The 57,671-nt window shown below is 67.5% G+C and carries 41 protein-coding genes (1 of these 41 only partly in view); 17 read left to right on the plus strand and 24 right to left on the minus strand.

All coding sequences use genetic code 11. From position 1 onward, the window contains the following. Nucleotides 1–59: 59 nt before the first annotated feature. The 4 genes from FSZ13_RS05130 to FSZ13_RS05145 form a co-directional block, all read right to left on the minus strand. A complete protein-coding gene (locus FSZ13_RS05130) occupies nucleotides 60–1,433 on the minus strand; it encodes a hypothetical protein (protein ID WP_145478305.1) in 1,374 nt (457 codons plus the stop codon). A gap of 80 nt (nucleotides 1,434–1,513) precedes the next feature. After that, entirely contained in the window at nucleotides 1,514–4,576 is a 3,063-nt protein-coding gene (locus tag FSZ13_RS05135) for a TonB-dependent receptor (RefSeq protein WP_186308837.1), read from the minus strand. Between the two features lie 71 nt (nucleotides 4,577–4,647). Next, nucleotides 4,648–5,706 carry a FecR family protein gene (locus FSZ13_RS05140; protein ID WP_145478306.1) on the minus strand — a complete coding sequence of 353 codons (1,059 nt, stop codon included), beginning with the start codon at nucleotides 5,704–5,706 and terminating at the stop codon, nucleotides 4,648–4,650. Further along, nucleotides 5,703–6,194 carry an RNA polymerase sigma factor gene (locus FSZ13_RS05145; RefSeq protein ID WP_145478307.1) on the minus strand — a complete coding sequence of 164 codons (492 nt, stop codon included), beginning with the start codon at nucleotides 6,192–6,194 and terminating at the stop codon, nucleotides 5,703–5,705. The genes FSZ13_RS05140 and FSZ13_RS05145 overlap by 4 nt, the downstream gene beginning before the upstream one ends. A gap of 163 nt (nucleotides 6,195–6,357) precedes the next feature. On the opposite strand from FSZ13_RS05145, the gene FSZ13_RS05150 reads away from it, so the two are divergent. Then, on the plus strand, nucleotides 6,358–6,678 hold the full coding sequence (locus FSZ13_RS05150) for a metalloregulator ArsR/SmtB family transcription factor (RefSeq protein ID WP_145478308.1): 321 nt from the start codon (nucleotides 6,358–6,360) through the stop codon (nucleotides 6,676–6,678). Nucleotides 6,679–6,700: 22 nt separating this feature from the next. Further along, on the plus strand, nucleotides 6,701–8,113 hold the full coding sequence (locus FSZ13_RS05155) for a DUF2867 domain-containing protein (RefSeq protein WP_145478309.1): 1,413 nt from the start codon (nucleotides 6,701–6,703) through the stop codon (nucleotides 8,111–8,113). Between the two features lie 36 nt (nucleotides 8,114–8,149). Here FSZ13_RS05155 and FSZ13_RS05160 read toward each other — a convergent pair whose 3' ends face one another. The 4 genes from FSZ13_RS05160 to FSZ13_RS05175 all read right to left on the minus strand — a co-directional run bounded on the left by FSZ13_RS05160 (nucleotide 8,150) and on the right by FSZ13_RS05175 (nucleotide 10,752). Then, on the minus strand, nucleotides 8,150–8,473 hold the full coding sequence (locus FSZ13_RS05160) for a hypothetical protein (RefSeq protein WP_145478310.1): 324 nt from the start codon (nucleotides 8,471–8,473) through the stop codon (nucleotides 8,150–8,152). A 53-nt stretch (nucleotides 8,474–8,526) separates the two neighbouring features. After that, the gene (locus FSZ13_RS05165) at nucleotides 8,527–9,654 is read right to left on the minus strand and encodes a metallophosphoesterase (protein ID WP_260844085.1); all 1,128 of its coding nucleotides are present in this window, start codon (nucleotides 9,652–9,654) and stop codon (nucleotides 8,527–8,529) included. 120 nt (nucleotides 9,655–9,774) lie between these two features. Continuing rightward, nucleotides 9,775–10,275: a DUF1801 domain-containing protein gene (locus FSZ13_RS05170; RefSeq protein WP_145478311.1), complete on the minus strand. Its 501-nt coding sequence runs from the start codon at nucleotides 10,273–10,275 to the stop codon at nucleotides 9,775–9,777. Between the two features lie 33 nt (nucleotides 10,276–10,308). Then, nucleotides 10,309–10,752 carry a DUF1801 domain-containing protein gene (locus tag FSZ13_RS05175; protein WP_145478312.1) on the minus strand — a complete coding sequence of 148 codons (444 nt, stop codon included), beginning with the start codon at nucleotides 10,750–10,752 and terminating at the stop codon, nucleotides 10,309–10,311. Nucleotides 10,753–10,936: 184 nt separating this feature from the next. On the opposite strand from FSZ13_RS05175, the gene FSZ13_RS05180 reads away from it, so the two are divergent. From FSZ13_RS05180 to FSZ13_RS05190, 3 genes are all read left to right on the plus strand, one after another. Further along, entirely contained in the window at nucleotides 10,937–11,506 is a 570-nt protein-coding gene (locus FSZ13_RS05180) for a TetR/AcrR family transcriptional regulator (RefSeq protein ID WP_145478313.1), read from the plus strand. 52 nt (nucleotides 11,507–11,558) lie between these two features. After that, the gene (locus tag FSZ13_RS05185) at nucleotides 11,559–12,674 is read left to right on the plus strand and encodes an MBL fold metallo-hydrolase (protein WP_145478314.1); all 1,116 of its coding nucleotides are present in this window, start codon (nucleotides 11,559–11,561) and stop codon (nucleotides 12,672–12,674) included. Between the two features lie 76 nt (nucleotides 12,675–12,750). Next, nucleotides 12,751–14,757 (plus strand): hypothetical protein, encoded by a 2,007-nt coding sequence (locus tag FSZ13_RS05190; protein ID WP_145478315.1) that lies wholly within the window; start codon nucleotides 12,751–12,753, stop codon nucleotides 14,755–14,757. 4 nt (nucleotides 14,758–14,761) lie between these two features. Here FSZ13_RS05190 and FSZ13_RS05195 read toward each other — a convergent pair whose 3' ends face one another. Beyond that, a complete protein-coding gene (locus FSZ13_RS05195; RefSeq protein ID WP_145478316.1) occupies nucleotides 14,762–15,871 on the minus strand; it encodes an NAD(P)/FAD-dependent oxidoreductase in 1,110 nt (369 codons plus the stop codon). 90 nt (nucleotides 15,872–15,961) lie between these two features. Then, complete coding sequence (locus FSZ13_RS05200; protein ID WP_145478317.1) at nucleotides 15,962–22,081, minus strand: autotransporter outer membrane beta-barrel domain-containing protein; 6,120 nt, start codon at nucleotides 22,079–22,081, stop codon at nucleotides 15,962–15,964. A 209-nt stretch (nucleotides 22,082–22,290) separates the two neighbouring features. On the opposite strand from FSZ13_RS05200, the gene FSZ13_RS05205 reads away from it, so the two are divergent. The 3 genes from FSZ13_RS05205 (at nucleotide 22,291) to FSZ13_RS05215 (ending at nucleotide 27,791) form a co-directional block, all read left to right on the plus strand. Then, a complete protein-coding gene (locus tag FSZ13_RS05205) occupies nucleotides 22,291–23,946 on the plus strand; it encodes an acetolactate synthase large subunit (protein ID WP_145478318.1) in 1,656 nt (551 codons plus the stop codon). A gap of 28 nt (nucleotides 23,947–23,974) precedes the next feature. After that, entirely contained in the window at nucleotides 23,975–25,357 is a 1,383-nt protein-coding gene (locus tag FSZ13_RS05210; protein ID WP_145478319.1) for an aldehyde dehydrogenase family protein, read from the plus strand. A 124-nt stretch (nucleotides 25,358–25,481) separates the two neighbouring features. Continuing rightward, nucleotides 25,482–27,791, plus strand: coding sequence for an arylsulfatase (locus tag FSZ13_RS05215; protein WP_145478320.1), 2,310 nt, complete (start codon nucleotides 25,482–25,484; stop codon nucleotides 27,789–27,791). Nucleotides 27,792–27,904: 113 nt separating this feature from the next. On the opposite strand, the gene FSZ13_RS05220 is transcribed toward FSZ13_RS05215, so the two are convergent. Then, the gene (locus FSZ13_RS05220; RefSeq protein ID WP_145478321.1) at nucleotides 27,905–28,906 is read right to left on the minus strand and encodes a LacI family DNA-binding transcriptional regulator; all 1,002 of its coding nucleotides are present in this window, start codon (nucleotides 28,904–28,906) and stop codon (nucleotides 27,905–27,907) included. Between the two features lie 95 nt (nucleotides 28,907–29,001). Here FSZ13_RS05220 and FSZ13_RS05225 point away from each other — a divergent pair, with 95 nt between their 5' ends. The 5 genes from FSZ13_RS05225 to FSZ13_RS05245 are packed head-to-tail and all read left to right on the plus strand — an operon-like array spanning nucleotide 29,002 to nucleotide 33,645. Next, nucleotides 29,002–30,054 carry a sugar phosphate isomerase/epimerase family protein gene (locus tag FSZ13_RS05225; protein ID WP_145478557.1) on the plus strand — a complete coding sequence of 351 codons (1,053 nt, stop codon included), beginning with the start codon at nucleotides 29,002–29,004 and terminating at the stop codon, nucleotides 30,052–30,054. 26 nt (nucleotides 30,055–30,080) lie between these two features. Further along, nucleotides 30,081–31,298 (plus strand): nucleoside permease, encoded by a 1,218-nt coding sequence (locus FSZ13_RS05230; protein ID WP_145478322.1) that lies wholly within the window; start codon nucleotides 30,081–30,083, stop codon nucleotides 31,296–31,298. A gap of 11 nt (nucleotides 31,299–31,309) precedes the next feature. After that, a complete protein-coding gene (locus FSZ13_RS05235; protein ID WP_145478323.1) occupies nucleotides 31,310–32,434 on the plus strand; it encodes a Gfo/Idh/MocA family protein in 1,125 nt (374 codons plus the stop codon). Between the two features lie 17 nt (nucleotides 32,435–32,451). After that, complete coding sequence (locus tag FSZ13_RS05240) at nucleotides 32,452–33,333, plus strand: sugar phosphate isomerase/epimerase family protein (RefSeq protein ID WP_145478324.1); 882 nt, start codon at nucleotides 32,452–32,454, stop codon at nucleotides 33,331–33,333. 21 nt (nucleotides 33,334–33,354) lie between these two features. Further along, entirely contained in the window at nucleotides 33,355–33,645 is a 291-nt protein-coding gene (locus FSZ13_RS05245; protein WP_428999975.1) for a c-type cytochrome, read from the plus strand. A gap of 30 nt (nucleotides 33,646–33,675) precedes the next feature. Here the strand turns inward: FSZ13_RS05245 and FSZ13_RS05250 are convergent, their stop codons facing one another. The 5 genes from FSZ13_RS05250 to FSZ13_RS05270 all read right to left on the minus strand — a co-directional run bounded on the left by FSZ13_RS05250 (nucleotide 33,676) and on the right by FSZ13_RS05270 (nucleotide 38,544). After that, nucleotides 33,676–34,419: a 3-keto-disaccharide hydrolase gene (locus tag FSZ13_RS05250; RefSeq protein WP_260844086.1), complete on the minus strand. Its 744-nt coding sequence runs from the start codon at nucleotides 34,417–34,419 to the stop codon at nucleotides 33,676–33,678. An 11-nt stretch (nucleotides 34,420–34,430) separates the two neighbouring features. After that, entirely contained in the window at nucleotides 34,431–35,006 is a 576-nt protein-coding gene (locus FSZ13_RS05255) for a gluconate 2-dehydrogenase subunit 3 family protein (protein ID WP_145478327.1), read from the minus strand. After that, nucleotides 35,006–36,691, minus strand: coding sequence for a GMC oxidoreductase (locus FSZ13_RS05260; protein WP_145478328.1), 1,686 nt, complete (start codon nucleotides 36,689–36,691; stop codon nucleotides 35,006–35,008). The genes FSZ13_RS05255 and FSZ13_RS05260 overlap by 1 nt, the downstream gene beginning before the upstream one ends. Before the next feature lie 31 nt (nucleotides 36,692–36,722). Beyond that, nucleotides 36,723–37,619, minus strand: coding sequence for a TIM barrel protein (locus FSZ13_RS05265; RefSeq protein WP_186308858.1), 897 nt, complete (start codon nucleotides 37,617–37,619; stop codon nucleotides 36,723–36,725). Nucleotides 37,620–37,914: 295 nt separating this feature from the next. After that, nucleotides 37,915–38,544, minus strand: coding sequence for a nucleotidyltransferase domain-containing protein (locus tag FSZ13_RS05270; RefSeq protein ID WP_145478329.1), 630 nt, complete (start codon nucleotides 38,542–38,544; stop codon nucleotides 37,915–37,917). A gap of 93 nt (nucleotides 38,545–38,637) precedes the next feature. On the opposite strand from FSZ13_RS05270, the gene FSZ13_RS05275 reads away from it, so the two are divergent. Next, nucleotides 38,638–39,153 (plus strand): hypothetical protein, encoded by a 516-nt coding sequence (locus tag FSZ13_RS05275; protein WP_145478330.1) that lies wholly within the window; start codon nucleotides 38,638–38,640, stop codon nucleotides 39,151–39,153. A gap of 81 nt (nucleotides 39,154–39,234) precedes the next feature. On the opposite strand, the gene FSZ13_RS05280 is transcribed toward FSZ13_RS05275, so the two are convergent. Then, entirely contained in the window at nucleotides 39,235–39,777 is a 543-nt protein-coding gene (locus FSZ13_RS05280) for a single-stranded DNA-binding protein (RefSeq protein ID WP_145478331.1), read from the minus strand. Between the two features lie 253 nt (nucleotides 39,778–40,030). Here FSZ13_RS05280 and FSZ13_RS05285 point away from each other — a divergent pair, with 253 nt between their 5' ends. Continuing rightward, nucleotides 40,031–41,110 (plus strand): LacI family DNA-binding transcriptional regulator, encoded by a 1,080-nt coding sequence (locus FSZ13_RS05285; protein WP_186308838.1) that lies wholly within the window; start codon nucleotides 40,031–40,033, stop codon nucleotides 41,108–41,110. Between the two features lie 41 nt (nucleotides 41,111–41,151). On the opposite strand, the gene FSZ13_RS05290 is transcribed toward FSZ13_RS05285, so the two are convergent. From FSZ13_RS05290 to FSZ13_RS05315, 6 genes are all read right to left on the minus strand, one after another. After that, entirely contained in the window at nucleotides 41,152–43,212 is a 2,061-nt protein-coding gene (locus FSZ13_RS05290) for a PAS domain-containing sensor histidine kinase (RefSeq protein ID WP_145478332.1), read from the minus strand. Continuing rightward, nucleotides 43,202–44,701 carry an ATPase domain-containing protein gene (locus tag FSZ13_RS05295; RefSeq protein ID WP_145478333.1) on the minus strand — a complete coding sequence of 500 codons (1,500 nt, stop codon included), beginning with the start codon at nucleotides 44,699–44,701 and terminating at the stop codon, nucleotides 43,202–43,204. Before FSZ13_RS05295 ends, FSZ13_RS05290 begins: the two co-directional genes overlap by 11 nt. 144 nt (nucleotides 44,702–44,845) lie before the next feature. Continuing rightward, nucleotides 44,846–45,226: an SseB family protein gene (locus FSZ13_RS05300; RefSeq protein ID WP_145478334.1), complete on the minus strand. Its 381-nt coding sequence runs from the start codon at nucleotides 45,224–45,226 to the stop codon at nucleotides 44,846–44,848. A 104-nt stretch (nucleotides 45,227–45,330) separates the two neighbouring features. Next, nucleotides 45,331–47,052: an alpha-amylase family glycosyl hydrolase gene (locus FSZ13_RS05305; protein ID WP_145478335.1), complete on the minus strand. Its 1,722-nt coding sequence runs from the start codon at nucleotides 47,050–47,052 to the stop codon at nucleotides 45,331–45,333. Continuing rightward, nucleotides 47,052–48,539: an MFS transporter gene (locus FSZ13_RS05310; protein WP_145478336.1), complete on the minus strand. Its 1,488-nt coding sequence runs from the start codon at nucleotides 48,537–48,539 to the stop codon at nucleotides 47,052–47,054. Before FSZ13_RS05310 ends, FSZ13_RS05305 begins: the two co-directional genes overlap by 1 nt. Further along, nucleotides 48,536–50,737, minus strand: a complete 2,202-nt coding sequence (locus FSZ13_RS05315) for a Six-hairpin glycosidase-like protein (protein WP_145478337.1) — start codon at nucleotides 50,735–50,737, stop codon at nucleotides 48,536–48,538. Before FSZ13_RS05315 ends, FSZ13_RS05310 begins: the two co-directional genes overlap by 4 nt. A gap of 319 nt (nucleotides 50,738–51,056) precedes the next feature. On the opposite strand from FSZ13_RS05315, the gene FSZ13_RS05320 reads away from it, so the two are divergent. Together FSZ13_RS05320 and FSZ13_RS05325 are read left to right on the plus strand one after the other, a co-directional pair. After that, a complete protein-coding gene (locus FSZ13_RS05320; protein WP_145478560.1) occupies nucleotides 51,057–53,060 on the plus strand; it encodes a glycoside hydrolase family 97 protein in 2,004 nt (667 codons plus the stop codon). A gap of 277 nt (nucleotides 53,061–53,337) precedes the next feature. After that, nucleotides 53,338–56,103 carry a TonB-dependent receptor gene (locus FSZ13_RS05325; protein WP_145478338.1) on the plus strand — a complete coding sequence of 922 codons (2,766 nt, stop codon included), beginning with the start codon at nucleotides 53,338–53,340 and terminating at the stop codon, nucleotides 56,101–56,103. 487 nt (nucleotides 56,104–56,590) lie between these two features. On the opposite strand, the gene FSZ13_RS05330 is transcribed toward FSZ13_RS05325, so the two are convergent. After that, on the minus strand, nucleotides 56,591–57,671 hold the 3' portion of the coding sequence (locus tag FSZ13_RS05330; RefSeq protein ID WP_145478339.1) for an alpha-glucosidase family protein. Its footprint extends 533 nt past the window's final position; 1,081 of the gene's 1,614 nt are visible here — the last part of the coding sequence; its start codon lies beyond the right edge, outside the window; its stop codon occupies nucleotides 56,591–56,593.

Genomic DNA, 57,671 nt, shown 5'->3' on the forward strand with positions numbered 1-57,671 from the left:
GGCAAGCGCCCGTGACCGGGCCGTGCAGGCGTGCTGGCGCGGCATTCACGGCCGCCATCTCAGCGCGTGATGAACACCGGGTTGGAATGGAACCACAGGTCCTGCCAGGGATCTTCGCCCTTGACGTCCTCCAGTGGCGTCGGCTCGTCGGTGTTGCTGCCCCGCGCGCGCACGAAACCGCCGTTGGCCGGTGCCGGCAGTTCCCACGCCACTTGGTACCAGGCGCCGTCCTGCTTCCAGTCGGTGGCGGTAAAGCGGCGGGTCTGCATCTGCGGCGCCTGCGCAGGGCCGCTGCCGACGATCAGCTGCAGTTGCCGCAGCCGCGGGTGCTGGCCGGCGGCATTGGCCGCAGGCGGCTGCCGCACGCGCAGCTGCACGCGCATCGGCGTGCCGGGCGCCAGCGGCACCGCGTCGCCCATCCGCCCCACGCTGCCCCTGCCGTCGACGGCCTGCACGGTCAGTTCGAGCCGGTCGATCAGGTCGCCGGTGACCGCGAACATGCGCCCGCCGCGCACCCCGGCCAGGATGTCGCCCGCGTCCGGACGCGCCCACACGTAAGTTTTGCTGTACTCACCCGGGTCGAAATCGCTGCCGCCATCGCGCACGTTCACGTGCGAATCGGAGCTGGCGGTGATCCAGAAGCGGGTGCCGGCGGCGAGCATCCGGTCCCACACGCCGCCGACTTCGGTGGTCATCTGGTCGAAGCCGCCGCGGGTGGGCGCCGCGGCATTGCGGTACAGCCCGCGCTCGCTGCGCGTGGCCTGGTGGCCCGGCGCGCCCTCCATCCCGACCAGCACCTGCGGCGCCGCCGCGTGCCAGGCGTTCAACTCGTCCGGCGTGACCGCGCCCCACTGCCCTGCCCCGGTCGCCGTGCGCGACGGGTGGTTGATCAGCAGCACCGGCAGCGGCGCCAGGCTGCGCATGTGGTCCAGTGCGTCCAGCATCTGCTGCTGGGTGTCGCGGCTGCCCTGCAGCGGCTCGCTGCGGCTGTAGTCGCGTTCGAGGGTGACCAGCTGCTCACGCTCGAGCGGACCCGGCGCGATGATCAACGTGGCATGCTCGCCCGCCGGCACGTCGAATTCCATGCCGTTGAACTGGATCAGCCCGGGTACGTCGCGGCGTGCCTCGATCAGCGCCGGATAGGCGTGGTCGCGGGTGACCGCCGAGTGGCCGGGACCGCCATGGTCGGTGTGCACCATCCAGCGCAGCCCGAAGTGCTGCGCCCGCTGCGCGTTGTGGCTGCGCGTGTAGGACGAATCGCCGCCGCGGATCGGGGTCGGCGGGGTGGTGCCGTGGTCCCAGTCCACGCTCCATTCGCTGTGGACGTGGTGGTCGCCGGGCAGCCAGTCGCGGCCCTGTTCGCTGTCGGCCGTCGACGCGGCAGCAGGCGCCGACAACAGCGCGAGCACCGCTGGAAGGAAAAGTCTGTGCATGGGGATTCCTTGCATGTCGCCCGCCTGCTGCGCGGGCAGCAGGTGGGCGGGTGAAGCAGCGGGCACGCCCGCCGGCGGGATCAGAAGTCGGCGCGCAGGCCCAGGCTGATGCGGCGGCCCGACGCTTCGTACATGGTCGGGAACGACGGATCCATGGTGTAGCCGCTGGTGATCTCGTTGGTCAGGTTGATGCCCTTGAGGCTGACCTTGATGTTGTCGGTGATCCGGTAGCCGATCGACACGTCCATCTGGCCGTACGCATCGCGCCAGATCGGGTACATGTCGTAGCCGATCGATTCCACGTACTCGTCCTTGTGGTTGTAGGACACGCGGGCGTCGAAACGTTCGTTCTCGTAGTAGGCGGTGAAGTTCCAGGTCTTCTCCGACAGGCCCGGCATCGGGGTGCGGATGCCCAGGTCCGATTCACCGGCCAGCGAGCTGTCCAACACGGTGTAGTTGGCGTTCACGCCGAAGCCTTCCAGCACCGGCGTGAACATGCCCAGCGGCAGCTGTGCGACCAGCTCCACCCCGTCCACCTGGTAGGACCCCTTGGCATTGACCGGCTGGTAGACGTCGAAGTCGAAGATGCCGTTCAGCGTGCCGTTGGCGTTGTACACCGCCACGTCCTCGACCACGCCGGTTAGCGAGTTGATCACCACGCCGTCGATGTTCTTGCGGAAGTAGGACGCGGCGAACAGCGCGCCGTTGTCCAGGTACTTTTCCAGGCCCGCTTCCCACTGCTTGGCATAGGTGGGCTTCAATTCCGGGTTGCCGTCGGTGAAGCGGTACGAGCCCCAGCTGGCGGTGCGCTTGTAGGCGACGTCGGTCAGTGCCGGGCGCATCATGGTCTTTGCGGCCGCCGCACGCAGCAGCAGCCCTTGGGCCAGTTCAGCGGTCATGTTGAAGCTGGGCAGCAGGTCGTCGTAGCTGCCATCCCTGGACACCGGGGTGTCGGTGTAGCCGGTGCTGCCGTCCGGGCGCTGGATCGGGTGGTAGCCGAACGAGGTCACGCTGGTGTCCACGTAACGGGCACCCGCATTGATATTGACCGGGACCTGGCCGATATCGAAGGCGAAGTCGGCCATCGCATACATGCTGGTGACCTTCTCATCGACCTGGTAGAACTGGCCTGCGTCGAAGGGCGTATGGAAGCCGTCGTAGCGGAACGCGCGGCGCGCGTAATCGTTGGAGACCTGCTGCCAGTCCAGGTCCTTGATGGTGTAGTCGCCACCGGGAACGATGTCACCGATCGACTGCAGCGGGCTGTCGGCCAGGGTGCGGGTATTCACCCAGGCGCTGCTGCCGGCGGTCGGTCCGGTGATTTTCAGCTCGCCGTACTGGCGCTGCTTGGAGCGGTCGGTGTAGCGCGCGCCGAACTTCACATCGCGCAGCGCCGGCAGGAAGGCCAGCTCCAGCATGCGGGTCACGTTGACCTGGGCGGCGTACTTGTCGTCGTCCACCTTCTCCAGCGTGGTTTCATAGGCTTCGAACAGATACTTGACCGAGGCGTTGTACATGTCGAAGCTGCCCGGGGTGCTCGGCACGGTCTCGCCGCTGCGCCCGGTCCAGCGGGTGCGCGACGGCGCGTAGGCCACGTGCTTGAGGTTGGAATAGTCGGAGGTCTTTTCGGCGCCGGAGTAGCCGGCCATCGCGTCCACGTACCAGTCCTGGCCCTTCCAGTCGAGCGCAACGCTGTACTGGCTGTAGTCGGTCTCGTTGATCCGCTCCTTGCTCAGCATCTCGTGCTGGGTGGCGGTATAGGAGACGTCGCGCAGCACCACCATGCCGTACTCGGACAGGGTGGTGGCGTCGTAGGCGTGGATCGTATCGAGCGTGCTGCGGCTGGAGGCCGAATAGGCCGCCGCGTCGTACTCGTCTTCGGTCGAATCGTAGCCGCCCAGCATCGCGTCGAAGGTCAGGCTGAAGGTGCTGCTCGGCTTGTACTGCAGCGACGCGGTGGCACCCCACTTGTCCTGTTCGTTGAGGTAGACGCGGTCGCCCACCTTGTCCTGGAACACCACCAGGTTGGTCTCATCGGTGTTGTTGCGGTTGGTGATGTTGACCCCCGCGTCGCGGGCCAGCACCGCCTGCGCCTGCGTGCCACGGGTGCCGGAGGCGCCCAGGAAGCGCGACATCGGGCGGAAATTGATTCCCGAGGTCGAATCGGTGCGGTTGGTGCGCTTGCTCTGCGAGTAGGAGACCAGGCCGCCCCAGTCGCCCCAGGTGTCGGCCGCCAGGAACGCGAAGCGCGGGTCCACTTCCTCGGAAATGCTGTTGTGCGCGCCTTCGGCCGACAGCACCAGCTTGCGGTCCTTGTAGTCGAACGGGCGCGCGGTGCTGATCTTCACCGAGCCGGCGATGCCGCCTTCTTCGTCCGCGGCGGTCGGCGACTTCTGCACGGTGACCTGCTGGATGATCTCCGAGGCGAACATGTCGAATTCGACGTCGCGGCCGCCACTTCCCGACGCGGTGGCGAGGTCGTTGATCGACACATGGGTGTATTCGGACGGCAACCCGCGCACGTTGACCTTGGTTCCCAGGCCCTTGCTGCGTTCGATGGTCACGCCCGGGACGCGCTGCAGGGCTTCGGCCAGGTTCTGTTCGGGAAAGTCGGCCACGTCGGTGGCGACGATCGAATCGGAGAAGCCCACCGTGCTGCGCTTGATGTCCACCGCCTGTTCCAGGCTGCGGCTGTAGCTGCCGCTGACCTGGATGGTTTCCAGGTTCTGCGCGGCCACGCCTGCCGAGGCGTCCGCCGTTGCCGCCGGCAGCGACGCTTCGGCGCGCTCATTGCCGCTGCCCGGCGCGATCCGGGCGCTGGTCGGGACGCCTGCGGCGCTGTCGGACTCGATGGTGACCGTGCTCGCGTTGAGGTAGCGGTAACGCAGCCCGGTGCCAGCGAGCAGCCGGCCCAGCGCGGCCTCGGCCGACAGGCCGGCGGGCACCGCCGGCGTGCGCGGGTTGCCCGCGGCCTGCGCGCTGTAGACGAACTGCAGGCCGGTCTGCCGCGAAAGCGCGTTGAGCGCCTGGTCCAGGGGCTGCGAGGCAATGGCCTCGGCGGCGACACGGGTGGGTTCGGCAGCAGTGGCGGTTGCAGTGACCTGCAGTGCAAGGGCGATCGAAAGGAACAGAGTGCGGCGCATCGTGGGATCCAGTGAGGGAATGGCGGTGGCTTTCCCCAACTACGAGGGCGCAGCGCGCAGGTCGGGCACCGCTATTTCGATGAATTTTTTTTGACAGCGTCCTGCCCTGACACGCGCTGGCGCACGTGGATGCCATCGGCACGCTGCTCTATCGCCAGCGCCGGCTGCTGGTCCAGGAAGGCGCGCAACGAGGCGAGGTCGTCCGCGCGCAGGTTGCCGGTCAGGCGCAGGGCGCCGGCGTCGTCGCTGACCCGCAGGCGCTGCGCGTTGCGCCGGTTGAAACGGTCGGCCACGTCGCGCAGCGGTTCGTCGCGGAACACCACGCGGCCGTGCCACCAGGCGGTCATGCTGGCCGCGTCCTCGTCGCGGATCTGCACGCGCTGGTCCCGGTAATCCACCTGCGCGACCTTGCCTGCCCACAGGTCCGCGAGCAGGCGTCCACGACCACCGTCGCCACGCACCTGCACGCGGCCTTCGCTGACCGCGATGCGGGCCTGCTCGCGCAGCAGCGAGACATCGAAGGTGGTGCCGATGTCGGTGACCTCCAGGCCACCGGCATGTACCGCGAACGGGCGCCGGTCCGGCGCCACCACGAAGCTGGCCTGGCCACGTTCCAGCTCCACCCGCCGACCGAACAGGCTCATCCGCACCGAAAGTTCACTGTCCGCGTCGAGATGGACCACGCTGTCGTCGGCCAGCCGGATCTGTTGCGGGTGGCCATGCGCGGCGACGTAGTGGGTGGTGCGGGGCCACGCCAGCGGCGCGCCGATACCGACCGACAGCAGCAACGCCGCAGCGGCGGCAAGCCCCGGCAGGCGCCGGCGGCGCGGCGCCACCGGTGCCGGCGCTGCGCTGCGCAGCGGCAGCTGCACCACGTTGTCGTCCGCGCGGCGCGGCGCGGGCGCGGCCAGCAATACCGCCAGGTCGTCGGGCATCGCGCGCAGCGCTTCGGCCAGGGCGCCGGCGGTCTCGCTGATGGCAAGGTATTCGCGCAGGTGCTCGGGCGAGACCAGCAGCCAGTCCAGGAAGGCGCGCTGCTGCGCAGCCGATACCTCGCCCTGGCGCTGCAATGCATGCCAATGGGCAGCGGCCTGGGTCAGCGCTGACGGGTGCACGGTCGGCGGGTTCATCGAGCCGCTCCCGCATCGCCCATAGCCCGGCGGCACACCGACAGGCCGCGGACCACGTGCTTCTTGACCATGTGCGAGGACACGCCCAGGCGTTCGGCGATCTGCCTGTAGCTCAGCCCGTCGCGGTATTGCATCACCAGCACCGCCCGGGTGTGTTCGGGCAGCGTGGCCAGCAGCGCCTGCAGGCGCTGGCTGCGTTGCTGGCGTTCGGCTGCGTCTTCCACGCATTCCCCGCTGGCCAGGCCCTGGCCCAGCTGTTCGATGTCGTCGATCGGCAGGGTCGCCCAGCGCCTGCGGCTGGCCTGCTCACGCGCCAGGTTCAGCGCGACCGTGAACAGATACGCCTCGGGGTTGGCGATGGTGTCGCCCGGCCCCGCATGCGCACGCAGCAGACGCAGGTACGTCTCCTGCACCAGGTCTTCGGCGTCCTGTCGCGCCCCCCGGCGCACGAAGAACCCCCGAAGTACCGGCGCATGTTCCTCGAACATCCGCGCCAGCCGCCCTCTTGCCTGCTCGGCCACTGTGCCGCCCCACCCCTGAAGTGCGGCGCAAGGTAAGCGCTGCGTATTACGGGGTGGTGACGGTGCGCTGCGCTTGACAGTCGCCATTGGCAACGCACATGATTGGTTAACGAATTAATTAACTATCCGAATGGACCGCATCTTCGAGGCCTTGGCCTCCACCGCCCGCCGTCAGATCCTGGCCTACCTCAATGGCGGCGAGTTGAGCGCGGGCGAGCTGGGCGAACGCTTCGATTTCAGCAAGCCGGCGCTGTCCAGCCACCTGCGCATCCTTGAAGACGCCGGGCTGATCGAGCGCGAGAAGCGCGGCCAGTTCGTGTACTTCCGCCAGGTGCCCGACCGTTTGGCCAATACCCTGTTTGCCTGGGCCGCCGAAGTGTGTCCCGTCGGCGGCCCGCTGCAGCGCGAAAGCCGTGCCAAGGCGCGGCGCAAGGCCATCCCTGCCTCCTGAGCCCTGCCATACGGAGATCGGCATGCTGGACACCCACCGCGTCAGTCGTTCGTTCCCCAGCATCAGCCTGCCCTCGCACGGGGATGGCAGTCCGGTCGAAGTCGCCCTGATCACCCAGCTCGGTATCGGCGCAGGCGACCAGCTGCTGCGCGACGCCGGCATGCGCCAGGCCGCGCATCCGGCGTTCGTCGATGCACTGGATGAACCATCGGCGCGGCTGGGCGGCATGCACCTGGCCCATGACGATGCGTCTTCGCTGTATTCGTTCTCTGTCGGGCGGCAGGGTCACCCGTTCCACCGGCATGCCGGTCCGCGCATGTTCACCGCCATCGCGGGCAGTGGCGGCGCACAGCTTCGCTTTTCCACCGCGTCCGATACCCAGCTGCGCGAGGACCCGGCGGCATTCCTGCATGCCCTGCGCTGCGTGGATATCCCACCGGACTGCCTGTTCACAGTGCGCTTCGGCAGCGGCACCTGGCACCAGTTCGTGTCACGCCATCCGCGTCACCCTGCCCTGTTCGCACTCTCCTGCCATGCCAACGAGCGCAGCGGCGCATTGACGGATGCGCAACGCGCGCAGATCGACGCGGACAGTGCCGACATTCCGTCCCTGACCGATACCCTGCCGCAGACACTGCAGCGGTTGTTGGACCAGGCCGACCTGTCGCGCGTTCCGGTGGTGAGCCTGTCGCTGCAGTCGCCGGCCCGTTCTGCGTTGGCCGGCCTGTGCGCGCGCATACGCGACCTGGTCGGCCCACTGCGCGCGTGGCTGGCGCGGCTGCGGCCGGCGCAGGGATACATCGGCCGCAGCGCTGCGCGGCATCCGGTGCAGGCGCTGCCTGCCCCGCCGGCGGATTCGCTGCTGCACGGGGCGCTCGCCGACGGCGTCGACCACCAGGACTACAACACGCTGGTGCTGCCCGCGCACAGCGTGGCAAGCCGTTCGGCCAGCGTGGTGCTGGAAGCGGTGCTGGAAGGCTTCGTGCTCAATCCACCGCCCAGCGTGGGCCGTTTGATGGCACTGCGAAATGCACTGGTGGCGCCGCTTCAGCTGCGCACTTCAGCCTTGGGTTGCCCGGTCTCCTCGCTGCTTTCGACCGACCGCAGCACGCTCTTTGCCGGTCGTTTCCCGGTCCATGCACAGTGCGTGGACGCAACCGACCGCAGCGCCGAAGTGCTGCTGGGTGCGGACGACCGCCACCTTCGCTTCCGCTCCTGCGTCCGCGTGCAGCTGCAGGCAGACGGCGCCGCAGTGATTGCACTGGGCACGCGGGTGCGTACCCACAACCGCTTCGGCCGCCTCTACATGGCGGCCATCGACCACGTGCATCGCCGCCACATCAGCCCCGCCATGTTGCGCATGGCCGTAGCCCACGCGCTGGCCCCGGAGCTTGTCCAGGCAACCGTGCCGACCCAGACCGCGTTGGTTGGATAAGCGGCCCGGCGCGGGTGCAGCGGCGGCTGCGGGCAGTCAGTCCCCACTTCCCCCGTCACCGCCCGCGCCGTCGCCAATGCCAGTGTCGCTGCTTTCACCATGGAGGCGCCAACCGCCCGGATCAGCGGTGTGCATGTCGCCGCCATCACTGTGACGGGGAACGTCGGGACCCTGGCCGTCGGACGTGCGTGACATCGCCGCGAACATGACGCACAGCACCGCCCCCACCACCGGCAGCAGCCAGATCACAAGCAGTTGCAGGCGCCGTTGCGACGCTGAGGCGTCTGCCTTGGCCCATACGTAAAGCGAGGCCGCCGTGTTCACCACCAGCAGCCCCGCCACAAGGAACAGAACCAGCATGCGTGCGTCCTCGTTGACTGAAACCGAACGGCCTCGTTGGCGGCGATTATGGGCTATGGCCGGCGGCGCAGCGTCACCAGCGTGATTTCCGAGGGCACGCCCAGGCGCGCGGCGAAGCCCGGCCACAGGCCGGCGCCGTTGCTGACGTACAGGGTCATGCCGTCCACGTCGTAGCGTCCGGAGACGTACCCGCCGTTGGCCCGCTTCACCAGCTGGTCCATGCCGACGATGTGGCCACCGTGGGTGTGCCCGGACAGCTGCAGCTTCACGCCCTGCGCCGCGTTGGCGCGCGCTTCCCCCGGGCGATGGTCGAGCAGGATCACCGGCGCCTCGGGATCGGCGCCCGCCAGTGCTGCCTTCAGGTCCGGCATCGGCAGCCCGTAGCGGGCCGCGACCGGGTCGGTCACGCCGGCAATGGTCAGCACCGCGCCATCGCGCGTGACCCGGGTGTGGCTGTTCTCCAGCACCTGCATGCCCAGCGCGCGGAATGCCGGCATCCACTGCGCATACTGGCCGTAATACTCGTGGTTGCCGGTGATTGCGATCACCCCATCCGGTGCGCGGAGCTGGCCCAGCGCGCGTACATCGTTGGCGCGGGCGGCGACGCTGCCGTCCACCAGGTCGCCGGTGATCACCACCAGGTCCGGCGTGAGTGCGTTGCTTTCGGCCACCACCTTGGCCACCCAGTCACCGGTGAGCAGGCGGCTGGCGTGGATATCGGTGAGCTGCAGCACCCGGTAGCCGTCGAACGCGGCCGGCAGGCCCTCGATGGCGACATCGATCTGGCGGGTCTGCGGCACGGCGATGCCCTGCTGCACGCCAACGACGCCCAGCACCAGCGCGATCACGCCTGCCGCCGGTCGCAACCAACCGCGCCGCAATGCATCGGCTGCGCGCTTCAGGCGCAGTACCCGTGCGCCCAGCAGCAGCGCGTCCAGCACCAGCAGGAACACCGCCACCAGCAGCAGCGCGGTGAAACCGGAAGCCAGCAGGACGATCGCTGCCTTGGGGATCTCCGGCGACGCCATGGTGCCGGCAAACCGGGCCACGATCCGGTGGTGCAGCGCCAGCGCCAGGATCAGCAGGCCCAGCGGGCCGCGCACCGACACCGGCATCTTCAGCGGCCAGATCAGCCGCCACACCACGTACAACGCAAGCACTACTCCAACAACACTCAGCACAGGCTCTTCCAGATTCGGTGGGGGGCTGCACGCGCGCGTGGCGATCGTGCAGCGCACCATCTTTGCCGAAACCGGCGGCAGGCGCTACCGCGGGAACATGGAATGGTGGGTTGCAGGCGCTCAGCGCGCAGTGGTCTTTACGGTATCGCCCTTGGCGGACTTGGCGGACTTGGCGGCCTTGCTGGCCGGCGTCGCTCTGCCCTTGGCCTTGTCGGCGTTGAACGCCGCGGCCGCGCGGATCAATGCCTTCAACGCCGCTTCGTTGACCGTATCGCCTTCATGCAGATCAATCGCGCGCCGCGTCCCGCCGTCCAGGCTGGCGTTGAACAGGCCTTTCGGATCGTCCAGGCGTGCGCCGTGGGCGAAGGTCATCTTCACCGCCGCCTTGTAGGTCTCGCCCGTGCACAGGATGCCGTTGTGCTCCCATACCGGCACGCCACGCCACTTCACCGTTTCCACCACGTCCGGCAGCGCCTTGTGGATGATGCCGCGGACCCGCGCCAGGGTTTCGCCGCGCCAATCGCCAAGCGCGGCGATCTTCGCATCGATCTGCCGGGCGGCATCGGCGGCCACGGCCTGGCCGGCGGCAAGGGGTTTGCTGTGGGTGCTGGGCTTGGGCATGGTCGTGTCCTGGGAGGCAGCGGGCGCTGCGCGTTACATGCGTTCGCCGGGAAGACGGGCGGCCTGTTTGACCCAGCGGGTGAACTGCGCCACGTCCAGTGGCGCGTCCGCGGGCACGTGCAGGTAGCGGGTGTCCTGGCTCTTTGACGGCTCCGGCGGCGGCGGGGCAAGCGCGGCGCCACGGAAGAAGGCCACTTTGATGTAGCGGGCGTAGCAGTGCATGCTGAGGAACCAGCCGTCGTCGCGCGCGGCGTACAGCGGCGAATTCCACTTCACCGCCTTGCGCACCCCGGGCACGGCCGCGACGATGAGCGCGTCCAGCTGCCGGGCCGCCTCGCGCTTGTCCTCGGGTACGCCCGCAATCCAGGCCTGCACGGGGCCATCGCCCTCGCCTTTTGGAATCTGCGGATTGCCGCCGGCCAGCAGGCGCGGCATGGCCGTGGCGGGGGCGGCAGTCTTCTTTCCGGTGGTGGCCATTGCGCATCCGGTTGCGGGTGCCAGAACCGCGTTATAGACCCCGGCGGGGCCGGATTCAACGTTGCGCCGACGCGCTGGGCGACGGCATCCCTCACCTGAACCGCAGGCATCGCGCGCGACGCGGGACTTGCGCCGGGGCCGCTTTCGGCCTTAAATGAGCAATCACTCATTTAACCCTCCCGCCATGGCCCGCCCGCTCAGCGACGCAAAACGCACCGCGATCCTGATTGCCGCCGCCGAACAGGTGGCTGCACGGGGCGTGGGTGCGTCGACGGCGCAGATTGCCAAGGCGGCCAAGGTCGCCGAGGGCACCGTGTTCACCTACTTCGAGACCAAGGACGCGCTGCTCAATGCGCTGTTCGTGCGCCTCGAAGAACGCCTGGCCTTGGCCATCGGCGGCAGTTTCCCGGCCGATGCCGAGGTGCGCGAACAGCTGCTGCATGTGTGGAACGCGCTGCTGGTCTGGGGCGCGCAGTCGCCGGTGGAGCGCATGGCGCTTCGCCAGCTCAAGGTGTCCGAACGCATAACCGAATGCACCCGCACCCAGTGCGCGGGACTGTTCGGCACCATGCTGCAGGACCTGGAAGCGCGCATCGCCGAGCATGCCGACCCCGAACGCGTTTCCTTCTACCTGGGACGGGTGATGATCAGCCTGCTCGAAACCACCCTGGAGGCCATGGCCGCCCAGCCCGAACAACGCCAGATGCTGCAACAGGCAGGCTTCGACCTGTTCTGGAAAGGCCTCCAGCGCTGATGTTGATGTCCCCGATAAATGAGTGCCTGCGCACTCACCCATGAGACGACGCATGCGCATCCTCCCCGTCCTTGTTGTCGGCTTCTCCCTCACCGTAATCATTGGGATGACCCTTACCGTGCCTATTGCCTCCTACGAAAACTCGCCGCAACGCGCCGATGACCAGTTCACCAACGTCGCGCCCAAGCCGCGCGAATCGCTGGGCACCACGCTCAAGCTGTTCTGGGACTTCTTCTTCAACCGGCCGCCCGGCACCACCCCGGACCAGGCCCCGCCGGTGCACGCGCTCAGCGCGCAGGCGCTGGCCGAGGCCCCGGACCGCAGCGTGTACCGCCTGGGCCATTCCACCCTGCTGATCAAGCTGCGCGGTGGCTGGTGGCTGACCGACCCGGTGTTCTCCGAGCGCGCCTCGCCGGTGCAGTGGATGGGGCCCAAGCGTTTCCATGCGCCGCCGATCGCCCTGCGTGACCTGCCGCCGATTCGTGGCGTGCTGCTTTCGCATGACCACTACGACCACCTGGACAAGGCAACCATCAAATACCTGGCGGAGCGGGTGGACGTATTCCTGGCACCGCTGGGGGTCGGCGACCGCCTGATCAACTGGGGCGTGCCGAGCGACCGCGTGCGCCAGCTGGACTGGTGGGACGAGACCGAAGTGGACGGTGTGCGCTTCGCCGCCACCCCGGCGCAGCACTTCTCCGGCCGCGGCCTGCGCGATGGCAACCGCACGCTGTGGGCGTCGTGGGTGATCATGGACGAAGAGCTGCGCGTGTTCTTCAGCGGCGACACCGGCTACTTCAACGGCTTCAAGCGCATCGGCGAGCGCTACGGGCCGTTCGACGTGGCGTTCGTGGAAACCGGCGCGTACGACGCCAAGTGGCCGTTCGTGCACATGCAGCCGGAGCAGACCGTGCAGGCCCACCAGGACCTGCGTGGCCGCTGGCTGGTGCCGATCCACAACGGCACCTTCGACCTGGCCATGCATCGCTGGGAAGAACCGTTCGAGCGGGTCAGCGCGCTGGCGGCGCAGCGCGGCATCGCGCTGTCCACCCCGGTGATGGGCGAACGCCTGGACCTCGCCGCGCCGCATGCCGGCACGCCGTGGTGGCGGGCACTGGCTGCACCGGTGGGCGAGATCGCCAACGGCGCGGCGGCCAGCACGCCCTGACCACGCCGGTTCCGTTCAGCGCCGCGGCGCGCGCAGCGACCGGCTGCGTGGCGCCGCGCGGTACCATGCTGCTGGAATGCCTGCCCTTTCTTCCCCCGCTGCCTACGCGCTGCCGCTGACCGAAACCGCCCTCGGCGCGTTCCTGGCCGCCGGCACCCTGCCTCCCACCGCACTGGAACGCGCCGGGCTGTTCGCCGCCGCGTTGTGCCAGCAGCGTCCGCACCACCCGGCCACGCTGACCCTGCTGATCGATGCGGCCTGCGCGCTGTTCCTGGACCAGCCGGAGGCCGCAGCGGGCCAGTTCGACGCACTGCGCACCGCCCTGCCCGCCCTGCCCGAGGCATGGCTGCACGCACTGGCCGCACAGGGCGTGGTGCTGGGGCCGGAAGCGGTGGTGGTGCGCTACGCCGCCGCATCGCCTGACGCGTATCTGGCCGATGCCTTCCAGGCCGACAGCCAGGTGACGCTGGAAGCGCACACCCTGCGTTTTCCCACCGAGCGCGCACTGGCTGACGACGATGCCGCGTTCGATGACGACTCCGCCGCACCGCGTTACGTCGAACGCACCCATGCCTACACCCCGGAGCAGGCCCGGGCCCTGCGCGCAATCATCGCCAACGATGACGAGCACATCGACCTGGACGCCTATGCCGGCGCCGGCAAGACCCATCTGATCCTGCAGCTGCTGGACAGCGCCGCGCGCCGGTACACCTACATCGCACCACGCGCCGGCCAGGTGCAGGCCTTCCGGCAACGCCTCAGCGCCGCACTGCCGGTGCAGGTCATCTCGCAGATCGCCTTCGCCAACCACGTCGCCGGCGACGCGTTCCGGCGCGGCCTGCTGCGGACGGCATGGCGGCCGGCCTTCCAGATCAGCAAGCTGTCGCTGCGCGACATCGCCGCGCGCATCGAGCTGCAGCCGATCGGCGCGCATGCGCCGGCCAGCGTGCTGCGCATCGCCCTGGAAGGGATCGCGGCATGGTGCCGCTCGACCACCCTGCAGCTGGCGCCGCGCCACTTCGCGCGCGCCGTGCCGTGGGCGATGATCGACAGCAACGCGCTGATGGCGGCGGCCGAGCACGTGTGGCGCAGCATGTTCGACCCGCAGCTGCAGCGCCACGGCCTGCTCAGCGTCAACGTGGACCACATCGGCAAATGGCTGGCCCTGCACCAGGTCAACGTACCGGCCACCTGGGGCACCCTGCTGATCGATGAGGGCCACGACCTCAGCCCGGCCTGGAAGGCGCTGCTGTCCAGCTACGAGGGTGCGGTGATCAGCCTCGGCGACCCCAACCAGCGCCTGGTCGGCCATGCCCCGCGCTTTGCTACCGGAATGACGCTGGAGATCGACCAGTCGGTCCGCCAGGGTCGGCTGGTGGAAACGCTGATCAACGACACCCTGGCGCTGGACATCGGCAGCCGCTTCGAAGCGCCGTTCAGTGGTGCCGCCGACCTGCCCACGCTGCCCGGCACCTACCGCGAGTGGAGCGAGGTACCCACCGACGGTGCGCGTATCTATGGCAGTCCGTGGCGGCTGTTGGAAGAAGCGCAGCGCCTGGCCGCTGCCGGTGCCGCGTTCGCGATCCATCCCGACTCGCTGGCCACGCTGGGCCGCGAGGTCACGCGCGGCGCCGAAGCCTATCGCGAACTCACCGCGCATGGCGGCAGCAGCCAGCGCTGGGAAGACCTGCTGGCCGAATGTGCGGAACAGGGGCTGGCCCGGATCCCGCGCATGTTCATGCGCGGCTACAACCGCGACCGCTTCGTCGAACTGAGCGAACGCCTGCTGCCCTTCCACGGTGCCGCGCTGCCGTTGATGCTGGTCGAACACGCCAAGAATGCCGAGTTCGCCACGGTGGCGATGTCGCGCTGCTGCTTCCGCACCGGCTTCGCGCGCCAGTTCGCGCACAACCCGGTGCGCGCCGCGTATACCGCGATGACCCGCGGCACGCGCCGGTTGTGGCTGCCGGAGGACGCACTGGACGAGCTGAAGGCCAGCATGCAGCGCTACCAGGACCGTCAGATCGAACTACGCCGCAGCAAGGCGGCAGCACCGGGGTGGCAGGCCCGGGTGCGGTCCTGACCGCTCATCGATCCATGCGCAGCCCGCGTCGATGGAAATAGATCTGCTCTGCCGCCCGCCTCACCATTCCCGACTGCAGCATCAGGTCCATCGGCCAATCCAGCTGCAGGTGGTCCATCGCCCAGCGCAGCATGCGCTTGCCGCGGGAATGCGGCACCGCCTGCGCGGCCACCGCTTCCACCGCCGGTCCGCGGCCGCGCAGGTGCAGCCCGACCGCGTCGCCCACCGTCCAGCCCTGCCGCCAGGACGCATGGATGCCGCCGGCCGACAACGGTGAAACGATGCCGGCCGCATCGCCGGTGAGGACCACCCCGGGCGCGGTCAATGCGCCTTTCACCGGGCCGCACGGAATCAATCCGGCTCGTGTGGCACCCGGCTTCAGCGCTGCGGGAAGGCCGATCATGTCGCGCACGTGCGCCAGGAAACCCTCCATGTCCGGCTGCCGCGCGCGTGCCGGGTCGTGCCGCACGGCCAACCCGACCTGCACGCCGGTCGGGTTCTGCGCCGCCCAGCCGATGTAACCCGGGGCGTAGCGGCGGCTGGCGAAGCAATGCAGCGCGCGCCCTTCGGGAAGCCCGGCACCGGCGAATTCCTGCTCCACCCCGTAAAGGAAATCCCGCACGCTGCCGAGGCCGGTGCGCTGCGCCACCCGCGAACACGCCCCGTCCGCGCCCACCAGGTAGCGGGTGCGTCCTGCGCCGGCGACGTCCCACCCGTCGCCGTGGCGATGGGCCTGGGTGAAGGACTGGCCCAGGCGCAGGTCGACGCCATTGGTGCGCAGTTCCCCGGCGAGCCAGCGCAGCACGTTGGGCGTGTCGGTGGTCATGAAGTAATAGCCGGGTGCGGCCAGGCAGACGCTGCGCAGGTTGGGCGCATACAGCCGCACCTGCTCCACGCGCTGCAGCAGTGTGGCGGGAATGCGCCTGAGCCAGGTCTGCTCGACTACTTCCTTGACCAGTATCCCGGTGGTGTGCAGCCGCGCACCCGGATCGTCCTTGCGCTCCAGCACGCACACGCGCAACCCGTACTGGGCGGCCGCCAGCGCGCACGCCGCGCCGGCGAAGCTCGCGCCGACCACGACCAGGTCCCAGTCATGGGGAGATGTGGAATTCATTCTGGAACTACCGCTGCGAAGGAGGCCTGCAGCGTGCAGGCCTCCTGCGGGTCGGCAATGAAGCAGCGGTGAAGCGGGTATGAAGCGGCCTCAGAAGCTGTAGGTCACGCGCGCCAGGCCGGTGTTGGAATCGAAGCCCTGGCCCACTTCCTTCACGTACTGCAACGACAGGCTCAGGTGGTTGGAGCCCAGCAGGTCCGCCCCCACCGCGAACCGCCCCACCGTCCCCGGACCGGCGGTGGTGACATCAAAGCTGTCGCTCTGCGGCTGGTCGGCGAAATGTGCCGTGGTGGTCCAGTCGCGATTATTGCCGAATTCGGCTGCCGCGCTGGCAAACGGTCGCAGGGTCGTTCCGTTGCTGAAGTGCACGCTGTCGCCAAGCTCAACGCCGACCACGCCGATCAGCGCGGTGTCTGTATTGCCTTCCACCGCCAGCCGGAACGGCGAACTGCCGTCTTCAGTGAAGCCCCTGTTCTCCACGCGGATCGCGTGACCTTCCACGTAGGGCCGCACGAAACCGTCCTTGCCCATCGGGACGTTGTAAGCCGCACGCAAGTGCGCACCGGCCTGCCACTGCCTGGGGCTGGCCTTGGCCTGGTCGTCGAATCCGGCAACCGCCACGTCACGGGTGGAACGATAGTTGCCCGACGCCGCGTCCAAGCCGCCGGAAAGCTCAATGCGCCCCGCGTCGTAGAGCAGGCCCACACCGCCCAGCACGGCATCGCCAGTGACCCGGGCAGTCCCGTCCGCGTCGCGCAGGCGGCTGTTCTCATAGGCGATCGAACCGGTCAACGCCAGGTCCGGCGACAGCTGCAGCTGGCCACCGGCCTGCACCGCAGACGCGTCTACCCGGTATCCCAGCGCGTCATTGGTTTCCTTCTGCTCCGCGCCATTGGCCAGTACACGGCCCCAGCCACAGGTATCGGTGCTCTTGCTGGCCACCGGTGCGCTGGAGCAGCCGCCGTACAGGTTCATCGCAAAATCACGGCTGCTGTTGATCCGGTAGGCACCGAACGCACCGAGCGCCTTGCCCGACATCGCCGCCAGGCTGCGGTCGTACTCATCGCCATCGGCAACGCTGCTCAGCCGGGTAAAGCCGGTATCCATCGCCGCGCCGCTGTCGAAGATCGCCTGCAGGTTGTTGCCGACCGCGCGCTTGTTGGCGCCCATGGCGGCGGCCTGCGCGCTGAACATGGCGCTCGGCGTCACCCGCAGGTTCTTTCCGTCCGAATCGAACTGGTAATTGAACAGGTGTGCATCCGGTACTGCCGACAGCGTGGTGTCCAGCTGCAGCGAGCCGGTCGCGCTGGCCAAGGTGACAGTGTTACGGCGCATCACGGTGGGCCGCACGTCCACCTGGCCGGCGATGGTGGCATTCCCGTCGACCGTCAACGGCGTGGCTGCCTTGCCGGAAAAATCGGTGGCCACCACGATCCGGCCACCGGCGTTGTTGAGGAGGTTGCCCTGCACCGCCAACGGCGTGGCACGGATATCCATCACGCCGTTATTGGTCATTCCGCACTGTCCCACGGTCACGTTGTCACCGGCGTGGAAGGTGCCGTTGTTGCTGAAGCAGCCGGTGCCGCCCCCATTGGTGAGCAGCACGTCGCCGCCGAGGGTGCCGTTGTTGATTACCCGGGTGTCGCCGGCCGTGCTGTACACGGCCACCGCATTGACCTGCGAGCCATACGTGTACAGCGTGCCGTTGTTGGTGACGGTGTTCACCACCGGGTTGCCGTTGCTGTCATTCCTGCCGGTGCCGCCGTGGTCGATGTAGATGCCGGCAGAACCGCCATTGGGCGAGGTTGCCACCGACTGCTGCCCGGCGGTGACCTTGCCGGTCGACGCAATGGTGATGGTGATCGGCGCGTTGGAGCTGCTGTCGCCCATACTCTGCGCGATGATGCCGGCCGAACCCGGCCCGGTGGCCGAGACCGAGCCGTCAATGGTCGCGGTGATCGCCGCACCGGTGCCGCTGCCGCCGGCGCTGCCCATGTAGATGGCGTTGTCGGTGATCACCCGGCCGCCGCCACCGCCGAGCGACTGCAGCAGCATGGCCGGCGCGTTGCTGCCGGTGGTGGCGATGGAGGCGCCCGCGTTGACCGTGGCGTTGATCACCCCACCGTTGCCGTTCGCATCACGGCTGCCACTGAAGTACTGCGGCGCCGCGGCCAGGCTGGTCTGCCCGGCGACGCCGCCGGCCACGCCACCGCCGCCACCGATGGATTGCGCAAGCACGCCCACCGCGTTCGCGCCTGCGGTGGAGATCGCGTCGCCCACGGTCACCGACAGGCCGCTGTTGCCGCTGGTCGGGCTGTTGGTGCCGTCGTTGTTGACGCTGCCGGTGGTCTTGCCGGAGCCGAAGAAGTCGGCCACGGTGCTGCCGCTGACCTTGCCGCCCAGCTGCAGGCCGCCACCGCCGCTGATCGACTGCGCGAGGATGCCGTAGCTGTTGTCGCCCTTGGTGGTGATGGTGCCGCCGCTGGCGGTGGTCACGTTGACCAGGCCGCTGCCACCGGATGCTTCGCCGCTGCTGCCGCCGAACTTGAACATCACGTCATAGTTGCCACCCTTGGCGCTGGCGCTGCCACCGGCACCTTCCAGGTCGCTGGCAAGTGTCTTGGCAATACCACCGCCGCCGGTGATCGACTGCGCGATGATGCCGCTGGAGTCGTGGGCGGCGGTGGAGATCGCGCCGCTGCTGGTTACCTGTGCCTGGCCTGAATCAAAACTGCTGCCACCGTTGCCGCCCACCGACAGCGAGATCGACTTGAACGCGCCGTCATTGGCATCGTCGTCTCCGGCATTCTTGCTGCTCGACTTCACCGACGACGCCGACACACCGCCGACGCCACCACCGCCGGCGATGGATTCGGCCACGATACCCGCGGCCAGCGCGCCCTTGGTGTAGATCGCACCGGTATTGGTCACGCTCACCTGGCCACCATAGCCCCCGCCGCCCCCGCTACCGCCGACCGACAGGTTGCCGCTGTAGTCGTTGGTTGAGGCGGTACTTGCCGCACCGCCCTTGCCACCGCCGCCGCCGACGGCCTGGGCCAGGATCGCATCGGCGTGGTTGCCCAAGGTGGCGACCTCGCCGTCGTTCTGCACCGCCACCCGTCCGGCCGAACCGCCGCTGCCGCCGGATGCGCCCAGCGCGACCGACAGCTGGATGCTGGTGGACTGGTTGTCGTCCTCGGTCTCGCCCTTGGATTCGGCTGCATCGTTGAGGTCGTCATCCAGGTCGCCATCACCCAGAACAGCCGCCTTTGCCGCCACTTGCGACGTGTCGGCAAGCAGGCTGCTGGTGAAAGCCACCGCGTTGTTCAAGCCCAGGTAGTCGTTCAGTGCCGCGCTGCCGTTGGCATCGTACGCGGTGGTCAGCGCGCCGGTCGCGGCCGCCGCATTGCCGCCCCTGTTGCCGCCGGCACCGTCGGACTTGCTGCTGGCGATGTTGGAACCGGCCTTGCCACCGATGCCACCGCCGCCACCGATCGACTGCGCGACGATGGCGTTGGCGTCGGCACCGAACGTCACCACGGTCGAGGTGGCGTCGTTGTGCACCGACACGCCGTCGACTTCATTGCCATTGCCATCGATGTGGTAGGTGTCGCCGCCCTTGCCGCCGTTGGCGCCCATCGTGACCGTGGCCACATACTCACCCTTGGCCGAACCGGCCGCGCCGCCGCCGGCGCCACCGCCGCCGCCAATCGACTGCGCACCGATGCCGAACGCGCCGTCGCCCAAGGTGATGATCGAACCGCCGATGTTGTTGGCCGTTGCAGCATAGCCATCACCCCCCGCGCCGCCGGTACCGCCCATCGTCAGCGTGGTGGCGATCTTGGTTTCGCCGCCACTGGCCGACGCCTGGCCATCGCCGGTGCCGCCGGCACCGCCGCCGCCACCCACTGACTGCACCAGCAGGCCCGCGGCCGATTCACCGGTGGTCAGCACCAGACCGTTGTTGGTGATCGTGGCCGCGCCGCCATCACCGGCCGTGCCACCCTTGCCCCCCAGTGCCATGGAGGCACTGATGTCGAACTCACCGCCAGTGGCCGTCGATGCGGAAGACGAGTCGCCACCGGCGCCACCACCGCCGCCGATCGACTGCGCCAGCACCCCCACGGCGCCCTGGCCGCCGGTGGTGACCAGCCCGGTGTTGGTGGCACCGAGCAGTCCACCGCTGCCGGCCTGGCCGCCCGAGCCACCGAGCGATGCGCTCAACGAAATGCTCACGTCCTCGGCCGCATATACCTGCGACTTGGCCGTGGACGCACCGCCGGCGCCACCGCCACCGCCGATCGACTGCGCCAGGATGCCGTAGCTGTCCGAACCGTCGGTGCTGATGCGGCCGCCATTCTGCGCGGTAGTGCCCGTGCAGCCGTCGCCACAGGCATTGCCGCCCAGGCCACCGCTGCCACCCACCGCCATCGACGCCCCGAAGCCTGCCGACTTCGACTTGCTGTAGGCCGAGCCGCCCTGCCCGCCGCCGCCGCCGATGGACTGCGCAAGCAGCCCCGGGGAGTGCACGCCATGGGTCAGCACGGTGCTGCCCGCCTGGCTGGTCAGCGACGCACTGAACCCGTCGCCACCGCCGCCGGCCGAGCCGCCCACCACGTACTGCAGCCCGACGCTGTCGCCGCTGGCGTCGCCACCCTTGCCGCCACCGCCGCCGATGGACTGTACCGCCAGACCGTCCGAGCCGAACCCGAAGGTCTCCACTTTTGACTGCAGCGCCACGGTGGCGGTATTGCCGTTCACGCCGTTGGCGCCTTCGCCGCCGATCGCGAACACGCCCTTGGACACCCCGCCCGAACCGCCGCCGCCGCCGATCGACTGCGCGAGCACGCCGGGCGAGCCTTCGTACAGGGTCGGGTCGACCTGCAGGCCGGTGCGAACCACCAGGCCGCTGCCGCTCACCGACACCGTACCGGCATTGCCGCCGTCGGAACCGGAACCGCCATTGGGACCGATGACGAACTCGGACGGCGTCCCGCCGTCGCCACCATTGCCACCGAGCGACTGCACCAGCACGCCCGGCGAGTACGTGCCATTGGACGCGATCTCGCCGCCGGCGCCCGCGCTGCCGTCGATGATCAGGCTGGCATTGCCGCCATTGCCGCCGGGACCGGCATTGCCGCCGGAACCGCCGGAGCTGTTGCCCTGCCCACCGGCGCCGCCCTGCGACAGCACATGCAGGGCGGCGTCGTTGTCGGCCCCTGCCACCATGATCACGTTGGAGCCCACCGTGGTCGTAACGGTATTGCCGTTGCCAGCAAGGCCGCCACTGCCGCCCTGCGAGCCATCGACATCTGCGGCGGAACCGCCGTTGCCGCCGTTACCGCCCACGCTCTGCACCAGCACGCCGGTAGTGCCGACGAAGCCGTTGTTTGGGTTGTTGCTGGTATTGGTGAAGGTGGCCGTGACCGTGCCGGCATTGCCGCCGATCCCGTCGGTCGCGTCGGCGCCCTGGGAATTCAGCCCGGAGCCGTAGTCGCGGCCGCGTCCACCGGCGCCGCCCTGGCTGGACACCAGCACGCTGCGGTTTCGCGAGGTGGTATAGCCGTCGAGCGTGGCGTTGATGCTGCCACCGGCGCCGCCCACGGCGGAGGTGCCGTCTTCGCCGCTCATGTTGCCCTTACCCGCCGCGCCGCCTTCACCGCCCAGCGAGATCAACGTGATGCCACTGATGCCATTGACGGTATCGTCCGACTCGGCCGTGACCTGGGGACCCACCGAAACGGTGAGGTCGCCGCCGCTGTTGCCGGCACCGCCGTTGCCGCCGACCTTGTCGAAGCCACCGGCGGTGGCGTCCGAACCCTGCGCGCCTGCACCGCCGACGCTGACCGCGTTGATCGGCGAGGATGCGACCAGCAGGTGGCCTTTGCTGTCGTACTGCGAGTAATCGTAGAGCGTGGGGTTGTTGGCCACGACCAGATTGATGTTCGCCGCCGGGCCGCCCGGTCCGCCGGTATAGCCGTTCTTGTCGTCGAAGACCGGGTCCGAGCCCGAGCTTGCCGCTGGCGTGCCCGGCGCACCGGAGGTATTGAGGTAGCACGAGATCCTGCCGTTGGCGCTGTACAGCTGGCAGCCGTCGGCAAGCGCGACCCCGGGGGCCGCAAAGGTCGCCATGCCGGTGGCGGCAAGCGCATTCATCAGGGCCAGGGAAAGCGTGCCGCGGGTGGGACGGAAGGTTCGGTGCAGGTGCATGACAGGGCTCCGGGAAGGGGTGAGCAGAGCCTAGGCATCGCTGCAGCACGCCTCTTGACCTGGATCATGTCGGGGCCTCGGCAGGGATTCCGGATGGAATGGGTTCAGCTTCATCGCATCGCAGCCACGTCACGGCTGCGATGCTGCTGGCCTGATAGCATCGAACACGCACGCATGCTGTCCGGCCCACTTCCACGAGGACTTGAACGATGCGCAACGGTGCCGCCCTGCTGGTTGAAGCGCTCGAGAACGAGGGCGTTGATAGAATCTTCGGCGTGCCCGGCGAAGAGAACCTGGATTTCCTGGAAGCCCTGCGGACCTCGCGGATCGAACTGGTGTTGACCCGGCATGAGCAGGCGGCGGCGTTCATGGCCGCCACCCACGGTCGCCTGACCGGCCGGCCGGGTGTGTGCCTGGCCACGCTGGGTCCCGGTGCACTGAATTTCTCCACCGGCGCGGCGTATGCCCACCTGGGCGCCATGCCGATGATCCTCATCACCGGCCAGAAGGCGGTGATGAGCGCACGCCAGGCGCGCTTCCAGATCGTCGACATCGTCGCGTCGATGAAGCCACTGACCAAGATGACCCGCCAGATCGTCAGTCCCGCCGCGATTCCGGCGCTCGTCCGCGACGCCTTCCGCGTGGCCATGGAAGAGCGGCCCGGCCCGGTGCACCTGGAACTTCCCGAAGACATCGCCGGCGAAGAGGTCGAGGCACTCGCGCCCATCCCGGTGCATCCGCTGGAACGGCCGCTCGCCCACCCTGCCGCGCTCGAGCGCGCGGCCGCTGCTATCCAGGCCGCCTCGCGCCCACTGGTGATGATCGGTGCGGCGTGCAGCCGCCCGCAGCTGGCCGACGCACTGTCCGACTTCATCTCGCGCACGCGGCTGCCGTTCTTCAACACGCAGATGGGCAAGGGCGCGGTGACCGGGGGGTCCAATCTCTACATGGGTACCGCCGCGCTCTCCGAAGGCGATTACGTGCATGAGGCCGTGGCACGTGCCGACCTGATCGTCGCCATTGGTCACGACACGGTCGAGAAACCGCCGTTCCTGATGAAGGACGCCGGCGGTCCCAAGGTCATCCATGTAAGTTTCCAGTCCGCCACGGTCGAACAGGTCTACCACCCCGACATCGAGGTGATCGGCGACATCGGCAGCTCGGTGCAGGCGCTGGCCGGGCGACTGGAAGGCCAGCTGGCGGGCGATGACGGCATGATCGCGCTGCGCCAGAAGATCCTGGCGCGGATCAATGATCGCGCCGAGGAACAGCGCTTCCCGGTCACCCCGCAGCGGCTGGTCCACGACGTGCGCGAGGTGATGCCCGACGACGGCATCGTCTGCCTCGACAACGGCATGTACAAGATCTGGTTTGCCCGCAACTACCGCACCCACGTCGCCAACACGCTGCTGCTGGACAATGCGCTGGCGACGATGGGCGCGGGCCTGCCGTCGGCGATGATGGCGGCGATGCTGTACCCGCAGCGCCGGGTCATGGCGGTGTGCGGCGACGGCGGCTTCATGATGAACTCGCAGGAACTGGAAACCGCCGTGCGGCTCGGGCTGGACCTGGTGGTGGTGATCCTCAACGACAACGCCTACGGCATGATCCGCTGGAAGCAGGCGGTGGATGGCTTCGAGGATTTCGGCATGCGCTTTGGCAACCCGGATTTCGTCCGCTACGCCGAAGCCTATGGCGCGAAGGGGTCGCGGGTGACCGCGGTCGACGATCTGGTTCCCACGCTCGAGGCCGCCTTCGCCGGTGGCGGCGTCCATCTGGTCGATGTGCCCATCGACTACTCCGAAAATACCCGCGTCCTGGTCGACGAGCTGCGCAACCGCACGCCCGACGTGGAGTGCGGCTGAGCCCTTTCTGCAACGAGGAAACCCCATCATGCTGCACATCGTCCAGGCGTTCGATCGCGCGCCCATCGCGGAGCTGCAGAGCGACGATGCCGCCGCGCTGGAGCGCAAGCTGCAGGCGGCCGCGTCCGTGTTCAAGGACCGCAACGGCTGGCTGCCGCCGCACCAGCGGATGACCATCCTGCGCCGCCTGGCCGCGTTGATGGAAAGCCGCCGCGAGCATCTTGCCCTGCAGATCGCGCGCGAAGGCGGCAAGCCGCTGCCCGACGCCATCGTGGAAACCACGCGCGCCATCGATGGCGTGCACAATGCCGCCGACGAGCTGCGCAACTTCGCCGGCCGTGAAATTCCGATGGGTCTTTCGGCTGCCGCAGAGAACCGCTGGGCGTTCACCACGCGCGAGCCGATCGGGATCGTGGCTGCGATCTCCGCGTTCAACCATCCGTTGAACCTGATCGTGCACCAGGTCGCCCCGGCCATTGCGGTGGGCTGCCCGGTGATCATCAAGCCGGCCAGCGCCACGCCCCTGTCGTGCCTGGAATTCGTGGCGATGGCGCACGAAGCGGGCCTGCCCGAACCGTGGTGCCAGGCGTTCCTTCCGGAGGGCAACGAACTGGCCGAGGCGCTGGCGACCGACCCGCGCGTCGCGTTCCTGAGTTTCATCGGCTCGGCCCGGGTCGGCTGGTCGCTGCACGCCAAGCTGGCCCATGGCGCACGCTCCGCGCTGGAGCACGGCGGCGTGGCACCGGCCATCGTCGACCGCAGTGCCGACCTGGACAAGATCATCGAACCGCTGGTCAAAGGCGGGTACTACCATGCCGGCCAGGTGTGCGTTTCGACCCAGCGCATCTTCGTCCACAGCGCGATCGTCGATGACCTCACCGAACGGCTGGTCGCGCGCGTCCGCACGCTGCGCACCGCCGATCCCACGCTCAAGGACACCGAAGTGGGTCCGCTGATCCAGCCGCGCGAAGTCGACCGGGTGGCGGAATGGGTGGACGAGGCGGTCGCCGGCGGGGCCAGGCTGGCCATCGGCGGCGAGCGCATCTCCGGGACCACTTATCAACCCACGGTGCTGGTCGAACCGGCCGCCGATGCGCGCATCTCCACCCAGGAAGTGTTCGGACCGGTGGTCGCGGTGTACGGCTACGCCGACCTCGACGAGGCCATCGCACGGGCGAACGCCCTGCCCACGGCGTTCCAGGCCAGCATCTTCGCCCAGGACATCGACATCGCCCTGCGCGCGGCCAACCGCCTCGACGCCTCCGCGGTCATGATCAACGACCCCACCGCGTTCCGCACTGACTGGATGCCCTTCGCCGGGCGCAGGGAATCGGGCTACGGCACAGGCGGCATTCCGTACACCATGCGTGACATGACCCAGGAAAAGATGATCCTGATGCGCCGCCTCTGAGAATGGCGGCGGGAAGCGTGCAACGGCAGTAGAAGTACGTAGCAAGGACTGGTGTATTTTCGGAGGCCGGTCCCGCGCCGCCTGCCTACCCTCTTGGTTCCAGGACGAACGAGAGGGCGATGCGATGAAGGTCAGGACGGAACTGCCGGGTACGCCCGAGATTCTTCCGCAGCCGGATTTCCACTTCCGCGGCGAAGTTGGACGCACCTACCAGGATTCGGACCCGGCCCAGTTCCCGCAGCCGGTGCAACCGCCCAAGGGCGCACCCAACGTGGTGCTGATCCTGCTCGATGACGTGGGCTTCGGCCAGTTCAGTACCTTTGGCGGGGGCGTTCCCTCCCCCACCATGGACCGTCTGGCCGCCGAGGGGCTGCGCTACAACCACTTCCACACCACTGCGCTGTGCAGCCCGACCCGCGCGGCGCTGATCACCGGTCGCAACCACCATTCGGCGTCCTTCGCCGGCATCACCGAACTGGCCACCGGCTACGACGGCTATTGCTGCGTACTGCCGCGCAGCTGTGGCACGGTCGGTGAGGTACTGCGGCAGAACGGCTACATGACCGCGTGGATCGGCAAGAACCACAACACGCCGACTTGGGAATTGAGCGCCGCCGGACCCTACGACCGCTGGGCGAATGGCCTGGGCTTCGACTATTTCTACGGGTTCAACGCCGGCGACATGAACCACTGGAACCCACTGTTGTTCGAGAACCGCGATCTGGTGCCCGCCTCGGACGATCCCGAGTATCACCTCACCGAAGACCTTGCCGACAAGGCCATCGCCTGGGTGCGCAAGGTCAAGAGCATAGCGCCGGACAAGCCGTATTTCCTGTACGTCGCGCCTGGTGCGACGCATGCGCCGCACCAGGCACCGCAGTCATGGATCGACCAGTTCAAGGGCAGGTTCGATCACGGATGGGACGCCTACCGCGAGCAGACGCTGGCACGCCAGAAGAAGCTCGGCGTGGTGCCCGACGACACCGACCTGACCGAGCGCTCGCGCGGCCTGCCGGCATGGGACAGCCTGGAACCGGACCAGCGGCGCCTGTACGCGCGCATGATGGAAGTGTTTGCTGCCTACGGCGCGCAGGTTGATGCCGCGATGGGCCGGGTGATCGATGCGGTCAAGGCGCTGCCGGATGCGGACAACACCCTCATCATCTACATCGCCGGCGACAATGGCTCCAGCGCCGAAGGCGGGCTGGAAGGCTCGCTCAACGAGAACCTGTTCTTCAACGGCTTCCCGGAAAAGTGGGAAGACAACCTCAGGGTCATCGACGAACTGGGTGGGCCGAAACACTTCAACCACTTCCCGTCGTCGTGGGCGCATGCGATGAACACGCCTTTCCAGTGGACCAAGCAGGTCGCCAGCCACTTCGGCGGCACGCGCAACCCGATGATCATCAGCTGGCCAGCGCAGATCACGGACAAAGGGGGGCTGCGCGAGCAGTTCCTGCATGTCATCGACATCGTACCCACGCTGTATGAAGTCTGTGGCATCACCGCACCACGCGAGCTCAACGGGGTGCAGCAGAAGGACATCGAAGGCGTGAGCTTCGCCTTCAGCTTCGACCAGGCCGACGCGGAGAGCCGGCGGCGCACCCAGTACTTCGAACTGGGCTGCAACCGCGGCCTGTACCACGACGGCTGGATGGCCTCCGCCCCCAGCTTCGCGCCCTGGGAGCCCAACCGTGCCGACGACTGGACGCCGGACAAGCAGGTCTGGGAGCTGTACAAGCTGGACGAGGATTTCTCGCAGGCGCATGACCTGGCCCAACAGAACCCGGAAAAGCTGCGCCAGCTGCAGGACCTTTGGTGGGCCGAGGCCTCCAAGTACAGCGTGCTGCCGCTGGACTGGCGCGGCACCATCCGCATGAATGCCGAAGCGATGGGGCGGCCCAGCCTGGTCGGTGACCGCACCAAGGCCACGTATTACCCGGGCATGCTGGCGCTGCCCGACGCGGCGTGCCTGCCGATGCTCAACAAGTCATGGACGATCACCGCCCAGATCGAGCTGCCCAACGACACCGCCGAGGGCATGATCATCACCCACGGTGGTTCCGAAGGCGGCTACGGCCTGTACCTCAAGGCCGGGCGCCCGACCTTCGTCTACAACTACCTGGGCGTGGAGCGGCCGAGCTTTTCCGGCGATACACCGCTTGGCAAAGGCAAGGCCACCCTCGGCGTGAGATTCGACTACGACGGGGGCGGCATGGGCAAGGGCGGTACGGTGACCCTCACCGTCAACGGCGATACCGTGGCCAGTGGCCGGCTGGAGCGCACCGTGCCGATCCAGTTCTCCATCACCGAGGGACTGGACGTGGGCATGGACAACGGCTCGGCGGTGGACTGGACCTACCGGCTGCCGTTCCACTTCACCGGCAGGATCGAGGAAGTGACCGTGGAAGTGTTTGCGGAGAAGCGGGGGTAGCCAGCGGCGGTCCGCACTGACCGTCGCAAGGCGCGCCCACCGACGCCCCGTAGAGCCACGCCCTGCGTGGCTGCTTTCCGATCCGGCACCGCGAAGCCACGCAGGGCGTGACTCTACGTGGGTGGTGCGGTCGAGCCCCGCACCATCAGGCTGAAATCCAGCGTCTGCTGGAGCGGTACATCCACGCGTTCGATGATGGCGAGCAGCAGGTTGACCGAGCGCTCGCCGATCTCGCGCATGGGCTGGCGGATGGTCGTCAGCGGTGGGGTCAGGTACCGGGACGAGGCCAGGTCGTCGAAGCCGACCACCGAAAGGTCCTCCGGGACGCGCACGCCTTTGTCGCGGCAGGCCGCCAGCACCCCCAGCGCCATCTGGTCGCTGAAGCAGAACACGGCAGTCGGCAGCGGCGTGCGGGCCAACAGCGCCAATCCAGCGGCATGGCCCGATTCCACCGAGAAATCGCCCGGCATGAGCACCAGGCTGCGCAGGCGCCCGCGTGCCTTTGCGACCGCCCGGACCCCTTCCAGCCGCTGCTCGTGCAGCGGGTTGTCGGGCGGCCCGCCGACCACGGCGATGCGCTCGTGTCCCAGCCCATACAGGTGGTCCATCACGGCGCGCGCGGCGGCCGCGTTGTCGATGTGGACGCTGGGAATGCCCAGCGCGGGATCGACCTCGCAGCCGTTGACCACCGGCGCTGCGGTGCCCAGCTGCTGGACGATCGCGCGTGCCGTCGGCGGCAGGCGATGGCCGAGCACGATCAGGCCGTCGGCCTCGTTGCGCCGGAGCATCTGCGCGTAGCGCTCCTCGCGCTCGGGGCGATGCTGGGTATCGCCGAGCAGCACGGCATACCCGACGGCCTGCGCCGCCTCCTCCGCGCCCTGCAGGATCTGCGCGAAAAACGGATTGGCGATGTCCGGCACGGTGACCAGCAGCTTGCCGCTGCGCTGGGTCTTGAGGGTCCGGGCCACCGTGTTGGGAACATAGCCCAGCGCCGCGGCAGCCTGCTCGATGCGCGTGCGCGTGGCCGGCAGGACTTTGTCCGGCCGCGACAGCGCACGCGACACCGTGCCTGCGGAGACGCCCACGTGCTTTGCGATGTCGTAGATGGTGGCCATGGTTTCAGTTCTTCGTGTCGCTGTGCAGTGCACAACAGGTCTTGCCGGAGGCCCTGCTAGGATAAATGCAATCGATTGCATCGGGGCGAATCACGTTGAAGACGCTCAAGGGTCCGGCGCTGTTCCTGGCGCAGTTCATCAGCGACACACCTCCGTTTGATCGGCTGGACACGCTGGCCAGCTGGGCTGCGGGCCTGGGGTATTCTGGCGTACAAGTACCGACCAGCGCGCCCCACCTGTTCGATCTGGCCGAGGCGGCGCGCAGCCAGTCTTACTGCGACGACATCGCCGGCATGCTGGCCGACCATGGCGTGCAGATCACCGAGCTGTCCACCCACCTGCAGGGCCAGCTGGTTGCGGTCCATCCTGCCTACGACAGCCTGTTCGACGGCTTCGCGCCGCCGGACAAGCGCAATGATCCGGCCGCCCGCCAGGCCTGGGCGGTGGAACAGCTGATGCTCGCGGCCAAAGCCAGTGAGCGGCTGGGACTGACCGCCCACGCCACGTTCTCCGGCGCGCTGGCCTGGCCCTACTTCTATCCCTGGCCGCAACGCCCGCCGGGCCTGGTGGACGAAGCCTTCGCCGAACTGGGCCGGCGCTGGCGCCCCATCCTCGACGCCTTCGACGCCTGCGGCGTGGACCTGTGCTTCGAGATCCACCCGGGCGAAGACCTGCACGATGGCGCCACCTTCGAGCGCTTCCTGGAGGTGGTGGACCATCACCCGCGCGCCAAGATGCTGTACGACCCCAGCCACCTGCTGCTGCAGCAGATGGACTACCTGGGCTTCATCGACCGGTACCACGCGCGCATCGGCATCTTCCACGTCAAGGACGCGGAGTTCCGCCCCAGTGCGCGCAGTGGCGTGTATGCCGGCTACCAGAACTGGATCGATCGTCCGGGGCGGTTCCGTTCGCCCGGCGACGGGCAGATCGACTTCAAGGCGATCTTCTCGAAGTTCGCGCAATACGATTTCCCGGGCTGGGCGGTGCTGGAATGGGAGTGCTGCCTGAAGCACCCGGAAGACGGCGCACGCGAGGGCGCAGCGTTCATCCGCGACCACATCATCCGCGTCACCGAACGTGCCTTCGACGACTTCGCCGACAGCGGCGCTGATCCGGAAGCACTGCGCCGCATGCTGGGGATCTGAACCATCACCGCCTGGGAGGGCAAGCCATGAGCTACGCCATGTCGCGCTTGGGCGCGATGATGTTCCTGCAGTTCTTCATCTGGGGGGCGTGGTTCGTCACCCTCGGCACGTACCTGGTACAGGGCCCGCTGCAGGCCAGCGCCAGCCAGGTGGCCACCGCCTTCCTCAGCCAGTCCATCGGCGCGATCGTGGCGCCGTTCCTGGTCGGGCTGATCGCGGACCGCTACTTCGCCGCGCAGCGCATCCTCGGGGTGCTGCACCTGGCCGGTGCGGCGCTGATGTGGATGGCGTCCACCGCGACCGACTTCAACACGTTCTTCGCCTGCGTCATGGGCTACATGCTGCTGTTCATGCCGACCCTGGCCCTGGCCAACAGCGTGGCGATGCGGCACATGCACTCGCCTGAAAAGCAGTTCCCGCCGGTGCGCGTTGCCGGCAGCGTCGGCTGGATCGTCGCCGGCGTGCTGATCGGCTGGCTGGGGTGGGAACAGGCGCACACGCTCGAACTGACCTTCCGGATGGCGGCGATGGCATCGCTGGCCCTGGGCCTGTATGCGTTCACCCTGCCGCACACGCCGCCGCTGGCGCAGCAGCGCGACGCCGGGCTCGGGCAGGTGCTGGGCCTGGATTCGCTGCGGTTGCTGAAGTCGCGCTCCTATCTGGTGTTCTTCCTGGCCTCCATCGCCATCTGCATTCCGCTGGCGTTCTATTACAACTTCACCAACCCCTACCTCAACGACCTCGGCGTACGCGGCGCGGCCGGCCTGCAGTCGCTGGGCCAGGTGTCCGAAGTGCTGCTGATGCTGGCCATGCCGTTCCTCTTCGTGCGGCTCGGGGTCAAGACCATGCTGGCGGTGGGCATGGCGGCGTGGGTGGTGCGCTACGTGATGTTCGCCTTCGGCGACGCGGGCGGCGGCTTCTCGCTGCTGGTGATCGGCATCGTGCTGCACGGCATCTGCTACGACTTCTTCTTCGTCACCGGCCAGATCTACACCGATGCGCATGCCGGCCCCGCCGCGCGCAGCAGCGCGCAGGGCTTCATCACCCTGGCCACCTATGGCGTGGGCATGTTGATCGGCACCTTCCTGTCCGGTGCGGTGGTGGAGCACTACACCACCGCGGCAGGTCCGGACTGGCAACAGATCTGGCTGTTCCCGGCCGGCGTGGCGCTGGTCGTACTGGTGGCCTTCCTGCTGCTGTTCCGCGACCGCCCGGCAGCCGCGGCCGCCCCTTCCACGCCCTGAGGAACCGACCGATGCGCAAGCTTGGAATCGCCATCGTAGGCACCGGCATGATCGGCGCCGTGCACCGTCGCGCGGCACTGCTGGCCGGCGCCGACGTACGCGGCGTGGTGGCCTCTTCGCCGCAACGCGCCGAGGAGGTGGCCAGGTCATGGAATGTTCCGCGCGGCTATCGTGACATCGAAGAGGTGATCGCGGATCCGCAGGTACAGGTCGTGCACGTGTGCACCCCCAACCACCTGCACCGCGCCATGGCGCAGGCGGCGCTGGAAGCGGGCAAGCATGTGATCTGCGAGAAGCCGCTGGCCACCACACTGCAGGACGCGCAGGTCCTGGCGGCATTGGCCGCTTCTACCGGGCTGGTCGCCACGGTGCCGTTCGTCTACCGCTACCACCCGGTGGTGTGCGAGGCGCGCGCACGCATCGCGCAGGGCGAGCTGGGGCCACTGCACCTGATCCACGGCAGCTACCTGCAGGACTGGCTGCTGGACCCGGCCAGCAACAACTGGCGGGTGGACCCGGCGCTGGGCGGCGCCTCGCGCGTGTTCGCCGACATCGGTTCGCACTGGTGCGACCTGGTGGAATGGGTCAGCGGCGAGCGCTTCGTCGACGTCAGCGCGGCATTCGCCACCGTGGTCGCCGAACGCGGCGCCGTGGCCGGGCAGAGCTTCACCACGCCGGCGGCGGGCGGCGCGATGCAGGCGGTCACCAGTGAGGACGTGGCGGCGGCGATGTTCAAGACCGGCGCAGGTACGCTCGCCTCGTTGACCGTCAGCCAGGTCTCGGCAGGGCGCCACAACCGCCTCTGGTTCGAGATCGACGGCGCCACGGCCAGCGTGGCATTCAACCAGGAAGACCCGGAGCGGTTGTGGATCGGCCGGCCCGACCAGCGCGAGGAAACCTTCGTGCGCGGGCCCGGCGCCGGCAGTGCCGAACAACGCCGGCTGGCGGTACTGCCACCCGGCCACGCGCAGGGCTACGCCCAGTGCTTCGAGGCGTTCGTCGCCGACACCTATCGCGCCATCGACGGCGAGCGGCCGCAGGGCCTGCCCACCTTCGAAGACGGCCTGCGCTCGGCGCTGATCGTCGACCGCGTCATCGCATCGGCCAGGTCGCGCGCCTGGACCACCATCGATTGAATTCCGGGAGGATATTGATGAAGACCGCTGCACGCAGGACCACGACCCTCGCACTGCTGCTGCTCGCCGCCCTGCCCGCCTTCGCAGGCGACCCGGCCGGCCCGCAGCCGCCCATCGCGGTGCAGATGTACACGCTGCGCAATGCGGGCTCGCTCGAGCAGCAGCTGAAGATCGTCCACGACGCGGGTGTAGGCGCGGTGGAAACGGTCGGTACCCAGGACGTCAGCGCCGCCGAGCTCAAGCAGCTGCTGGAACGCTATTCGATCAAGGCCATTTCCTCCCACGTGCAGCTGGCCGACCTGCGCGACGACCTGGACGGGGTGGTAGCGTTCAACCGCGCGATCGGCAACACGACGCTGGTCGTGCCCTACCTGGCGGAGAAGGACCGACCGACCGATGCCGCAGGCTGGACCGCGCTGGGCCAGGAACTGGGCCGGATCGCGGCGCAGGTGAAAGCCCAGGGCATGCAGCTGGCTTATCACAACCATGACTTCGAGCTGGTCGACTTCAACGGCAAAACCGGCCTGGAGCTGCTGTTCGCCGCAGCCGGCCCCGACCTGCAGACCGAGCTGGACCTCGCCTGGGTGGCGCGCGCGGGTCATGACCCGGTAGTGATGTTGGGCAGGTTCCGCGGCCACGTGTTCGCGGTGCACGCCAAGGACAATGCCCCGAAGGGCCAGGCCGAAGACGAGGGCGGCTTCGCCGCCGTCGGCCGGGGCGTGCTGGACTGGAACGCGATCCTGCCTGCCGCCGCCGCTGCCGGGGTGCAGTGGTACATCGTCGAGCACGACCAGCCGCGTGATCCGGCCAAGATCATCAAGACCGGCGCGGACTACCTGCGCCACCACCTGACCGCCCGCCTGCCTGCCAGCGCACCGCGCCAGCCAGCGAAGGAGTAATGCTTGAATACGCGTTCCAGACTGATCCCGACCCTTGCCGTACTGGTATCGAGTGCGCTGTCTGCGCCTGCGGCCTGGTCCAAGGACGCCCCCTCGCCCGGAGCGGCCCTCTATGCAACCCACTGCACGGCCTGCCACGGCGCGGAGCGCGCTGGCGTTCCCCCCACCTTCCCGGCCCTCATCGATGTTGGCAAGCGCCTGCAGCCGGCGCAGATCAAGGAGAAAATCAGGAAGGGGGGCGGTTTGATGCCGCCATTCCCGCAGCTGTCCGAACAGGAGATCGACAACCTCGCCAGCTACCTGGCGAAGTAGGTTGCCGCTGCCGGCCCATGCGGGCCGGCGTTACAGCTCCCGCACCCAGATGTTGCGGTAGCTGACCTTGGAGTCGTGCTCCTGCAGGTACAGCGGGGCACAGGCATGCGGCGCGTATGAAGGCGCGCCGATGTACTCGGTCTTGCCGGATACCACGGTGTCGTCCTGCACCAGCACGCCGTTGTGCAGCACGGTGATGCGGGCCGGCGATACCAGCCCGCCTCCCTGCGAGAAGCGCGGCGCCTTCCAGATGATGTCGTACGCCTGCCACTGGCCCGGTGCGCGCGAGGCATTCACCAGCGGAATGGCCTGCTTGTAGATCGAGCCGGCCTGGCCGTTGGCGTAGGTCGGGTTGTTGTAACTGTCCAACACCTGCAGCTCATACAGCTCCTGCAGGAAGATGCCGCTGTTGCCGCGGTTCTGGCCGTCGAAGCCCTGGGTTTCGGTGGGCGAGCGCCACTCCACATGCAACTGGATGTCGCAGAACCGCTGCCGGGTGCGAATTCCCTTGCTGCCCGGCACCACGGTCAGTGCGCCGTCGGCAACGCTCCAGGGCACGGCTCCGCCCTGCTCCGACTCCCAGGCGGAAACGTCCTTGCCATTGAACAACACGATCGCATCCGACGGCGCGGCGTTCACGGGCGTGGCCACGAGCGCGGGCACCGGCTTCCACACCTCGGTCCTGGTCGGATCGCGGGCGGCGTCGCCACTGGCCTGCGCGAATGTGGGCGCCGTGGCCAGCATGCAGGCGGCCGTCAGCAAAGGTCTGATCATCGTGTGCCTCATCAGCTGGTGCCCCATGCGGGCGTACCCGGGACATAGGCAAGGTCGCCATCGTAGCGACCTGGCACGGCGACGTACTGCAGCACCTCGGTTGCGCCCACCTTGGAGGTGAAGAAACCGAAGATGGCCAGCTGCTTGATCATCGTGAAGTAGTGCGGCATCGCCCGCGTGCCGTCGGCGGTACCGGTGTCGCCGACCTCGACGGCGCGTTTCCTGGCTTCTGCATCCAGGGTACGCAGCAGCTCGGTGCGGGCCTGCGGCGTGAGCGACACGAAGCGGCCGCCGGCGCGTTCATCGATTTCAGCCAGCCCAGCGCGGAACGTGGCCTGCTGCCTGTCGGTGTAACAGTCGGTGACGAATTGCGCCATGAACGCCCCTGTCGCGGCGTCCTTCGCGCCCGGCGTACGGGTCTTTGGCAGGATGGTGTCGGCGATCTCATCCAGCGTGCCGACATCGGCAGCAGAGAACGTGTTCTTCGCCGCTGCGGTCGGTGCCTGGGCCTGCCCGAGCACCGGCAGGCCGATCATGGCGGCGCCGGTGGCGGCGACGATCATCTTCAACAGGTCGCGACGTTCCATCACAGGTTCCCCGCTTTCAGTTCGCGCACCGCATGGTCGGCCGCGCGTGCGGTCAGCGCCATGTATGTCAGCGAGGGATTCACGCAGGCGCTGGAGGTCATGCAGGCGCCGTCGGTCACATACACATTCGGCGCGTCCCAGACCTGGTTGTGCTGGTTCAGCACCGAGTTCTTCCGGTCGCGGCCCATGCGGGCCGTCCCCATCTCGTGGATACCCTTGCCCGGCGCATAGTCGTTGTCGTGCATCTCCACGTCCTTCACCCCGGCGGCCTCCAGCATCTCCGCGGCATCGGCGGCCATGTCCTTGCGCATGGCCTTCTCGTTCGCGCGCATGGCCACGTCCATGGCCAACACCGGCAACCCCCATTTGTCCTTGCGGTCCGGGTCCAGGCGGATCGTATTGTCGTGGTGCGGCAGCATTTCACCGAAGCCGGTCATGCCGATGCGCCAGTCGCCCGGCACGGTCAGTGCTTCCTTCAGGTCGGCGCCGATGTTGAGTTCGGCGATCTCGCGCGACCAGCCGTTGCGGCTGGCGCCGCCCTGGTAGCCGAAGCCGCGCGTGTAGCCGCGCCGGTCGTCGCCGACGTTGCGGAAACGGGGGATGTAGAAGCCGCACGGGCGGCGTCCGAAATAATACTTGTCGTCGTAGCCCTCGACCCTGCCGGAGGCGCCGGCGCCGAAGTGGTGGTCCATCACGTTGTGGCCCAGCTCCCCGGACGACGAACCCAGCCCGCCCTCCCATACGTCCGTAGCCGAGTTCATCAGCATCCAGGTCGAGTTGAACGAGGACGCGTTGAGGAAGATGACCTTGGCCGTGTACGTGTACGTCTGCCCGGTCTCGGCATCGATCACCTCCACGCCGCGCGCCCGCTTGCGGTCCTTGTCGTAAAGCACTTCCTTGACGATCGAGAACGGGCGCAGGGTCAGGTTGCCGGTCTTCATGGCCGCCGGCAGCGTGGCCGACTGGGTCGAGAAGTAGGCGCCGAACGGACAGCCGAGGATGCACTTGTTGCGGTACTGGCAGTTGACCCGTCCCTGCTCCGGCTTGGGCTGGGTGATGTTGGCCGAACGCGAGTGGATCATGTGCCGGGTCCCGCCAAAGGCCTTCTTGATCCGCGCGGCCACGTCCTTCTCGACGATGTTCAGCGGGATCGGCGGCAGGAATTCGCCGTCGGGCAACACGTCCAGCCCTTCGCGCGTGCCGGCGATGCCGGCGAACTTCTCCACATGGTCGTACCAGGGCGCGATGTCGGCATAGCGGATCGGCCAGTCGGTGGCGATGCCGTCCTTGAGGTTCGCCTCGAAATCCAGGTCGGACAGCCGGTAGCTCTGCCGTCCCCACATCAGCGAACGCCCGCCGACGTGGTAGCCGCGGAACCAGTCGAAGCGCTTGGTTTCGATGTACGGCGAGTCCTGCTCGTCGGCCCACATGCCCTCGAGGTTCTCGGCCAGCGCGTAGTCGCGCATCAGGACCGGGAAGGCGGCCTTCATCGCCTGGGTGGGCCGGTTGCGGTGCGGGAAGTCCCACGGCTCCTTCATCGCGTTGACGTAGTCCTTGACGTGCTCGATGTTGCGCCCGCGCTCCAGCATGAGGACCTTGAGGCCTTTCTCGGTCAGTTCCTTCGCCGCCCAGCCGCCACTGATGCCGGAGCCGACGACGATCGCGTCGTAATGATTGTCTGCCATGGGTTCTACTTCACCTGGGTGGATATCAATTTCAGACGTCGCAGAGGCGGATCGCCTCGCGCAGCGAACCGATGGGATCCGGCGCTGCAGGCATGAACTCCTGCGCCAGGTACCCATCGAAACCGGTGTCGCGGATCGCGCGACAGATGGCGGGATAGTTCAGCTCCTGCTGGTCGCCGATTTCATGCCGGCCCGGCACGCCGGCGGTGTGATAGTGCTTGAAGTGCGCGTGGTGCCGGCCGATGGTGGCGATGATGTCGCCCTCCATGATCTGCATGTGGTAGATGTCGTAGAGCAGGCCGAAGTGGGCCGAGCCCAGCCGCTGGCACAGTTCCACGCCCCATGCGGAGTGGTCGCACAGGTAGTCGGGATGATCGACCCGCGAGTTCAGCAGCTCCATCACCAGCACCACGCCGCGCTTCTCGGCGTGGCCAAGGATGCGCTTGAGGCCGGTGACGGCATTGGCCATTCCCTCCTGCGGGTCCATGCCGTTGCGATTGCCGGAAAAACAGATGAGATTGCGATAGCCGGCATCGGCCACCAGGTCGATGTGCCGTGTGTAGCGCTCGAACAACTGGTCGTGGAACTCGCGGCCGGCAAAGCCCTTGGCCAGGCCCAACTCCGCGCCGTTGCACATCGAGCTGTACACGCCTTGGGCCTTCAGCGTGGGCCAGTCTTCCGGCCCAACCAGATCGATCGCGGCGAAGCCGATGCCCTTTATCGTCTGGCAGAGCTGGGCCACCGACCACTGGGGGAATGTCCAGCGGGCGACCGAATGCTTCAGGTTGCCCTGTAGGGGGGCGGTGGCGGCCATCGCGGGCGTCACGCCTGCGGTTGCCAGGCCAATGCTTCCGGCTACCGCAATGCGCAGCGCATCGCGCCGCGTGAGGCGCGCTCCTTGGATCGATCCAATTGAATGGTCGGGCATCCGCTTTTCCGGCCTCCCAACCGGTATCAAACGCAACTATTCACTGCAATGCAATCGATTGCACCATAGAGGAGTAGTTCGTTTTTTTGCAAGACGCACTGCACGAAAATGGATGCTGCAGGGCACAATGAAACCCAATGCTGGTAACTACTGGCACTCTGCCGGTGACCTACCGGTAATGGACGGGTCCAAGTCTGCCGCCGAGGAAATCCTGCAGCCGCAAGCTACTGCGTGAGGACTTCCGGATGGCGCTCACGCAGCCACTGATCTCTTTGGCTTGCGCAGCGAGATGGGTTCAGCGTTGTGCGCTTGAAGCTGCCGGATCGCCAGCAAGTTTTTCAAGGTCATCCCTGTCTCCTGTTACCAGCAGCTTCGGCGTTGCCAATAGTTCGCTGGCAAACGCATCACCGTTCTGCACGCGCCGCATGAACTCTTCCATTGAGTACAGCACAGGATTGATCTCCCGGCGCAACACTTCCTGCGCGGGGTGGATGACACGCACCAGGTCAGCGAACCCCAGATCGCCCAGAACCAGCAGATCCACGTCGCTTCCGTCGACCGCGGTACCCTTCGCCACCGAACCGAAGACCCACGCCAACGAGACGTGATCGGCCACTGGCACCAAGGCATCGCGCAGGACAGGCACCACGCCATGGGTCTTGCGGAACATCGAAGCCAGGTCATCGAACAGCACACACGCGCGATTTGCCCGGTAGTGGACCTGATTACCCTGTTCGCTTCGCAGCAATAGTCCGGATCCTGTGAGCTTGTCCAGTTCGCGTGCAAGAGTGCCGGCGTGGGTGCCGGTGAGCCTGGCCAGCTCCCGCAGGTGGAAACTGGCATCCGGCTGCAACAGCAGCGCTGCCAGCACCCGTTGGCGGGTGGCCGGGAACAGGATGTCCATCGGTGGCGAAGTGTTGCTCATCAGGCGACAAATGTTGCTTATTCGGCAACATATTGCAAATGCGACCATTCTCATGCGGTTTTCGAGCCCGCTGGACTGTGGGAAAGTAGGCGCATGACCCTCGAAAGCTATCTGTTGGCGCTGGCTCTCCTGACAACGGCCGCTTTTGCCCACGCTTCGGAGGCCTGGCAGACAAGCTCACCGGTAAGTGCCGCCTACAAGTGCGGGAGCGAAGGGAGCATGACCATCATCGCAGCGACAGCCGATTTCTCCGCGCCCGCACCTGGACCGCACAAAGACGGCTATCAGCGCGCGCGAACAGGCAGGCAGACGTTCCGATGCAAGGGTGGGCCAAGCGTTTCAGTCGTGGTGTTGCCACCGCAGGCAACCGGAGAATGCGGCGCTGATGGACGGGTGGTCATCACCGACATCACCCCTCCCGGTGGGCGCAAGGGCACCGAGCTGATCGAGTTCAACAGACGGTGTTTCTTCAACGATTACATTACGAGAATACGCATTTTCAAGCAGGAATCGCACTACTCGATAGAGCGTTGTTCGGAGACGAACAGGTTCAACAAACAGGCATTCGTCGGCTGCACGACCACGTCCCTTTCCGCTGTCAGGAACTGATCAATTCGGCGGCCCGGAATGCACGAAGCCCCGGATGGCGCAGGGCCTCCCGGGGCTTCGTGAGTAGACACGTCAGGTCGATCAGAACGGAATATCGTCGTCCGCGAAATCGTCCATCGGCGGAGCCGACTGCTGCGGCTGCTGCGGGCGCTGCTGCTGGCCGTAGCCACCACCGCCGCCGCCGCGCTGACCACCGCCACCGCCGTATTCGTGGCGCGGCGCCTGCTGGCGCTGCGGACGCTCGCCGCCGGCGTAGTTGCCACCGCCACCACCACCGCCACCGCCTTCACCACGGCCGCCCAGCATCTGCATTTCGTCGGCGATGATGTCGGTGGAGTACTTCTCCACGCCGTCCTGGCCGGTGTACTTGTCGTAACGCAGGCTGCCTTCGACGTAGACCGAGCTGCCCTTGCGCAGGTATTCGCCGGCGATTTCGCCGAGCTTGCCGAAGAACACCACGCGGTGCCATTCGGTGCGCTCCTGCTGGTTGCCATCCTTGTCCTTGCGGACGCTGGTGGTGGCCAGGCTGATGCGGGTGATCGCCATGCCGCCTTGGGTGTACTTCACGTCCGGGTCGTTGCCGAGGTTGCCGACCAGGATGACTTTATTGATGCCGCGCGCCATAGGGTTGCTCTTCCGTTGTCCGAGGGCAGGCCCGACAGATATCACACTCTGTTCGGTGCCGATACGGGGCTGCCCTGCGGGAGATCTGGGTGGGATGACAGAACGGCCTATTCTAACATCCCCGCCCGGCCAGCCCCTGTCGGGGATGCCTTGGATTGCGCTCGGATTTCCGCCAAAGCCTTGTGGGGCGGGCGTCCGGCGGCAGCCCCCGCCACCGTGGCATCATTGTCCCGTCGTCCCAGCCCTGCCCTCCATGACCATCCGCGGCAAAGCCACCTCCCTGGATATCGCCCACCTGGCCGGGGTTTCCCAGCCGACAGTGTCGCGGGCGCTGCGCGGCAGCCCGATGGTCAACCCGGAAACCCGCGAGCGGATCCTGAAGATCGCCCGCGAGCTGAACTACAAGGTGGACAAGAACGCCTCCAGCCTGCGCCTGCGCAATGCCGGCACGCTGGCCCTGCTGTTCTTCGAGGACCCGACCAACGACGATTCGCTGATCAACCCCTTCTTCCACGCCATGCTGGGCTCGATCACCCGGGCCTGCGCGCTGCGCGGGTACGACCTGCTGGTGTCGTTCCAGCAGCTGTCCACCGACTGGCAGGCCGATTACGAAGACAGCAACAAGGCCGACGGCATCATCCTGTTGGGCTATGGGGACTACCACGAGTCGCGCGCGCGGCTGCAGCGGCTGGTGGAACAGGGCACACACTTCGTGCGCTGGGGTGCAGCGCTGCCGGACCAGCCGGGCGTGTCGATCGGCTGCGACAACTTCCAGGGCGGTTTCGACATCACCGCCCACCTGCTGGACCAGGGCTGCCGGCGGATCGCCTTCGTGGGCCATGCCTCCAGCCACTATCCGGAATTTGAAGAGCGGTACCGGGGCTACGTGGCGGCGATGGCCGAGCGTGGGGTACCGGTGGATGCGGCGCTGCAGTTCGACGCGATCACTACCGAGCAGTCCGGCTATGACGCCTGCCAGGCCCTGCTCGCGGACGGTCCGGTCATCGATGCGGTGTTCGCGGCCAGCGACCTGATCGCCATCGGCGCGATGCGGGCGCTGCGCGAACATGGCCTGCGCATTCCGCAGGACGTGGCATTGGCCGGGTTCGATGACATTCCGCTGGCGGCGTCGGTCTCGCCGACCCTGTCCACGGTGCAGCAGGACACCAAGCAGGCGGGGCAGCTGCTGGTGGAGCGGCTGCTGGCGCTGATCCAGGGCGAGGCGGTGGAAAGCCAGACCATCCCGGTGAGGCTGGTGCTGCGGGAGTCGTCGCTGGCCGCGGCAGCCGGGCAGAGCCCGGCTCTACGGGATGTGTCATCGCGCGTTGATTGATACCGCCTGGGCCGGCCAACGGCCGGCGCTACCGGGGCGGCTCAGGTTGGCGCTGTTTCGGCCATCGCGCCGCGGACCGCGTCGCTGAAGGCATCCAGCAGGAACGGTTTGGCGATCATGCTCATGCCCGGCTCCAGGAACGCCGAGCGTTCCTGGGCCTTTTCCGCGTAGCCGGTCATGAACAGCACCGGCAGCGCCGGGCGCGACTGCCGCGCGATCTCGGCCAGTTGGCGACCGTTGAGGCCGGGCAGGCCGACGTCGGTCACCAGCAGGTCGATGCGGCGCGCGGACGCGAGGATGGGAAGCGCCCCATCCGCGTCGCCCACGACGTCCACCGCATAGCCCAGGTCTTCCAGCACCACCGTGACCAGCATGCGCACCTGGGGGTCATCCTCCACCACCAGGATCGACTGTCCGTCGCCGAGCGCCACAGGCGACGGCGCCGGCGGCGACTCCAGCTCGCCCCCCTCGTCCACCAGCGGAATGAACAGCGACACGGTGGTGCCCTGCCCCGGTTCGGAATCAATGGCGATGTGGCCACCGGACTGCTGCATGAAGCCATACACCATCGACATGCCCAGGCCGGTGCCCTTGCCGATCGGCTTGGTGGTGAAGAATGGCTCGAAAGCGCGCTCGACGACTTCCGGTGGCATGCCGCTGCCGGTATCGGACACCGCCACCACCGCGTAATGACCCGCCGGCACCGCGGCGCGATCGCCCTCCGCCAGGCGCACGGGGAACGCGCGCAATGCCAGCTCGCCGCCGTTGGGCATCGCGTCGCGGGCGTTGATGGCCAGGTTGAGCAATGCACTCTCGAACTGGTTGGTGTCCAGCGCGGCGTGCAGCGGCTGCTCGGCTACCTCGGTACGGATGCGCACCGTCTCGCCGAGGGTGCTGCGCAACAGGTGCTGCATCGAACCCACCAGCGCATTGATCTCCACCGGCCGCGCATCGAGCGACTGCCGCCGCGAGAACGCCAGCAAGCGCTGGGTCAGCGCGGCAGCGCGCTGGCTGGAGGCCGTGGCGGTATCGAGGAAGCGCTCGAGGTCGTCGAAGCGCCCCATTTCCAAGCGCAGGCGCACGATATCCAGCGCGGACAGGATGCCGGTGAGCATGTTGTTGAAGTCGTGGGCGATGCCACCGGTGAGCTGGCCAATGGCTTCCATCTTCTGCGACTGGCGCAGCGCGGCTTCGCTGGCTTCGCGCGCGGCCATCTGCGCCTGGAGCTCCAGGGTGCGCTCCGCCACCACCCGCTCCAGTTCCTGCGCGTGTCGCTGACTGGCCTCCAGCGCCTGCCTGGCCACGGTGATGTCGGTGACGAACACATGGAAGCCGTCCACCTCGCCGGCCGCACTGCGCCGCGGCGAGTAGCGCACTTCGCACTCGCGGCGGTGGCCCTCGCGGGACGGCCAGCTGACCTCGAACACGTGTTCCTGTCCGGCCAGCACGTCCTGCATGATCGGCAGCCGCTCTTCCCACACCCGGGTGCCTACCACGTCGCGGATGTGCCGGCCGATGACCTCGCCGACCGGCAGGTCGAACCAGGCCTCGTAGGCTTTGTTGGCGAAACGGTAGTGCATGCTGCGGTCGACGAAGGCGATCAGCTCCGGCATCGCGTCGGCGATCAGGCGCAGCTCGGATTCGCTGCGCTCGAGCGCGCTGCGGCTGTCGGCCAGCGCACGCATCTGGTCGCGTACCAGGAACTGCTTTTCGCGCGCACGCAGGGCGCCCTGCACCGAACTCAGCAGCGAGATGCTGCCCAGCGGGCGGTCCAGCTCCACCACGTTCACCGTGCGCGGCAGCAGACTTTCGAACGGGGAGCGGCGATGCGCGCGCGGCGAGCGCAACAGGATCACCGGCAGGTCGGACCAGGTCGCCTGCCCGGCCAACGCGGCCAGCAGCAGCTCGGTGCCCGTGGCAATGGCTTCCTCGGTGATCAGGACCACACCTGACTGGTCGTCCAGCGCGGATGCGAGTTCGGCCAGGTCCGGCGCGATGCGGGTACTCAGGCCCGCGCTGGTGAGAACCGCGGCCATGCTCGCCGCGTCGCGGCCGAACGGGGCAACGATGTGGACCACGCCGCCGCTGCGGTCATCCAGCATAGGGGTGGCTCAGCAGCGATGCCGAGTCGCCCACGAACTCCGGCGTGCCGGTGAGGATGCCTTTGAATTCCTTCAACGGTCCGCTGACGGTCAGCCCCTTGCCGTTGATCTTGAGCTCGCGGATGGTGTCCTCATGCGCGCCACCGCGGTTCTTGATCACCGAGATCGCCTTGCGGATGCGCCCCTGCGCTTCGAAGAATCGGAACAGGATCACCGCGTCGGCGATGTAGGACACATTGAGGTTGCCGGTCGACATGGTGCCCACCAAGCCATGCTGCGGGTTGATCAGGAAAGTGGCGACGCCCTTCTGGTTGAGATAGGACAGCATTTCATGCAGCTGCAGCATCAGCTGCTTTTCCTGCGGCATCGCGGCGACATAGCCGTTGAGGCTGTCGATCACCAGCACGCTGCAGCCGCGTTCCTCCACCGCCTTCTGAACGTTCCAGGAGAACTCGCCGGGGGACACTTCGGCCGGATCGATCTGCATGATTTCAAGGCGGCCGGCCTCGATGTGCGACTCCAGCTCGATGTCCAGCGCCTTGGCACGGGTCAGCAGCGTGCCTACGCGTTCATCGAACTCGAAGATGCAGCACTTTTCGCCGCGCTCGCAGGCGGCCCATACATACTGCAGGGCGACGTTGGTCTTGCCGCTGCCGGCCGGGCCGGTCAACAGCGTGCTGGTGCCACGCAGCGGACCACCGCCGAGCAGGTTGTCGATCTCAGGCACACCGCTGCCGATCATGTCCTCGCCGAACTGAGCATGGTGTTCGGAGGCGATCAGGCGCGGGAACACATCCAGGCCGCCCGCGCGGATCACCATGTCGTGGTAGCCGGCGATGAAATTGACACCGCGCAGCTTCTGCACCTGCAGGCGGCGTCGGGCCGGGCCGAAGTCCAGCGTGAGCCGTTCCAGCGAAATCACGCCATGGCACAGGCTGTGCAGCTGGCCGTCGCGGTCGTCGGCACCGGCGGTCAGGTCGTCCACCAGGATCACGGTGGCACTCTGCGGGGCGAAATACTGCTTGAGCGCAAGGATCTGGCGGCGGTAGCGCAGCGAATCCTGCGCCAGCAGGCGCAGTTCGGACAGCGAGTCGAACACCACCCGGTTGGGGCGGATACGGTCGACTTCGCCCAGGATCAGGTTGACCGTTTCATCCAGCTCCACTTCCCAGGAGTGCAGCACCGACTGCAGGCGGCCGTTGCCCAGCGCGTCCTCGGCCGAGCCCAGTTCGAACAGGTGCAGGCCTTCCAGCGACCAGCCATGGGCGGCAGCGACTTCGCGAAGCTCCTCGGCGGTCTCGGAGAGCGTGACATACAGGCAGCGCTCGCCCTGCTTCAGTCCCTGCAGCAGGAACTGCAGCGACAGCGTGGTCTTGCCGGAGCCGGGGGGACCTTCCAGCAGGTACAGCCGTCCCTGCGGCAGGCCGCCGCTGAGGATGGTGTCCAGGCCCTTCACTCCGGTGATGACGCGGGAAGACTGAGTCTGCATAGAGGTCCGCCGATTTGACGGGGACGAGTCTAGCAACCGGTTCTGTGTAGGGATTGTGTGATCGGGATCTCTAAGCGATGTCACGCTGAAGCCGCGTTCATCCACATCACGATCACGTCTGCATTGCTGGGCGGTACATCCAGGTCAGGCGAAGTCATTGAGGATTTCGCCGATGCCGGCCGGGGACAGCTCAAGGCCCAGCGACGTGCCCGGATTCACCACCACGCCATACCCGCCGGGCACGCGCTTGAGCACCTCGATCATGCGCATGCGGATCGTATGCGGGGCCTGCTGGCCGTGGACACCCACGCGCGCCATGTCGGTGAACACCGCCACGTGCAGGGTACCCTGCTTGTCGAACAGCAGCGGGTCGAAACCGCTGCCGTCGGGGGTGACCAGGCTGCCGGTGAGCAGCACCACGTCGGAGGCGACGAAGGCCTTCATGAACGTCCCGATCGGCAGCTGGCCGTCCATGGCGGACTGCAGCAGCGTTTCAAGGGGGGTCTGTGGGGGCAGGTCAGTCATGCGGCGGGTGCAATGCGGGGCGGAAGGAAGAAAGGACATTGTACCCACCCGGTAGCCACCGACCGTTGGTCGGTGGTCCCGGCGCACCGACCAACGGTCGGCACCTACCGGGAAAGCCGGTCGGTCCGTGCCTGCTGGTCCGCCACCGCCTTCGCCAGCTCGGCCTGCAGCGCCTTCTGCTTCACCGGTGCATCCAGCAAGTACACCTTCACCCCGTGCGCAGGCACCTCCGCCTTCAGGCTGCGCGTGACGGCCTGGCTGCCGCCGCCCAGCGCGTCGCGCCAGGTGCCCGCCTGGAGGTAGCGGCTGACCTCGATGCTGCGCGCGGTGTCGCCCTTGTTCAACAGCACCAGCGCGGTCTGCGCGGTATCGCCGTGCTGGAGCACGCGGAAGAACACCGCCTCATCGCCCTGCAGGCGCTCGTTGACCTGCAGCCCGCGCTGCAGCGCCGGGGTCGCTTCACGCAGCCTGGCGATGCGCTGCAGCGGCGCGAAGATCGGACTCTGCGGCGCGGCGTCCACCCGCGCCTGGCCGAAGTACGCGCGGTTGCCGGCGTGCTCGGCGCGGCTGCGCATGAAGCCGGTTTCCGAGCCGTAATACAGCACCGGAATGCCGCGCGCGGTGAACAGCCAGTTGTGGGCGTCGATGAAGCCGTTGTCGGTGGCATCCAGCCGCGCCATGTCGTGGTTGTCGTAGAAGCTCATCAGCTTGTACGGATTGGCGTACGGGCCACCGACCAGGTGCAGCGGTTCGGCCAGCGCCTCGAAGCCCTTCTGCTCCCTGCCGAACACGCTGGACATCGCGCCACGCAACGGGAAGTCCAGCACGCTCACGTTCGCGTTGGACGGCCAGGTGTGTTCGGCGATCTTGCCGGCGTCGTAGTCGAACGCCTCGCCAAACATGAACATGCCCGGGTGCGCGGCACGGATGCGGTTGACGAATTCATGCCACCACGGGTGCGGCAGCCAGCCGATGGTGTCGATGCGCAGCGCATCCACGCCCTGCGCCGTCCACTGCAGGTAGGCGCCGACCAGATAGTCCATCACCCCCGGGTTGGCCTGGTTGAAATCGCCCAGCTCGGCCAGGTTGCCATCGAAGATCGAGCCCTTCGCGGCGTCGACCGGGCCGATGTTGTTGTAGAACGCGTGCAGCGGGTTGTGCTTGGGGTCCAGCTGCTGCGGCGGCAGGTTCTGGTGGTCGGCAATGAGCTTGCCGTCCTTGTCGAAGATCTGGCCGAACTGCGGCTGCTTTACCGGCATGGTCCAGGCCGGCGAACCGTGGTTGCCGACGATGTCCAGCACGACCTTCAGCCTGGCGTCGTGCAGGCCACGGGTGAGCCCGGCGAAATCCAGGTCCGCGCTGGGCAGGTGCTCGTCGAGCTTGTAGAAGTTGATGCCCCAGTAGCCGTGGTACCCGGTCTTGCCGCGGTCGGTCAGGGTGCTGGTGCAGCTGATCGGCTTGCTGCCAGTGAAGGCCTCATCCGGGTTGTCGATGATCGGGGTGATCCACACCGCACCGAAACCGAGGTTGCGGATGTAGTCGGCATTGTCGAGCACGCCCTTGAAGTCGCCGCCGAGATAGCCGATGTTGCCGTCGACCTTGTCCGGGCACGGCACCGGGATGTCGAAGGTGCGGTGCTTGCCGCCCTGGTCGCGGTGGTCGTTGGTCGGGTCACCGTTGACGAAGCGGTCGGTGACCACGAAGTACACCGCATCGCTGGCGAACGGCTCCAACGTGCCCACGTACTCGGGGCGCGGGGCGGCAACGGCATGGCCGGCCAGCAGCGCGAACGAAAGGCCCAGCGACAAACGCGAACGAGACAGCATCAGACAACCTCCTGGTGGGACGGCACCCGCAGCACGCACAACCCGGCGATCAACAGGCTGACGCCACCCAGCGCCAGCACGTGCATCGGGTTGCCGCCCAGCCACAGGCGCAGCATGAAGCCCAGCGCGCTGGCCGCGACCAGCTGCGGAATGACGATGAAGAAATTGAACAGGCCCATGTACACGCCCATCTTGGCCGCCGGCACGCTGTCAGACAGCAGTGCATACGGCAGCGACAGGATCGAGGCCCAAGCGAAACCGACCCCGACCATCGACAGCAGCAGCCACTTCGGGTCGTCGATCAGCATCAGCGAGATCAACCCGAGGCCGCCCAGCCACAGGTTGACCAGGTGGCTCAGGCGCAGGCCCATCAGCCGTACCATCAGCGGAATCAACAGCGCGGCGAGTGCGGCAAAGCCGTTGTACGCGCCGAACAGCACGCCCACCCAGTTGGCGCCCTCGTTATAGGCGGCCGACGCCGGATCGGTAGAGCCGAAATGGGTACCGGCCACCGCGGCAGTGGTGTAGATCCACATCGCGAAGAGCGCGAACCACGAGAAGAACTGCACCCACGCCAGGCGGCGCATGGTGCGTGGCATGCTGCGCAGGTCATCGACGATGATGGCCAGCATGTGCGGGCCCGGCAGCAGCCGCGCCACGCCAAGCAGCAGGCCGTAGGCGATGCACAGCCCGGCCAGCACGTAGAGCATCTTGTCGCCGTTGCGCCAGGCGATGGCCGCAGCCAGCGCCAGGCCGAGCGCAATCCAGCCACCGATCTGCAGCATCGGCGGCGGCCCGGCGACAGGCGCGGACTGGTGCACGGCCGGCGGCTCGGCATCGTCGAAGCTGGCCAGCTCGGTCGGGGAGTACTCGCGGGTGCTGAACACCGTCCAGGCGATCGAGGCCAGCAGCACCACCGCGCCGAAGTAGAAGGCGTAACGCACGGTCGGCGGCACTTCGCCGGCGGCAGCGGTATTGGCCACGCCGAAGTGCGCCAGGATGAACGGCAGGAAGCTGGCCACGATGGCGCCCACGCCGATGAAGAAGCTCTGCATCGCGTAGCCGGTCGGGCGCTGGCGCGGGGCCAGCTTGTCGCCGACGAACGCACGGAACGGCTCCATCGAGACGTTGATCGAGGCATCCAGCACCCACAGCGTGCCCGCCGCGATCCACAGCGTGGGCGAGTTCGGCATCACCAGCAGGGCCAGCGTGGTGAACACCGCGCCGATCATGAAGTACGGGCGGCGGCGGCCCCAGCGGGTCCAGGTGCGGTCGGACAGATAGCCGATGATCGGCTGCACCAGCAACCCGGTCAGCGGTGCGGCGATCCACAGCCCGGGTACGGCGTCCATCGGCGCGCCCAGCGTTTCGAAGATGCGGCTGGCGTTGGCGTTCTGCAGGGCAAACCCGAACTGGATGCCGAGGAAGCCGAAGCACATGTTCCAGATCTGCCAGAACGACAGGGTCGGCTTGGCGGTGCGGCTCATCGGGTGGCCTCCGCCTCGCCGGCCACCGGTGCGATCAGCAGCGCTTGCACGTTGGCCGCGTTGAGCACGCCGTCGCGGCCGCCCTTGCCACCGTTGTACTGGGCGAAGTGTTCCAGTGCGCTCATGTTGAAGCCTGGTTCCAGGGTGAAACGGCAGCTGCCCTTGGGCAGGTCGAATTCGGCGGCGGTGGACTCCTGCGGGCCGATGCTGTGCGGCATCACGATCGTGGCGCGCTGGACCGGTTGCCCCGCGCATTGCACGGCCAGCTGCTTCACGGCAGCGGTGACGCCGGTGTTGATCGGGCCGTTGGGGTTGTCGTAGTGGAGGCGGATGCGGACGCGGGTGGGCTTTGCGGCGGTCCAGGCCCACTGGGTTGCGCCGGGCAGGCGTTGCTGTGGGCCGATACAGGTCATCGGGCTGTGCAGCGATTCGAGGGCGCCTTCGCGACGGGTGAGGCTGATGCAGTGCTGGTGGCCGTCGTTGGTGACGGTGTGGGTGGCGGAGCTGCCCACCGCGATACCGTCTTGCCAGAGCTGGTGGTGGGCGGGAATGGCGATGGTCCAGGTGTTGCCGCGCTTCTGCGCTGCCGGGGCGGCGGGGGTGGCCGGGGCGAAGGCGTTGGGGTTTGCCGGGTCTGCGCGGAAAGCGGACACGCGTGGCGTGACCCTGCGCGGTTCGAGCTGGACGGTTACGGTGTTGCCCTTGCGCTCGATCTTCTTTGCTACGAGCAGGTCGCCGTCGAGGTTGCGGGGGCGCTTGAGGATGTAGCGGGTGCTGCCGGTGTCGAGCTCGATGCTGTCGCGGTTGCCGAACAGCTGCGGGACCAGCACCACCGGCAGCTTGGGCGCGACCGTGCCGTCGGCTTCCACGCCGAACACGCCTTCGAGCACCATCGAGAGGTAGCCGGCTACCGACCACAGCTGGCGCGGCGAGTTGACCACCGGGCCGCTCAACGGGCCCTCGTCGACGTGCACGGCCAACGTGCGCATCTCGTAATTTTCCATGTTCGAGCCGGCCAGCGCGCTGCCGCGCATCAGCGATTCAATCTCGCGCTGGATGCGGGTGGCATCATCCACCTTGCGTGCCGCACGCAGCGAATAGGCGCTGACGAACGGCCACACCGCCCGGTTGTGGTAGATCGGCTGCTGCGCTTCCTGCGGCCACACCACCGGGCTGCCGCCTTCCACGTACGGGTAGTTGGCCAGCGAGCGGCGGGCACGCTCGGCCGGGAACACCTCGGCCAGCACGCCCAGCGAGATGCCCAGCAGGTCGTACTTGGCATACGGCACCAGGTGTGCGGCTTCGCCGATGTAGCTCATGTACATGCCGGCGTCTTCGCGCCAGAAGCGCGCGTCGATCTGCGTGGCCAGCGCGTCGGCCCAGGCCGCGTACTCGCTGGCGCGGGCGTCGCCAAGCTCACGGGCATACTTCTCCGCAAGGCGCAGCGCCTGGTAGTGCAGCACGTTGGTGGACAGCGCGAAGGACTCGCCGATGAAGCGCACGTCCTGTCGGGTCCAGTCCGGGTAGGTCTGCTCGCGCCAGTCCAGGAACGAGGTCTCGCCCCGATACAGCCCGATGCGCGGGTCGAACACCATCGCGCGATCCTGTTCCAGCGTGGCCTGCAGCGCCTGCCATGTCTCGGTCATGAAGCTGGAGCTGTCGGTCAGGCCGCGCGCGGCCAGGAACCACACCACGCGGTCGCTGCTGATCGGCCAGCTGCCGCCCGAGCCGGTGTCCTGGGCTACGAACAGACCGGGCGTCACGCCGTCGCGGGCCTTGGACAGCTTGAACTGCAGCGACTGCCGGGTCCGGATCGGCTCGAGCCGGGCCAGCGCCAGGTCGGCGGCGAAACTCACGTCGCGCGTCCATACGTAGGGCCAGCGCTCGCCGGTCTGGAAGCACTCGCAGTCCACCGGGTTACCGAAATTGAAGGCCGGATCGCGGATCGCGTCCACGCGGTCGGCGGCCATCTCCTGTTGCGCCAACGCGAACAGCGCATCGAACAACACGCTGTCGGTGCGGCTGCGCATCGGCTGGGCGTCGATCGCCACCGCTTTGCCGTCCGCCAGCAGCTGGAAGCTGCCGTCGGCCGCAGTGCTGGCGCGCGCAGTGCGCCCATCGAATGTCAGGTCCGCCGCCGCAGCGGTGGACACCAGCGCCGCCCCAAGGGCAGCGGTCAGGCAGATCGTTTTCAGCATCGAAAAGCGGCCGACCGGCCTGCGCCCGTCTGCCTTCCTCCCTTCTTGCACGCGGTGTGGTTCGGCAGCACCGGAGCGCTGCCCTCGCGGCCCCCTCCCAGGGTGCCTGCCTGCATGGTAGGCGACGACCCTTGGTCACCGCACCGCGCAGGCGGTTATCCGCGCACCTTGCATACGTATTCATGGCCAACCGCGGCGACGCCCTTGCCAGCGTGGCTATAGTCCAAGCCGGATTCCGGCTGCCCTGGGAGGGGAAATGGCTTTGGTTGTTGCGTTGCCGCGCGCACTGCGCGTGTCCCGTCCGCTGGCTTGGCTGGCGATGTCCCTGCTGGTCTGCGCCAGCGCTGTCCAGGCTGAACCGGTCACGGTGGCCAGCGCCAGCTCCCCAGGCAACGTGCTGAAGGTATCGCTGCAGCTCGACGGCGGCATGCCCAGCTACCGGGTCGCACGGCTGGGCCAGACCGTGGTGGCTGAATCGAAGCTGGGCTTCCAGTTGCGCGATGGGCGCCTGGACCGTGACCTGGAAGTGCTGGGCCAGCACACCCGCAGCGTGGATGACACCTGGGAACAGCCGTGGGGCGAACGCCGCAACGTGCGCAACCACTACAGCGAAGTCACCGTGCAGCTGGGCGAACGCAGTGGTGCCAAGCGCCGCCTGGACGTGGTGTTCCGGGTCTACGACGACGGCCTGGGCTTCCGCTACCGCTTCCCCGAACAGCCGGGCCTGCGCGAGGCGATCATCGATGACGAGCTCACCGAGTTCGCGATCGCCCCCGAATCCACCGCGTGGTGGATTCCGGCCGGCGAGCCCATCCATTACGAATACCTGTACCAGCGCACGCCACTGGCCCAGGTTCCGCTGGCGCATACCCCGCTCACCCTGCGCAGCCACGATGGCCTGCACGTGGCGATCCACGAGGCGGCGCTGGTCGACTACGCCGGCATGTGGCTGCGCCGCACCGACGGACAGCGCCTGCGGGCCCAGCTGTCGCCCTCGGCGGAGGGCTGGAAGGTACGCCGCACCCTGCCCTTCAGCACGCCGTGGCGCACCCTCCAGATCAGCGACACCGCCGGCGGGTTGGTCGACTCCAACCTCATCCTCAACCTCAACGAACCCAACGCACTGGGCGATGTGAGCTGGGTTAAGCCGTCCAAATACCTGGGCGTGTGGTGGTCGATGCACCTGGACCAGGAAAGCTGGGCGACCGGCCCGAGACATGCGGCCACCACCGCGAAGACGAAGAAGGTGATCGACTTCGCGGCCAGGCACGGCTTCCGCGGCGTGCTGGTGGAAGGCTGGAACCCGGGCTGGGACGGCATGTGGGTCGGCAACGGCTACGACTTCGATTTCACCCGCGCCACCCCCGATTTCGACATTGAAGCGTTGTCGGCCCACGGCGCGAAGCAAGGGGTGCACCTGATCGGCCACCATGAAACCGGCTGCGCCATCGAACATTACGAAGACCAGCTGGGTGCGGCGCTGGACCTGTACGCGCGGCTGGGGGTGGACTCGTTCAAGAGCGGCTATGTGTGCGACGACGGCCAGGTGGACCGGCGCAATCCGGCCGGCGGGCCGCTGTGGCGCGAGTGGCACGACGGCCAATTCATGGCCCGGCATCACCTGAAGGTGGTGCAGGAAGCGGCGAAGCGGCATATCGCGGTGAACCCGCACGAGCCGATCAAGGACACCGGACTGCGTCGCACGTATCCGAACTGGATCTCGCGCGAGGGTGCGCGCGGCATGGAATACAACGCCTGGGGCCAGCCGCCGAACCCGCCCGAACATGAGGTCAATCTGGTGTTTACCCGGATGCTGTCCGGGCCGATGGACTACACCCCCGGCATCCTCAGTTTGAAAGGCCGCCACGGCCAGCCCATTCCCAGCACGTTGGCGCGGCAGCTGGCGCTGTACGTGGTGATCTACAGCCCGATCCAGATGGCGGCCGACCTGCCTGAACATTATGAACAGCACCGCGAGGCGTTCCGTTTCATCGAGGACGTGGCGGTGGACTGGGACGACAGCCGGGTACTGGACGGCGAGGTGGGCGACTACGTGACCATTGCGCGCAAGGACCGCAACAGCCGCGACTGGTTCTTGGGCAGCATCACCGATGAGCACGGCCGTTCGCTGCCGGTACCGCTGTCGTTCCTGGAGCCCGGCGTGCGTTACCGCGCCGAGATCTACCGCGATGGGGAGGGTGCGGATTATCAGTCCAATCCGTTCGCGTTCAGGCGCGAAACCCGCCAGGTCACCAGCGCGGACACCCTGACCATCGTGCTGGCGCCCGGTGGTGGCCAAGCCATCCGGTTTACCCCGTTGTGAAGCCGTAACGACCAACGGTCGTTACCTACCTCGCCCGCACACGCGTACCACCCGCGGGCGTCAAATGCCCCGGTAGGGCACGACCGTTGGTCGTGCCGCCGGTGAAACCGGTTCCACAATCCCGCATTTTCATTGAATACGTATGCAGGATGATTCGCGCCGAAGGCGCGCTGCCTACCATAGCCACGCAGTCAACGGCCACCACGCCGTGACACCTGCGGCAACGCATCGCCGTTGATCACAACATGAGTTTGGCAACATTGCCTGGGAGGGGAAAATGTTGAATCGCAAGCGCAGCGCGCTGAGTATCGCGCTGGCCGTCGCCCTGACGCCGTCATTGGCGTCGGCGCAGTCCACCACCACCGCGCCGACCACCGGCAGCGCGGCCACCGAGCTGGACACCGTGCAGGTGACCGGCATCCGTCGCGGCATCGAGAATGCCATCGCGATCAAGCAGGACGCCACCTCGGTGGTCGAGGTCATCTCGGCCGAAGACATCGGCAAGCTGCCCGACGTGAGCATCGCCGAATCGCTGGCCCGCCTGCCCGGCCTGGCCGCCCAGCGCGTGGCCGGCCGCGCCCAGGTCATCAGCGTGCGCGGCCTGTCGCCTGATTTCGCCACCACCCTGCTCAATGGGCGTGAAGTGGTCAGCACCGGCGACAACCGCAGCGTCGAGTTCGACCAGTACCCGTCCGAACTCATCAACGGCGTGACCGTGTACAAGACCCCGGACGCCGCGCTGGTCGGCCAGGGCCTGTCCGGCACCATCGACATGCAGAGCGTGCGTCCGCTGAGCTTCGGCGAGCGCGTGATCGCGGTCAGCGGCCGCTACTCGAAGAACTCGCTGGGCAAGGCCGCCAACGTGGACGCCTTCGGCAACCGCTTCAGCGCCAGCTACATCGACCAGTTCGCCGACAACACCTGGGGCATCGCGCTGGGCTACGCGCACAGCGACAACCCGATCCAGGAAAACCAGGTCGGCCTGTATGAGCCGTGGACCACCGAGCACACGGACAACGGCGAGCGTCGGGGCGTGGCACCTGGTACCTACTTCTCGGACGGCATCAAGGCCCTGCGCCGTACCGGCAACGCCAAGCGCGACGGTTACATGGCCACCGTGCAGTTCCGCCCCTCCAACGTGTGGACCAGCACCCTTGACCTGTTCCACACCGAAGCGGAGCAGATCGACACCGCCAACCAGTTCGAGCTGAGCCTCAGCGGCAACGGCGAAGATGGCAACGTGCCGGGGGCGCTCCTGCCGGTGTTCAGCAACGTCCGCACCAACCCGGACGGCACCTTCACCGGAGGCACGATCAGCAATGCCTACCCGCTGGTGCGCGGCATGTACAACAAGCGCGAGGACAAGATCGATGCCTTCGGCTGGAACAATGAGGTCAACCTGGAGGGCGTCAAGCTGGTAGCCGACGTCAACTACTCCAAGGCCACCCGCAAGGAACTCAACCTGGAGAACAACCTCCAGCTGATCCCGCGCCCGCAGTTCGACACCATCGGCGTCGACGTGAATGCCAACGGCTTCTCGCAGATCACTCCGGGCCGGGACTATTCGAATCCGGAGTCGCTGTTCCTGACCAATACCATCTATGGTTCGGGCTACGGCAAGGTGCCTGAAGTGGAGGACCGTCTGAAGGCCGCGCGCCTTGCCGCCACCTTCGCCCTGCCGGAGCGCATGTCCGCGTGGTTCTCCGACCTGGACGTGGGCGTCAACTACGCAGACCGTCGCAAGCAGAAGACCCAGGCCGAGGGCAACATCCTGCTTGGTGACCAGGGCGAATCGACCATCGCCTCCGATCTGCAGTACAGCCCGGTCAACCTGGGCTTCGCGGGCATCGGCTACATCCCGGCCTGGAACGTACCGGCCGCGGTGGGTCGCTACATGGAGTTCAACCCGGTCACCAACCTCGACTACCTGATCCCGAAGTCGTGGGTGGTGCAGGAGAAGACCACCACTGCCTGGGTACGCGCCAACATCAATACCGACCTGGGCGACGTGGGCGTGCGCGGCAACATCGGCGTGCAGATGGTCCGCACCGACCAGAGTTCGCAGTCGAACTACTTCGACCGCTCGCGACCGGCCGGACAGGAAGTCCTGCCCATCGATGCAGGCAAGACCTACACCGACTGGCTGCCCAGCCTGAACCTGGCGTTCCTGTTCCCGCACCAGCAGACCCTGCGCTTTGCGGTCGCCAAGCAGGTGGCGCGTCCGCGCGTGGACCAGATGCGCGCGGGACTGGAGTTCGGCGTGGACAGCAACAACGGCAGGCCCGGCGGCAGCGGTGGCAATCCGTTGCTGGACCCCTGGCGCGCCAACGCCATCGACCTGTCGTATGAGAAATACTTTGGCGAAAAGGCATATCTGGCCGCAGCGATCTTCTACAAGGATCTGAAAAGCTATATCTACACCCAGTCGGTGGACGACTATGACTTCAGCAACCTGCTGATCGGCTACGTTCCGCCGCCGGGCATGACCGCGCCGGTCCTGACCACCGGTACCTTCTCCACCCCGGAGAACGGCAACGGCGGCACCCTGCGTGGCCTGGAACTGACCGCCTCGCTGCCGCTGGAGATGATTGCCGCGCCCCTGCTCGGCTTCGGCATCCAGGCCAGCGCGACCTTCAACGACAGCGACATCGAGATCCTGGACCCGGAAAGCGCCTCCAGCGTGGGTACCGATCCGATCAGCCTGCCGGGCCTGTCCGAGCGCGTGTACAACTTCACCGCCTACTACGAGCGCAACGGCTTCGAAGCGCGCGTGAGCCAGCGTCGTCGTTCGGACTTCATCGGTGAGATCGGCAACTTCAACGGCAACCGCACCCTGCGTTACGTGGTGGGCGAGAACGTGACCGACGCGCAGATCAGCTACACCTTCGCCGACGACAGCGCCATGAAGGGCCTGACCCTGCTGCTGCAGGGAAGCAACCTGACCAACGAACCGTACCGCACGTATGCCGGCACCAAGGATCGCCCGCTCGAATACATCGAGTGGGGCCGCACGTACATGCTGGGTGTGAACTACAAGTTCTGATCCTGGCATGAAGCACGAACGAAGAACCCGCTGCGCGAGCAGCGGGTTTTTTGTCGTGGGTCAGTGGTGAATCAAACGCGGGTGCCGGTGGGGCGAGTGCGGGGCCGCCATACCCTTGCCTGCGAATGTCCCCCGGCGTCGGCCTGCGGCCGCCACCTCCTCCTTTACTTCGCCGCAAGGGCATGGCGGCCCCGCACTCACCCCACCGGCGTCGCCCCTGATTTCCGCTTTTCCATCGCGAGCCGTAAGTCGAGCCCCGTCGCGGCCGGTAGGTCCCTGGCAAAGTAAAGGAGGAGGCCGTCGCCGCAGGCGTCGGCCGGGGGACATTTGCATAGGGGCCTGCCGGCCGCGGCGGGGCCCTTAACGCTCGCGATTAACTTGATCGAAGACCGCGCACCCAGCTTCCACGGCCTTCGGAAGCAAGCGGAGAACAAAAAAAGGGCGGGACTTCGCAGCCCCGCCCTTCAATACCACCGGAAATCGTGAATCAGCCGCGCCGCGCGCAGTACATCGCCTGCGCCGGCAGCGCCAGCTGCGAACCCTCGGCCTGCCCCGCATCCGGCCCCGGCACGTGCAGCGCGTGCCAGTCGCCCGCCGGCAACGCCACCTGTACCGCCTCGGCCGACAGGTTGAACGCAAGCAGCAGCGTCTCATCACCGTGCGTGCGTTCAAACATCAGCACCGGTTCGGCCGTCTCCAGGAAACGGATATCACCCAGCAACAGCGTCGGCATCGTCCGCCGCCACGCCAGGAACTGGCGGAACGCGTTCAACACCGAGTGTGGATCGTGTTCCTGCACGGCCACCGCCGCACTGCGGTGTTGCTCCGGGATCGGCAGCCACGGCGTACCCGTGGTGAACCCCGCCAGTGGCGCGTCCAGCCACGGCATCGGCGTGCGGCATCCGTCGCGGCCCTTGAAGTTAGGCCAGAAAGTGATCCCATACGGATCCTGCAGCGCCTCGAACGGCACCTCCGCCTCGCCCAGGCCCAGTTCCTCGCCCTGGTACAGGCAGATCGACCCGCGCAGCGAGCAGAGCACCGCAACCAGCAGGCGCGCAAGGCGCGGCTGTGCGGGATGCCCGCCCCAGCGCGTCACCGCGCGCTCCACGTCGTGGTTGGAGATCGCCCAGCACGGCCAGCCCTCGGTCATGGTCGCTTCCAGCCGCGACACGGTGTCGCGGATGTAGGCAGCGCTGTAATCCTTCACCAGCAGCTCGAAGCTGTAGCCCATGTGCAGGCGGCCCGGCGCAGTGTATTCGGCGGTGGTCGCCAGCGAATCCTCGGCCGAAATTTCGCCCAGGCTGACCGCGCCCGGGTACTGGTCCAGCAGCCCGCGCAGGCGCTCGATGAACGGCAGGTTCTCCGGGCGCGTGTTGTTGTAGTAGTGGTACTGGTACGCGTACGGATTGTCCGCGCTGAAGCCACGGCCCAGGCGCTTCTCCGCCGGCTTGGCCGGGTTGTCGCGCAGCTCCCGGTCGTGGAAGCAGAAGTTGATCGAATCCAGGCGGAAGCCGTCCACGCCCCGGTCCAGCCAGAACTTCACGTAGTCCAGCGTCGCCTGCTGCACG

It is taken from the genome of Stenotrophomonas rhizophila, from assembly GCF_007667275.1.
In the GTDB taxonomy this organism is placed as follows: Bacteria; Pseudomonadota; Gammaproteobacteria; order Xanthomonadales; family Xanthomonadaceae; genus Stenotrophomonas; species Stenotrophomonas maltophilia_AE.

What these genes read in the sequence shown, in the direction of transcription:
- FSZ13_RS05300 (WP_145478334.1), bottom strand. Translation starts at nt 45,226, where the DNA reads ATGACTGACCTGCCCCCACAGACCCCCCTTGAAACGCTGCTGCAGTCC.
- FSZ13_RS05270 (WP_145478329.1), bottom strand. Translation starts at nt 38,544, where the DNA reads ATGAGCAACACTTCGCCACCGATGGACATCCTGTTCCCGGCCACCCGC.
- FSZ13_RS05160 (WP_145478310.1), bottom strand. Translation starts at nt 8,473, where the DNA reads ATGCTGGTTCTGTTCCTTGTGGCGGGGCTGCTGGTGGTGAACACGGCG.
- FSZ13_RS05130 (WP_145478305.1), bottom strand. Translation starts at nt 1,433, where the DNA reads ATGCACAGACTTTTCCTTCCAGCGGTGCTCGCGCTGTTGTCGGCGCCT.
- FSZ13_RS05150 (WP_145478308.1), top strand. Translation starts at nt 6,358, where the DNA reads ATGGACCGCATCTTCGAGGCCTTGGCCTCCACCGCCCGCCGTCAGATC.
- FSZ13_RS05155 (WP_145478309.1), top strand. Translation starts at nt 6,701, where the DNA reads ATGCTGGACACCCACCGCGTCAGTCGTTCGTTCCCCAGCATCAGCCTG.
- FSZ13_RS05295 (WP_145478333.1), bottom strand. Translation starts at nt 44,701, where the DNA reads ATGCAGACTCAGTCTTCCCGCGTCATCACCGGAGTGAAGGGCCTGGAC.
- FSZ13_RS05220 (WP_145478321.1), bottom strand. Translation starts at nt 28,906, where the DNA reads ATGGCCACCATCTACGACATCGCAAAGCACGTGGGCGTCTCCGCAGGC.
- FSZ13_RS05320 (WP_145478560.1), top strand. Translation starts at nt 51,057, where the DNA reads ATGTCCCTGCTGGTCTGCGCCAGCGCTGTCCAGGCTGAACCGGTCACG.
- FSZ13_RS05310 (WP_145478336.1), bottom strand. Translation starts at nt 48,539, where the DNA reads ATGAGCCGCACCGCCAAGCCGACCCTGTCGTTCTGGCAGATCTGGAAC.
- FSZ13_RS05205 (WP_145478318.1), top strand. Translation starts at nt 22,291, where the DNA reads ATGCGCAACGGTGCCGCCCTGCTGGTTGAAGCGCTCGAGAACGAGGGC.
- FSZ13_RS05170 (WP_145478311.1), bottom strand. Translation starts at nt 10,275, where the DNA reads ATGCCCAAGCCCAGCACCCACAGCAAACCCCTTGCCGCCGGCCAGGCC.
- FSZ13_RS05275 (WP_145478330.1), top strand. Translation starts at nt 38,638, where the DNA reads ATGACCCTCGAAAGCTATCTGTTGGCGCTGGCTCTCCTGACAACGGCC.
- FSZ13_RS05285 (WP_186308838.1), top strand. Translation starts at nt 40,031, where the DNA reads ATGACCATCCGCGGCAAAGCCACCTCCCTGGATATCGCCCACCTGGCC.
- FSZ13_RS05180 (WP_145478313.1), top strand. Translation starts at nt 10,937, where the DNA reads ATGGCCCGCCCGCTCAGCGACGCAAAACGCACCGCGATCCTGATTGCC.
- FSZ13_RS05190 (WP_145478315.1), top strand. Translation starts at nt 12,751, where the DNA reads ATGCCTGCCCTTTCTTCCCCCGCTGCCTACGCGCTGCCGCTGACCGAA.
- FSZ13_RS05185 (WP_145478314.1), top strand. Translation starts at nt 11,559, where the DNA reads ATGCGCATCCTCCCCGTCCTTGTTGTCGGCTTCTCCCTCACCGTAATC.
- FSZ13_RS05140 (WP_145478306.1), bottom strand. Translation starts at nt 5,706, where the DNA reads ATGAACCCGCCGACCGTGCACCCGTCAGCGCTGACCCAGGCCGCTGCC.
- FSZ13_RS05325 (WP_145478338.1), top strand. Translation starts at nt 53,338, where the DNA reads ATGTTGAATCGCAAGCGCAGCGCGCTGAGTATCGCGCTGGCCGTCGCC.
- FSZ13_RS05290 (WP_145478332.1), bottom strand. Translation starts at nt 43,212, where the DNA reads ATGCTGGATGACCGCAGCGGCGGCGTGGTCCACATCGTTGCCCCGTTC.
- FSZ13_RS05265 (WP_186308858.1), bottom strand. Translation starts at nt 37,619, where the DNA reads ATGCCCGACCATTCAATTGGATCGATCCAAGGAGCGCGCCTCACGCGG.
- FSZ13_RS05145 (WP_145478307.1), bottom strand. Translation starts at nt 6,194, where the DNA reads ATGTTCGAGGAACATGCGCCGGTACTTCGGGGGTTCTTCGTGCGCCGG.
- FSZ13_RS05235 (WP_145478323.1), top strand. Translation starts at nt 31,310, where the DNA reads ATGCGCAAGCTTGGAATCGCCATCGTAGGCACCGGCATGATCGGCGCC.
- FSZ13_RS05200 (WP_145478317.1), bottom strand. Translation starts at nt 22,081, where the DNA reads ATGCACCTGCACCGAACCTTCCGTCCCACCCGCGGCACGCTTTCCCTG.
- FSZ13_RS05305 (WP_145478335.1), bottom strand. Translation starts at nt 47,052, where the DNA reads ATGCTGTCTCGTTCGCGTTTGTCGCTGGGCCTTTCGTTCGCGCTGCTG.
- FSZ13_RS05315 (WP_145478337.1), bottom strand. Translation starts at nt 50,737, where the DNA reads ATGCTGAAAACGATCTGCCTGACCGCTGCCCTTGGGGCGGCGCTGGTG.
- FSZ13_RS05250 (WP_260844086.1), bottom strand. Translation starts at nt 34,419, where the DNA reads ATGATCAGACCTTTGCTGACGGCCGCCTGCATGCTGGCCACGGCGCCC.
- FSZ13_RS05230 (WP_145478322.1), top strand. Translation starts at nt 30,081, where the DNA reads ATGAGCTACGCCATGTCGCGCTTGGGCGCGATGATGTTCCTGCAGTTC.
- FSZ13_RS05215 (WP_145478320.1), top strand. Translation starts at nt 25,482, where the DNA reads ATGAAGGTCAGGACGGAACTGCCGGGTACGCCCGAGATTCTTCCGCAG.
- FSZ13_RS05255 (WP_145478327.1), bottom strand. Translation starts at nt 35,006, where the DNA reads ATGGAACGTCGCGACCTGTTGAAGATGATCGTCGCCGCCACCGGCGCC.
- FSZ13_RS05135 (WP_186308837.1), bottom strand. Translation starts at nt 4,576, where the DNA reads ATGCGCCGCACTCTGTTCCTTTCGATCGCCCTTGCACTGCAGGTCACT.
- FSZ13_RS05260 (WP_145478328.1), bottom strand. Translation starts at nt 36,691, where the DNA reads ATGGCAGACAATCATTACGACGCGATCGTCGTCGGCTCCGGCATCAGT.
- FSZ13_RS05175 (WP_145478312.1), bottom strand. Translation starts at nt 10,752, where the DNA reads ATGGCCACCACCGGAAAGAAGACTGCCGCCCCCGCCACGGCCATGCCG.
- FSZ13_RS05210 (WP_145478319.1), top strand. Translation starts at nt 23,975, where the DNA reads ATGCTGCACATCGTCCAGGCGTTCGATCGCGCGCCCATCGCGGAGCTG.
- FSZ13_RS05280 (WP_145478331.1), bottom strand. Translation starts at nt 39,777, where the DNA reads ATGGCGCGCGGCATCAATAAAGTCATCCTGGTCGGCAACCTCGGCAAC.
- FSZ13_RS05195 (WP_145478316.1), bottom strand. Translation starts at nt 15,871, where the DNA reads ATGAATTCCACATCTCCCCATGACTGGGACCTGGTCGTGGTCGGCGCG.
- FSZ13_RS05240 (WP_145478324.1), top strand. Translation starts at nt 32,452, where the DNA reads ATGAAGACCGCTGCACGCAGGACCACGACCCTCGCACTGCTGCTGCTC.